56 protein-coding genes (2 of these 56 only partly in view) are annotated in these 55,373 nt (G+C 61.7%); 39 read left to right on the plus strand and 17 right to left on the minus strand.

Annotated elements, in window-relative coordinates:
- From coaD to ABWW33_RS12160, 3 genes are all read left to right on the plus strand, one after another.
- Positions 1-281: the 3' portion of a pantetheine-phosphate adenylyltransferase gene (gene coaD, locus ABWW33_RS12150; RefSeq protein ID WP_176653231.1), read on the plus strand. 211 nt of this gene lie to the left of the window's left edge; only the last 281 of its 492 coding nucleotides appear in the window; the start codon falls outside the window, past its left edge; its stop codon occupies positions 279-281.
- A 12-nt stretch (positions 282-293) separates the two neighbouring features.
- The gene (locus tag ABWW33_RS12155; RefSeq protein ID WP_176653230.1) at positions 294-548 is read left to right on the plus strand and encodes a YfhL family 4Fe-4S dicluster ferredoxin; all 255 of its coding nucleotides are present in this window, start codon (positions 294-296) and stop codon (positions 546-548) included.
- A gap of 100 nt (positions 549-648) precedes the next feature.
- Positions 649-1,242, plus strand: a complete 594-nt coding sequence (locus tag ABWW33_RS12160; RefSeq protein ID WP_353401800.1) for a chalcone isomerase family protein — start codon at positions 649-651, stop codon at positions 1,240-1,242.
- 45 nt (positions 1,243-1,287) lie between these two features.
- Here the strand turns inward: ABWW33_RS12160 and ABWW33_RS12165 are convergent, their stop codons facing one another.
- A complete protein-coding gene (locus ABWW33_RS12165; RefSeq protein WP_353401802.1) occupies positions 1,288-1,569 on the minus strand; it encodes a hypothetical protein in 282 nt (93 codons plus the stop codon).
- Positions 1,570-1,739: 170 nt separating this feature from the next.
- On the opposite strand from ABWW33_RS12165, the gene ABWW33_RS12170 reads away from it, so the two are divergent.
- Positions 1,740-2,708, plus strand: a complete 969-nt coding sequence (locus tag ABWW33_RS12170; RefSeq protein WP_176653227.1) for a LysR family transcriptional regulator — start codon at positions 1,740-1,742, stop codon at positions 2,706-2,708.
- Positions 2,709-2,721: 13 nt separating this feature from the next.
- Here the strand turns inward: ABWW33_RS12170 and ABWW33_RS12175 are convergent, their stop codons facing one another.
- Entirely contained in the window at positions 2,722-4,287 is a 1,566-nt protein-coding gene (locus tag ABWW33_RS12175) for a methyl-accepting chemotaxis protein (protein WP_176653226.1), read from the minus strand.
- Positions 4,288-4,343: 56 nt separating this feature from the next.
- The gene (locus ABWW33_RS12180; protein WP_008443393.1) at positions 4,344-4,799 is read right to left on the minus strand and encodes an Lrp/AsnC ligand binding domain-containing protein; all 456 of its coding nucleotides are present in this window, start codon (positions 4,797-4,799) and stop codon (positions 4,344-4,346) included.
- A gap of 211 nt (positions 4,800-5,010) precedes the next feature.
- Between ABWW33_RS12180 and putA the strand changes: the two genes are divergently transcribed.
- Complete coding sequence (putA, locus tag ABWW33_RS12185) at positions 5,011-8,664, plus strand: trifunctional transcriptional regulator/proline dehydrogenase/L-glutamate gamma-semialdehyde dehydrogenase (protein ID WP_353401805.1); 3,654 nt, start codon at positions 5,011-5,013, stop codon at positions 8,662-8,664.
- A 56-nt stretch (positions 8,665-8,720) separates the two neighbouring features.
- Here the strand turns inward: putA and ABWW33_RS12190 are convergent, their stop codons facing one another.
- On the minus strand, positions 8,721-9,407 hold the full coding sequence (locus tag ABWW33_RS12190; RefSeq protein ID WP_353401807.1) for a 5'-methylthioadenosine/adenosylhomocysteine nucleosidase: 687 nt from the start codon (positions 9,405-9,407) through the stop codon (positions 8,721-8,723).
- Between the two features lie 331 nt (positions 9,408-9,738).
- Positions 9,739-12,531 (minus strand): bifunctional diguanylate cyclase/phosphodiesterase, encoded by a 2,793-nt coding sequence (locus tag ABWW33_RS12195; RefSeq protein ID WP_353401809.1) that lies wholly within the window; start codon positions 12,529-12,531, stop codon positions 9,739-9,741.
- Positions 12,532-12,889: 358 nt separating this feature from the next.
- Here ABWW33_RS12195 and ABWW33_RS12200 point away from each other — a divergent pair, with 358 nt between their 5' ends.
- The 8 genes from ABWW33_RS12200 (at position 12,890) to ABWW33_RS12235 (ending at position 22,605) form a co-directional block, all read left to right on the plus strand.
- On the plus strand, positions 12,890-13,927 hold the full coding sequence (locus ABWW33_RS12200) for an NAD(P)H-dependent flavin oxidoreductase (protein ID WP_353401810.1): 1,038 nt from the start codon (positions 12,890-12,892) through the stop codon (positions 13,925-13,927).
- A gap of 28 nt (positions 13,928-13,955) precedes the next feature.
- Complete coding sequence (locus ABWW33_RS12205; RefSeq protein WP_353401812.1) at positions 13,956-15,584, plus strand: GMC family oxidoreductase; 1,629 nt, start codon at positions 13,956-13,958, stop codon at positions 15,582-15,584.
- 123 nt (positions 15,585-15,707) lie between these two features.
- Positions 15,708-16,478, plus strand: a complete 771-nt coding sequence (locus ABWW33_RS12210; RefSeq protein WP_353401814.1) for an ABC transporter ATP-binding protein — start codon at positions 15,708-15,710, stop codon at positions 16,476-16,478.
- Positions 16,478-17,185 carry an ABC transporter ATP-binding protein gene (locus tag ABWW33_RS12215; RefSeq protein ID WP_176653220.1) on the plus strand — a complete coding sequence of 236 codons (708 nt, stop codon included), beginning with the start codon at positions 16,478-16,480 and terminating at the stop codon, positions 17,183-17,185. Before ABWW33_RS12210 ends, ABWW33_RS12215 begins: the two co-directional genes overlap by 1 nt.
- A gap of 53 nt (positions 17,186-17,238) precedes the next feature.
- Complete coding sequence (locus ABWW33_RS12220; protein WP_353401816.1) at positions 17,239-18,447, plus strand: ABC transporter substrate-binding protein; 1,209 nt, start codon at positions 17,239-17,241, stop codon at positions 18,445-18,447.
- A 101-nt stretch (positions 18,448-18,548) separates the two neighbouring features.
- The gene (locus tag ABWW33_RS12225; protein WP_176653218.1) at positions 18,549-19,433 is read left to right on the plus strand and encodes a branched-chain amino acid ABC transporter permease; all 885 of its coding nucleotides are present in this window, start codon (positions 18,549-18,551) and stop codon (positions 19,431-19,433) included.
- A 10-nt stretch (positions 19,434-19,443) separates the two neighbouring features.
- Positions 19,444-20,421 carry a branched-chain amino acid ABC transporter permease gene (locus ABWW33_RS12230; RefSeq protein ID WP_176653217.1) on the plus strand — a complete coding sequence of 326 codons (978 nt, stop codon included), beginning with the start codon at positions 19,444-19,446 and terminating at the stop codon, positions 20,419-20,421.
- A 120-nt stretch (positions 20,422-20,541) separates the two neighbouring features.
- Positions 20,542-22,605 carry a 3-hydroxybutyrate oligomer hydrolase family protein gene (locus ABWW33_RS12235; RefSeq protein WP_353401819.1) on the plus strand — a complete coding sequence of 688 codons (2,064 nt, stop codon included), beginning with the start codon at positions 20,542-20,544 and terminating at the stop codon, positions 22,603-22,605.
- A gap of 3 nt (positions 22,606-22,608) precedes the next feature.
- Here ABWW33_RS12235 and ABWW33_RS12240 read toward each other — a convergent pair whose 3' ends face one another.
- Positions 22,609-23,775, minus strand: coding sequence for an iron-containing alcohol dehydrogenase (locus tag ABWW33_RS12240; protein ID WP_353401821.1), 1,167 nt, complete (start codon positions 23,773-23,775; stop codon positions 22,609-22,611).
- A gap of 125 nt (positions 23,776-23,900) precedes the next feature.
- On the opposite strand from ABWW33_RS12240, the gene ABWW33_RS12245 reads away from it, so the two are divergent.
- The 15 genes from ABWW33_RS12245 to ABWW33_RS12315 all read left to right on the plus strand — a co-directional run bounded on the left by ABWW33_RS12245 (position 23,901) and on the right by ABWW33_RS12315 (position 36,989).
- A complete protein-coding gene (locus tag ABWW33_RS12245; protein ID WP_353402017.1) occupies positions 23,901-24,665 on the plus strand; it encodes a sulfite exporter TauE/SafE family protein in 765 nt (254 codons plus the stop codon).
- Between the two features lie 167 nt (positions 24,666-24,832).
- Complete coding sequence (mnmG, locus tag ABWW33_RS12250) at positions 24,833-26,767, plus strand: tRNA uridine-5-carboxymethylaminomethyl(34) synthesis enzyme MnmG (RefSeq protein WP_353401823.1); 1,935 nt, start codon at positions 24,833-24,835, stop codon at positions 26,765-26,767.
- The gene (rsmG, locus tag ABWW33_RS12255) at positions 26,764-27,414 is read left to right on the plus strand and encodes a 16S rRNA (guanine(527)-N(7))-methyltransferase RsmG (protein WP_176653213.1); all 651 of its coding nucleotides are present in this window, start codon (positions 26,764-26,766) and stop codon (positions 27,412-27,414) included. The genes mnmG and rsmG overlap by 4 nt, the downstream gene beginning before the upstream one ends.
- A gap of 113 nt (positions 27,415-27,527) precedes the next feature.
- Positions 27,528-28,298, plus strand: a complete 771-nt coding sequence (locus tag ABWW33_RS12260; protein ID WP_176653212.1) for a ParA family protein — start codon at positions 27,528-27,530, stop codon at positions 28,296-28,298.
- Positions 28,299-28,307: 9 nt separating this feature from the next.
- Entirely contained in the window at positions 28,308-29,195 is an 888-nt protein-coding gene (locus ABWW33_RS12265) for a ParB/RepB/Spo0J family partition protein (RefSeq protein WP_176653211.1), read from the plus strand.
- 299 nt (positions 29,196-29,494) lie between these two features.
- Complete coding sequence (locus ABWW33_RS12270; RefSeq protein WP_176653210.1) at positions 29,495-29,860, plus strand: ATP synthase subunit I; 366 nt, start codon at positions 29,495-29,497, stop codon at positions 29,858-29,860.
- Between the two features lie 21 nt (positions 29,861-29,881).
- The gene (gene atpB, locus ABWW33_RS12275) at positions 29,882-30,685 is read left to right on the plus strand and encodes a F0F1 ATP synthase subunit A (RefSeq protein WP_176653209.1); all 804 of its coding nucleotides are present in this window, start codon (positions 29,882-29,884) and stop codon (positions 30,683-30,685) included.
- 62 nt (positions 30,686-30,747) lie between these two features.
- Positions 30,748-31,029 carry a F0F1 ATP synthase subunit C gene (gene atpE, locus ABWW33_RS12280; protein ID WP_093385793.1) on the plus strand — a complete coding sequence of 94 codons (282 nt, stop codon included), beginning with the start codon at positions 30,748-30,750 and terminating at the stop codon, positions 31,027-31,029.
- 42 nt (positions 31,030-31,071) lie between these two features.
- A complete protein-coding gene (locus ABWW33_RS12285; RefSeq protein WP_176653208.1) occupies positions 31,072-31,542 on the plus strand; it encodes a F0F1 ATP synthase subunit B in 471 nt (156 codons plus the stop codon).
- A gap of 2 nt (positions 31,543-31,544) precedes the next feature.
- Complete coding sequence (locus ABWW33_RS12290; RefSeq protein ID WP_176653207.1) at positions 31,545-32,090, plus strand: F0F1 ATP synthase subunit delta; 546 nt, start codon at positions 31,545-31,547, stop codon at positions 32,088-32,090.
- A 62-nt stretch (positions 32,091-32,152) separates the two neighbouring features.
- Complete coding sequence (gene atpA, locus ABWW33_RS12295; RefSeq protein ID WP_176653206.1) at positions 32,153-33,694, plus strand: F0F1 ATP synthase subunit alpha; 1,542 nt, start codon at positions 32,153-32,155, stop codon at positions 33,692-33,694.
- A 60-nt stretch (positions 33,695-33,754) separates the two neighbouring features.
- A complete protein-coding gene (atpG, locus tag ABWW33_RS12300; protein ID WP_176653205.1) occupies positions 33,755-34,630 on the plus strand; it encodes a F0F1 ATP synthase subunit gamma in 876 nt (291 codons plus the stop codon).
- 30 nt (positions 34,631-34,660) lie between these two features.
- Positions 34,661-36,061, plus strand: coding sequence for a F0F1 ATP synthase subunit beta (gene atpD, locus ABWW33_RS12305; RefSeq protein ID WP_152807971.1), 1,401 nt, complete (start codon positions 34,661-34,663; stop codon positions 36,059-36,061).
- Between the two features lie 54 nt (positions 36,062-36,115).
- Positions 36,116-36,538, plus strand: a complete 423-nt coding sequence (locus ABWW33_RS12310; RefSeq protein WP_176653204.1) for a F0F1 ATP synthase subunit epsilon — start codon at positions 36,116-36,118, stop codon at positions 36,536-36,538.
- A 61-nt stretch (positions 36,539-36,599) separates the two neighbouring features.
- A complete protein-coding gene (locus tag ABWW33_RS12315; RefSeq protein WP_353401828.1) occupies positions 36,600-36,989 on the plus strand; it encodes a hypothetical protein in 390 nt (129 codons plus the stop codon).
- A gap of 270 nt (positions 36,990-37,259) precedes the next feature.
- Here the strand turns inward: ABWW33_RS12315 and ABWW33_RS12320 are convergent, their stop codons facing one another.
- A complete protein-coding gene (locus tag ABWW33_RS12320; RefSeq protein WP_353401830.1) occupies positions 37,260-37,478 on the minus strand; it encodes a DUF433 domain-containing protein in 219 nt (72 codons plus the stop codon).
- A 273-nt stretch (positions 37,479-37,751) separates the two neighbouring features.
- Here ABWW33_RS12320 and ABWW33_RS12325 point away from each other — a divergent pair, with 273 nt between their 5' ends.
- Positions 37,752-38,171, plus strand: a complete 420-nt coding sequence (locus tag ABWW33_RS12325) for a PaaI family thioesterase (RefSeq protein ID WP_353401832.1) — start codon at positions 37,752-37,754, stop codon at positions 38,169-38,171.
- Positions 38,172-38,191: 20 nt separating this feature from the next.
- Here the strand turns inward: ABWW33_RS12325 and rsgA are convergent, their stop codons facing one another.
- The 3 genes from rsgA to ABWW33_RS12340 form a co-directional block, all read right to left on the minus strand.
- On the minus strand, positions 38,192-39,238 hold the full coding sequence (gene rsgA / locus ABWW33_RS12330; RefSeq protein ID WP_353401834.1) for a ribosome small subunit-dependent GTPase A: 1,047 nt from the start codon (positions 39,236-39,238) through the stop codon (positions 38,192-38,194).
- A gap of 227 nt (positions 39,239-39,465) precedes the next feature.
- A complete protein-coding gene (locus tag ABWW33_RS12335; protein WP_353401835.1) occupies positions 39,466-40,314 on the minus strand; it encodes a PhzF family protein in 849 nt (282 codons plus the stop codon).
- The gene (locus ABWW33_RS12340) at positions 40,311-41,111 is read right to left on the minus strand and encodes an AraC family transcriptional regulator (protein ID WP_353401837.1); all 801 of its coding nucleotides are present in this window, start codon (positions 41,109-41,111) and stop codon (positions 40,311-40,313) included. The genes ABWW33_RS12335 and ABWW33_RS12340 overlap by 4 nt, the downstream gene beginning before the upstream one ends.
- 81 nt (positions 41,112-41,192) lie before the next feature.
- On the opposite strand from ABWW33_RS12340, the gene ABWW33_RS12345 reads away from it, so the two are divergent.
- Complete coding sequence (locus ABWW33_RS12345; RefSeq protein ID WP_353401839.1) at positions 41,193-41,819, plus strand: glutathione S-transferase family protein; 627 nt, start codon at positions 41,193-41,195, stop codon at positions 41,817-41,819.
- A gap of 84 nt (positions 41,820-41,903) precedes the next feature.
- The gene (locus ABWW33_RS12350) at positions 41,904-42,380 is read left to right on the plus strand and encodes a hypothetical protein (protein ID WP_353401841.1); all 477 of its coding nucleotides are present in this window, start codon (positions 41,904-41,906) and stop codon (positions 42,378-42,380) included.
- Here the strand turns inward: ABWW33_RS12350 and speD are convergent.
- The 5 genes from speD to ABWW33_RS12375 are packed head-to-tail and all read right to left on the minus strand — an operon-like array spanning position 42,374 to position 45,874.
- On the minus strand, positions 42,374-42,766 hold the full coding sequence (speD, locus tag ABWW33_RS12355) for an adenosylmethionine decarboxylase (protein ID WP_353401843.1): 393 nt from the start codon (positions 42,764-42,766) through the stop codon (positions 42,374-42,376). The two genes, ABWW33_RS12350 and speD, sit on opposite strands and share 7 nt — an antisense overlap.
- A complete protein-coding gene (locus ABWW33_RS12360) occupies positions 42,763-42,945 on the minus strand; it encodes a hypothetical protein (protein ID WP_353401845.1) in 183 nt (60 codons plus the stop codon). The genes speD and ABWW33_RS12360 overlap by 4 nt, the downstream gene beginning before the upstream one ends.
- A complete protein-coding gene (locus tag ABWW33_RS12365) occupies positions 42,942-44,411 on the minus strand; it encodes a DUF4178 domain-containing protein (RefSeq protein ID WP_353401846.1) in 1,470 nt (489 codons plus the stop codon). The genes ABWW33_RS12360 and ABWW33_RS12365 overlap by 4 nt, the downstream gene beginning before the upstream one ends.
- Before the next feature lie 9 nt (positions 44,412-44,420).
- On the minus strand, positions 44,421-45,455 hold the full coding sequence (locus ABWW33_RS12370; RefSeq protein ID WP_176653193.1) for an SPFH domain-containing protein: 1,035 nt from the start codon (positions 45,453-45,455) through the stop codon (positions 44,421-44,423).
- 32 nt (positions 45,456-45,487) lie between these two features.
- The gene (locus ABWW33_RS12375; RefSeq protein WP_176653192.1) at positions 45,488-45,874 is read right to left on the minus strand and encodes a DUF350 domain-containing protein; all 387 of its coding nucleotides are present in this window, start codon (positions 45,872-45,874) and stop codon (positions 45,488-45,490) included.
- A gap of 66 nt (positions 45,875-45,940) precedes the next feature.
- Here ABWW33_RS12375 and ABWW33_RS12380 point away from each other — a divergent pair, with 66 nt between their 5' ends.
- From ABWW33_RS12380 to ABWW33_RS12395, 4 genes are read left to right on the plus strand one after another with little or no spacing between them, the layout of a single operon-like run.
- Positions 45,941-47,452, plus strand: coding sequence for a polyamine aminopropyltransferase (locus ABWW33_RS12380; protein WP_353401849.1), 1,512 nt, complete (start codon positions 45,941-45,943; stop codon positions 47,450-47,452).
- On the plus strand, positions 47,452-49,062 hold the full coding sequence (locus tag ABWW33_RS12385) for an NAD(P)-binding protein (RefSeq protein WP_353401851.1): 1,611 nt from the start codon (positions 47,452-47,454) through the stop codon (positions 49,060-49,062). Before ABWW33_RS12380 ends, ABWW33_RS12385 begins: the two co-directional genes overlap by 1 nt.
- Before the next feature lie 12 nt (positions 49,063-49,074).
- On the plus strand, positions 49,075-49,917 hold the full coding sequence (locus tag ABWW33_RS12390) for a polyphosphate kinase 2 family protein (protein WP_353401853.1): 843 nt from the start codon (positions 49,075-49,077) through the stop codon (positions 49,915-49,917).
- Positions 49,918-49,974: 57 nt separating this feature from the next.
- Entirely contained in the window at positions 49,975-51,429 is a 1,455-nt protein-coding gene (locus ABWW33_RS12395) for an NAD-dependent succinate-semialdehyde dehydrogenase (protein ID WP_353401855.1), read from the plus strand.
- Here the strand turns inward: ABWW33_RS12395 and ABWW33_RS12400 are convergent.
- On the minus strand, positions 51,401-52,474 hold the full coding sequence (locus ABWW33_RS12400) for an extracellular catalytic domain type 2 short-chain-length polyhydroxyalkanoate depolymerase (RefSeq protein ID WP_353401857.1): 1,074 nt from the start codon (positions 52,472-52,474) through the stop codon (positions 51,401-51,403). The genes ABWW33_RS12395 and ABWW33_RS12400 overlap by 29 nt on opposite strands.
- A gap of 169 nt (positions 52,475-52,643) precedes the next feature.
- Here ABWW33_RS12400 and ABWW33_RS12405 point away from each other — a divergent pair, with 169 nt between their 5' ends.
- Both ABWW33_RS12405 and ABWW33_RS12410 read left to right on the plus strand, forming a co-directional pair.
- On the plus strand, positions 52,644-53,249 hold the full coding sequence (locus tag ABWW33_RS12405; protein ID WP_176653187.1) for a glutathione peroxidase: 606 nt from the start codon (positions 52,644-52,646) through the stop codon (positions 53,247-53,249).
- Between the two features lie 79 nt (positions 53,250-53,328).
- On the plus strand, positions 53,329-53,553 hold the full coding sequence (locus ABWW33_RS12410; protein WP_353401858.1) for a hypothetical protein: 225 nt from the start codon (positions 53,329-53,331) through the stop codon (positions 53,551-53,553).
- On the opposite strand, the gene ABWW33_RS12415 is transcribed toward ABWW33_RS12410, so the two are convergent.
- Complete coding sequence (locus ABWW33_RS12415; RefSeq protein ID WP_353401860.1) at positions 53,548-53,952, minus strand: rhodanese-like domain-containing protein; 405 nt, start codon at positions 53,950-53,952, stop codon at positions 53,548-53,550. The two genes, ABWW33_RS12410 and ABWW33_RS12415, sit on opposite strands and share 6 nt — an antisense overlap.
- A 97-nt stretch (positions 53,953-54,049) precedes the next feature.
- On the opposite strand from ABWW33_RS12415, the gene ftrA reads away from it, so the two are divergent.
- Complete coding sequence (ftrA, locus tag ABWW33_RS12420) at positions 54,050-55,006, plus strand: transcriptional regulator FtrA (protein WP_353401862.1); 957 nt, start codon at positions 54,050-54,052, stop codon at positions 55,004-55,006.
- 75 nt (positions 55,007-55,081) lie between these two features.
- Positions 55,082-55,373, plus strand: partial view of a DUF1428 domain-containing protein gene (locus ABWW33_RS12425; protein WP_353401863.1) — the 5' portion only. It continues 68 nt past the right edge of the window; the window shows 292 of its 360 coding nt (coding positions 1-292); the start codon lies at positions 55,082-55,084; its stop codon lies beyond the right edge, outside the window.

Here is a 55,373-nt window from a genome sequence, read left to right on the forward strand (position 1 = left end):
GCCTGCTGAAGGATTTCGTGCGCGAGCATGACGCCCGCGTCATCGTGCGCGGCCTGCGCGCCGTGTCCGACTTCGAATACGAATTCCAGATGGCGGGCATGAACCGCTACCTGCTGCCGGACGTCGAAACGCTGTTCCTGACGCCGTCCGACCAGTATCAATTCATCTCCGGCACCATCGTGCGCGAAATCGCGGTGCTGGGCGGGGATGTGTCCAAGTTTGTTTTCCCATCGGTCGACCGCTGGCTGCAAAAGAAAATTGCCGCCACCCAGGCCGAGTAAGAGAGTACCGCCATGGCCTTGATGATCACCGACGACTGTATCAATTGCGACGTTTGCGAGCCGGAGTGCCCGAACGACGCGATCTACATGGGCGCCGAAATTTACGAAATCAACCCGGACAAATGCACCGAGTGCGTCGGCCATTTCAATGAGCCGCAATGCCAGCAGGTGTGCCCGGTCAGCTGCATTCCCTTCAATCCCGCCTGGCGCGAGTCCGAAGAGCAGTTGCGCGCCAAATACGAGCGCCTGCAGGCCGGCAAGGCCTGAGAAGCCAAAAAAGCATGACCGTGCGGCCAAATTGCGCCGCAGCGCGTTTTTGCTCTCTCCGTGATGGTATATTCGGCCTAGGCCTACCACGGAGACAATAATGAATCGCAGAAATATCATCAAAAGCCTGCTCGCCGCCGCTTTCCTGGCAAGCAGCTTCAGCCTGCCCGCATTGGCGTCGGTGGAGGTTGCCGGCGTCAAATTCGACGACACCATTAACGTTGCCGGCAAGGAGCTGAAACTGAACGGCGCCGGCCTGCGCACCAAGGTGTTCTTCAAGGTCTATGCCGCCGGCCTCTACCTGACCGAAAAGAAAAACACGGTGCCGGACGTGCTGGCGCTCCAGGGCCCGCGCCGCGTGGCCATCACGATGCTGCGCGAAGTCAGCTCGGAGGACTTCGGCAAGGCCTTCATGGAAGGCCTGAAAGCCAACACCGACAACAGCGAACGCACCAAGATCCTGCCGCAAACGATGAAGTTCGGCGAAGTCTTTGCGCAGATCCAGGCGCTGAAAAAGGGCGACCAGATGCTGCTGGACTGGACCCCGGGCGAGGGCACGCAGTGCTATCTGAACGGGAAGAAGATCGGGGAATTGATGCCGGACGTGGCGTTCTACAACGCCGTGCTGCGCATCTGGCTGGGCGACAAGCCGGTGGACAGCTCGCTGAAGCCTGCCCTGCTGGGCGAGAAGTAATTTGAATCGCACGGTACCGGAAGCTCCGGTACCGCTGCTCAATATTTAAGCACGCGCAGCCATGGCACGCAATTCGGCGGCGTGGCTCGGCTCGCCTTCCATCGAATTCAACATCCGCTTCAGCATCATCGCATCGCGCATCTGGCGGCGGTGCAGGCGCTCTTCCTTGCTCAATTTCGGCTTGATCACCAGCATGGCGGCACGCGCCAGGCCGCGCAGCAGCGGCTTGAACAGCACCAGCAGGGCGCAGACGGCGCCGCTGGCCAGCGCCAGCTCACCGGCGGTCACGAGGGAAAAATTTTGTACAACTGAGATGATGGTAGACATGATGTAACGCTGCATTTAGAATCAAGTGTAACTATAGTGCAGCGCAACATAAGTATCCAATTTACTTCCCCGATAACAATTATGCGTTTGGTGAATGGAATACTTAATCGTTGACGAGAAATCCATATTTCTCGATACTGTATCGACCCCAACCCCACACCTGAGCCGACATGAGCTTTTTGACGCTGGACTTGAATTTGTTACGCGTCTTCGACGCCGTGATGACAGAGCAAAACCTGACACGCGCCGCCGGCCACCTGGCCATGACCCAGCCCGCCGTTTCCAACGCGATCAAGCGCCTGCGCGAGAGCCTGGGCGACGAATTGCTGATCCGCACCGCCTACGGCGTCAAGCCGACGCCGCGCGCCGAATCGCTGTGGCCGTCGGTGCGCAGCGCGCTGGCCAGCCTGGAAGCGGCCGTGGCGCCGGAAACCTTCGACGTGTCGGCCGCCCACGCCACCTTCCGCATGGCGATGGCCGACGCCACCGCCGCCTTCTGGCTGCCGTCGCTGATGCGTTCGATTGAGAGGGAGGCCCCGGGCGTCAACGTGCGCATGGTGCCGCTGACCACGCGCGAACCGCGGCCGATGCTGCTGCGCGGCGATATCGACCTGGCGGTGGGCTTCTTCCCCGGCGTGGCGGCGCAGCTGTCGTACGAAACCGGTTCGCCGATCCGCCACGAACGGCTGTATTCCGGCCATTACGTGTGCGTGATGCGGCGCGACCACCCGCTGTCCAAGGTCGACCTGACCTTGGACAACTATTGCAAGGCCAATCACCTGCTGGTGAGTTTTTCCGGCCGCGCGCACGGCCTGGTCGACGAGGCGCTGGCGCAGATCCAGCGCGAGCGCCGCATCCTGCTGACGGTGAACCAGTTCTTCACCGCCGGCCGCGTGGTGGCCAACTCGGACCTGATCACCGTGCTGCCGCGCCACCTGATCGCCTCGACCGGCATGACCGACGCGCTGATCTCGAAGGAGTTGCCGTTCCAGCTGCCGGCGGTCCACCTGGACATGCTGTGGCACGAGCGCGATGCGCGCAGCCCGGCCCACAAGTGGCTGCGCATGCATCTGGAAGGCATGAATTCCGTGACCCAGCGCACCGCGCCGGGCACCGCGCCCAAAAACGACACGTATTAAAAAGCGCTACCGATTACTTATGGCTGGAGCGGTAGCCGATGCGGAAACCGCCCCAGTGCTTGCCGTTCACATAAATCGGCGCCGACAGGTCGTGCATCACCTCCCCGGTGTCGCGCTTGTAGGTTTGCAGCAGGAAGGGCTTGGTGTTCGAGCCGCAGCGCTTGCCGGTACGGTCGCTGAAGATGCGCTTGGTGCGGTTGTTGACGATGTCGACATCGTAGTTGCCGGTCAGCGGCTGCGAAAACTTCTTGTTATGCGTTGGGAAATAGCCGTTGTTATCCACAGCGCCGGCGTAAGCCAGTTGCGGCATGGCCGCCAGCAGCGCTTCCTGCAGGACCGGCAGCACGCGGTCGGTGAAATCGTCGAAGCGGGTTTTATGCTTGGGCGGATCGGTGTTCGGGATCGGCGTGTAGCTGCGGTCGAACAGCGCCTCGCGCGTGATCTTGCCCGAGGCGATGGCCGACTCGAACAGCCGTCCCACATCTTCCGCCGCCTGCTGCGCGGCCATCCGGATCGGATCGTGCGAGGTCTCGATCGACGATTCGCCCAGCGCGCCGGTAATCACTTCGGCCCGCTCGGCCAGCGCCATCGCCGAACTGGCGGCGCGCGGCAATTCTTTCTCTGTGGATAACAGGCTGTCGCGGATGCTGGCGATGGCGGCGGCGATATCCTCGGTGGTGGCCACATGCTCGCGCGAGGCGCGGGCGATCTGGCCGATCTCGTCTTCCGACACGCCGGATGAGCGCTCGATATTGCCCAGCAAACCGTGCACCGTTTCCACGTTGCCGGCCGCGTCGCTGACCCTGGCCGCCAGCGAATTCATGCCGGTGGCGGCCTGCTCGGCCTGCTGGTTGATCTCGCGCACCATGGTGCTGATCTCGTCGGTGGCTTCCTTGGTGCGCAAGGCCAGCTGGCGCACCTCGCTGGCGACCACGGCAAAACCCCGTCCCTGCTCGCCGGCGCGCGCCGCTTCGATCGCGGCGTTCAGCGCCAGCAGGTTGGTGCGGGCGGAGATTTCGCTGATGGCCTCGGTGAAGCTGTAGATCTTGCGGGAATTCGATTGCAGGCTGGCCATGACGGCGGCCGCCGTCTGCGCTTCCTGGCGCGCCGCGCTGATGCGCTTGAGGCCATGGTCGGCCTCGGCGCGCCCGGCCACCGTTTCGCCGCGCACCTGGGCGGCGATCTCCGCCGCACGCTCGGCGTTGGCGGCGATACGCTCGGTGGTCTCGGCGTTTTGCCGCGAGCTCTGGACGATGCTGCCGGCGATGCCGACATCGAGCTCGATTTTCTTTTTGACCGAATCGACGAAGTAGGAGGTCTCGGCCGCGCCGATCATGATGGCGTCGATTTCTTCGCCGACCACATGGGCGAAGTGGCGTACGCCGCCCTCGTCGCTGTTTTGCCGGGCCGCCCACCAGGCGATCAGCGCGCCGGTCAACGCCGCCGGAGCGGCGGTATAAATCAGTGCGGCGCCATCGCCTGCCGCCAGGTTGAACAAATAAGCAAGGCAGGTTCCCCCAGCCGTCGCCGCCAAAAACCATAGTCCGCGTTGCACCAGCTTGTGCTGCAAAAGCTTCATTTGTCCCCCGTTTGACCCAGAACGCCTGGCGTCCCGACTAATTTATTTCCACGATGCTATTTTATGGGTAACTTGGTGGTATTCTTCACTTCTTCCATGACGGCGTAGGTGTGGGTCTCACGAACGCCTTTCTGGAGCAGGGTTTTACCGAGGAATTCCCGGTAAGCTGCCATGTCCTTGACGCGGGCTTTGACCAGGTAGTCGAAGCCGCCGGCGACCATGTGACATTCCAGTACTTCCGGAATCACCTGGACACTGTGTTTGAACGCGTCGAAGACTTCAGGGGTGGTGCGATCAAGCACTACCTCTATGAAGACGAGCAAGGATACATCAAGCAACTGTGGATTCAGTTGGGCGGTGTAACCCATGATGTAGCCGGACTCGTGCAACTTGCGCACGCGTTCCAGGCAGGCAGCCGGCGACAGGTTCACCCGCGCCGCCAGTTCGACATTGCTGATGCGGCCATCGCTCTGCAATTCCATCAAGATTTTCTTACTGATCTTGTCTAGCATTTCCGGGAACTCCTACATAAATATTATTTGGTTAAATTGTCTCACCAAAAACAATCTATTGCTAGCCCCCTGTATTACCAGAATTAATCCAGAAGAAATCACTCTACAATCGAATCATCAGTTGTTCTTCATTTTTACGCTCGCCGGCGGTCGCCGGTTGAGCGTTTTTTTGTAATGAGCCGCGCCAAAATTTCTATTCTGAGAGTGATTCATGCAAGCAGTTGTTTCCACCGGTTTTACCCCTTTTTCCGCGCTGCAAAACGAGATCCTGCGCGACCCGATTCCCCTGCGCGCAGCAGTGACGGCCGCCTATCGCCGCGATGAAGTTGACGCTGTTCAATGGCTGCTGGAACAGATCAAGAATAACGACGCCAACAGCCTGCAGCAGGCCCAACAACTGGCCCACAAACTGGTCAGCTCGGTGCGCGAGCAGCGCACCCGCGCATCCGGCGTGGATGCCCTGATGCACGAGTTTTCGCTGTCTTCCGAAGAGGGTGTGGCACTGATGTGCCTGGCCGAAGCTTTGTTGCGTATTCCCGACAATGCCACCGCCGACCGCTTGATTGCCGACAAAATCAGCAAAGGCGACTGGCGCAAGCACCTGGGCGAGTCGCCGTCGTTGTTTGTCAATGCGGCAACCTGGGGCCTGCTGATCACCGGCAAACTGGTCAGCACCAACAGCGAAACCGGCCTCGGCTCGGCGCTGAGCAAGCTGATCGCCAAGGGCGGCGAACCGCTGATCCGCAAAGGCGTGGACCTGGCGATGCGCATGCTGGGCAACCAGTTCGTCACCGGCCAGACCATCGACGAAGCGATCAAGAATGGCCTATCCAACGAAGCGCGCGGCTACCGCTACTCCTACGACATGCTGGGTGAGGCTGCGCTGACCGAGGCCGATGCCAAGAAGTACTATGCCTCCTACGAAACCGCGATCCACGCGATCGGCAAGGCATCGAACGGCCGCGGCATCAAGAACGGTCCCGGCATTTCGGTCAAGCTGTCGGCGCTGCACCCGCGCTACAGCCGCGCCCAGCGCGCCCGCGTGATGGAAGAACTGCTGCCACGCGTGCGCCAGCTGGTGCTGCTGGCCAAGCACTACAACATCGGCCTGAACATCGATGCGGAAGAGGCCGACCGCCTGGAACTGTCGCTGGACCTGATGGAAGCGATGGCCTACGACCCGGAACTGGCCGGCTTCGACGGCATCGGCTTCGTCGTGCAGGCTTATCAAAAACGCTGCCCGTTCGTCATCGACTACCTGATCGACCTGGCCAAGCGCAGCGGCCGCAAGTTCATGGTGCGCCTGGTCAAGGGCGCGTATTGGGATGCCGAGATCAAGCGCGCCCAGGTCGACGGCATGAGCGGCTATCCGGTCTACACGCGCAAGGTTTATACCGACGTGTCCTACCTGGTTTGCGCGCAAAAACTGCTGGGCGCGACCGACGTGATTTATCCGCAGTTCGCCACGCACAACGCGCAAACCTTGTCGACCATCTACACCTGGGCCAAGCGCGACGGCGTGACCGACTACGAATTCCAGTGCCTGCACGGCATGGGTGAATCGCTGTACGACCAGGTGGTCGGCAAGGACAACCTGGACAAGCCGTGCCGCATCTACGCGCCGGTCGGCACCCACGAAACGCTGCTCGCCTACCTGGTGCGCCGCCTGCTTGAAAACGGCGCCAACTCGTCGTTCGTCAACCAGATCGTCGACGAAGCGATCCCGGTCGATACGCTGGTCAAGGATCCGGTCGCGCAGGCGCGCGAGCAGGGGGGCCAGCCGCACACCGGCATCGCCCTGCCGCTGAACATGTTCGGCGACCGCAAGAACTCGACCGGCTTCGACCTGGCCAATGAAAACGTGCTGCGCGATATTTCGGCGGCACTGGCCGCGCCGCGCAGCTGGCATGCCGCTCCGCTGCTGGCGGGTGCGCTGAGTGCCGGCCAGCCGGTGCAGGACGTGACCAACCCGGCGCAGCGCAGCGACATCGTCGGCCAGCTGGTCGAAGCCAGCGCCGCCGACGTCGAAGCGGCGCTGGCCAGCGCCAGCAATTTCGCCATGGACTGGCAGACCACCGAGCCGTCGCTGCGCGCCGCCGCACTGAACCGCGCCGCCGACCTGTTCGAAGCCAACGCCATGGAACTGATGGCGCTGGCTATCCGCGAAGCGGGCAAATCGCTGCCGAACGCCATCGCCGAGCTGCGCGAGGCGGTCGATTTCCTGCGCTACTACGCGAATGAGGTGCATGGTTCGACCAACACGCTGGCGCTCGGCCCGGTGACCTGCATCAGCCCGTGGAACTTCCCGCTGGCGATCTTCACCGGCCAGGTGGCCGCGTCGTTGGCCGCCGGCAACGTGGTGCTGGCCAAGCCGGCCGAGCAAACGCCGCTGATCGCGCACCGCGCGGTCGAACTGCTGCATGAGGCAGGCATTCCGCGCGCCGCGCTGCAATTCCTGCCTGGCCGCGGCGAAGTGGTCGGCGCAGCGCTGACCGCCGACGCGCGCGTCAAGGGCGTGATCTTCACCGGCTCGACCGAAGTGGCGCAGCTGATCAACCGCACGCTGGCCAGGCGCGCCATCGCTGAAAACTGCGATATTCCGCTGATCGCCGAGACCGGCGGCCAGAACGCGATGATCGTCGATTCGTCGGCGCTGCCGGAACAGGTGGTGCAGGATGCGATTTCGTCGGCCTTCGACAGCGCCGGCCAGCGCTGCTCGGCGCTGCGCGTGCTGTTCCTGCAGGAAGATATCGCCGACAAGACCATCAAGATGCTCAAGGGCGCGATGCAGGAGCTGAAAGTCGGCAACCCGGACCGCCTGGTGACCGATATCGGCCCGGTGATCGACGCCGAAGCGCAGCAAAACCTGCTGGCGCACATCAACAAGCTGAAGGCTACGGCGCTGAATTACTTCTCGCTGGACCTGCCGGCCGCTGTGACGACCGCCGGCACCTTCGTGCCGCCGACCGTGATGGAGATCCGCTCGCTGGCCGAGCTGACGCAGGAAGTGTTCGGCCCGGTCCTGCACGTGATCCGCTACAAGCGCGCCGATCTGCCGGCACTGGTGGAGCAGATCAACGAAAGCGGCTTCGGCCTGACGCTGGGCATCCACTCGCGCATCGATGAAACCATCGACTACATCAGCTCGCGCGCGCATGTGGGCAACATCTACGTGAACCGCAACATTGTCGGCGCGGTGGTGGGTGTGCAGCCGTTCGGCGGCGAAGGCAAGTCCGGCACCGGCCCGAAGGCCGGCGGTCCGCTGTACCTGAAACGCCTGCAGCGCAGCGCAATAACGACGTCCCAGCACGAACGCCAGGCGACGCCGGGCCTGGATGCGCTGGCGGTCTGGTCGAAAATGCATGGCCACGAGCGTGTCGCGAGCCTGGCCGAACAGTACAGCCGCACGACGATGCTGGGTAGCCTGACCGTGCTGCCCGGCCCGACCGGCGAACGCAATACGCTGGCGCTGGTGCCGCGCGGTTCCGTGGTTTGCGTGGCCGAAACGCTGGCGGGCTTGTTGAACCAGATCGCCGCGGCACTGGCCACCGGCAATATCGCGCTGGTGGCGGAAGACAGTTCGAAACTGCTGCCTGGCGACCTGCCTGCGGTGGTCAAGGATCGCGTGCAAGTTGTCGGCAGCCTGCGGGACTTTGCCGGCGATTTCCAGATCGCCCTGGTCGAGACCATGCGGGTCGCTGGCCTGCGTGCCCAGCTGGCGGCCCGTAGCGGGGCGCTGGTGGGCTTGATCGACACCAACGAGGATGGTGCCATCCCCCTGTGGCGTTTGCTTGCTGAGCGTGCTCTGTGCGTCAATACGACGGCAGCCGGCGGCAATGCCAGCCTGATGACGCTGGAAGCGTAAGCTTTAACGATTACCTGTTGTTGTTTTAAGGGCCGGGATAAAACCCGGCCCTTTTTTTACGCCTTGCAGAAGTTTTCAATCACTTCAAAGGCGTAGCGGGAAGCCACCGTTTTGATGAAATGCATGAAGTCGACGGCGGCATCGTCGTTGGCGTTGTCCGAGATCGTGCGGATCACCGCAAACGGTATGCCCAGCTCGAAACACACTTGCGCCACGGCTGCGCCTTCCATCTCCACTGCCAATAAATCGGGCAATGCAGCCTTCAGGGCCTGAATCTGCGTCAGTTTGCCTATAAATTGATCACCGCTGGCGATCAAGCCGCGATGCACGCGCGAGGCCAGCTGGGCGGCGCCGGCCAGCCGGTCCGTCAACGCCCTGTCCGTGGCGAAGCGCGAGATGCCCGTCAGCGGGATCTCAAACTGTGGAAAAAGCGGGCTGGCATCGAAATCGTGCTGCACCAGCGATTCGGCGACCACGATATCCCCAACCCGTACATCTTTATCCCCGCTTCCGGCGACGCCGGTAAAGATGATGTGGGTAACTCCGAACTTTTCCACAAGGATGGAAGCTGTCATCGCTGCGGCAACCTTGCCTATACGCGACAGAACGCACACAGCGTCGATTTCCCAGAGTTTCCCGCCCGTGTACTCCCTCATGCCATGGACGAGCTTGTAGGGGCTCTGAAGGGCTTCTATCAGCCCATGCTGTTCTTCAGCCAACGCGCTGATGATGCCTAAACGCATGCTTTTCCTTGGTTTTCAATGTGGCGGCTGTGGATTTCCCGCTGTTTTTCCACAGCGGTTTTCAAAAAACGATCGATTTTAAGCGGTTTTTTGCTGTGCGAAGTGCTTTCAGAGCACGAGCAGGCCTTCAGATTTCGCGTTTTGTGGTTTAGTAGTTTACAAAAGATTTATATAAAAATAGTAGTAATAGTAAACGAGCAAAAGCCTGTGGATAAGTCCTGTATACGTTTACAAATCATTTGTTTACGAGAAAGATAAGCCGCTGCATAAGCGCTGTAACAGTTCAGGAGCAATTCTGTATAAAATATCGGCCTCCGGACAACTTGGGTGCTTACTCACAAGTCGTCCTGTGGATATCCAGCGAGTTATTCACAGGCGAGGTTCCGGTTTTGATCTTTTTCTCCAATTCTTCGGCTGAAATCGGCCTGGAAATCAGATATCCCTGTCCAAAATCGCAACCGGCAGCCTTGAGGGCGTCCATTTGTTGCGGCGTTTCGATGCCCTCGGCGATAACCTTGATGCCCAGCTTGTGCGCCATGGCGATAATTGCCTCGCAAAGGACGATGCCGTCCGTGCCATCGGCCAGATTGGAGACGAAAGTTGGATCGATCTTGATGTAATCGATATCGAAGCGCTTTAAAAACGCGACCGAGCAGTAGCCGGTGCCGAAATCGTCCAGCGAAATCTGCATATGGGCGTGCTGCAGCGCCAACATGCGTTCGGAAACCGAGTTGGCCGTGTCCAGCAGCAGGTTTTCCGTCACTTCGATGATGATGCTGTTGGGGTTGAGGTGCAATTCCTGCAAAAAATCCAGCCACTGCTGGTAGTTGCTGCCGTCGTCGCGGAACTGCCAGGAGGATTTGTTCACGCTGACCTGGAAATCGGGCAATCCCAGTGCCTGCAGCTTGTGCGCTTCTCGCGCGGCCTGCTTGAACACCCAGTCGCCGATGCCGACGATCATGCCGCTGCTTTCGGCGATGCCTATAAATTCAGCAGGATTCAGCAGTCCGCGTACCGGATGCTGCCAGCGCACCAGCGCTTCGGCCTTGCAGATGTTGCCGCTGTCCAGGTCGACGATCGGCTGGAACAGGATCCGCAGTTCTTCGTGATTGACCGCCTCGCGCAATTCGTTGACCAGGGTCATGCGCACGCGCGTGGCTTCCTGCATGAACGGCGCGAAATAATTGAAGCGGTTGCGGCCCTGCTGCTTGGCCGCGTACATGGCCTGGTCGGCGTTCTTGATTAAAGTTTCAGCATCGGCGCCGTCCTCCGGGTACAAGGTGATGCCGATGCTGCTCGAAATATGGGCAATGTGGTTGTCCGCCCCGTCGTCGAGGTCGAAAGGCGTGCTCATCTGCTTGAGGATTTCCTGCGCGATGCGCACCACATCGCCGGCATTGCGCAGCTCGCTCAAGATGACGGTGAACTCGTCGCCGCCCAGGCGGGCCACGGTATCGGTGCCGCGCACGGAATTGGACAGCCGTTTTGCCACTTCTTTCAGCAGCAGATCGCCTTTGTCGTGGCCCAGTGTGTCGTTGATTTCCTTGAAGTGATCCAGATCGACAAAGACCAGCGCCATCGGCAGGCCCGAGCGGTCGGTTTTTTTCATTTCCTGGCGCAGGTGCTCATGGAACATGCGCCGGTTTGGCAATCCGGTCAGCGCGTCGAAGTTGGCCTGGCGCCAGATTAATTCTTCGGATGCCTTCCTTTTGGTGATGTCGCTGAGCAGGGCGACGTAGCGGAAAGGATTTCCCAACTCGTCGTAGACGGTGTTGAAGCGCATCGCGACCAGGTATTCCTCGCCGTTCTTGTTCTGATGCCAGAGTTCGCCTTCCCATTGGCCGGACTGGGCGATCGATTCAAACATGCGCGTGTAGAAGCTCAGATCGTGGCGGCCGGAAGTGAGCTCATAGCCGCGGTGGCCGATCACTTCTTTTTCCGAGTAACCGCTGAGCGAAGAAAACGCCGGATTCACCGCCAGGATGCGGCCGTCCGCGTCGGTCACCATCATGCCTTCGCCGGAATTCTGGAACAGCAGCGCGGCCAGCTTCATGGATTCTTCGTTTTTGCGCCGCTCCTCCTCGTTGGCGAGCAGTTTTTGCTCCATCTCGCGGCTGGCCGTGTACATGGTGCGGTAGCGCAATTCGCGTTCTTCCTGCCTGGTGTAGGTGCGCAGCGAGAAGTGGCCAGCGCCTGCCATGAGCAGCAACAATATCGCCAGGCCGGCGCCGGCGATCAGATAGTTTTGCTGCAACAGCCTGGTCGCTTCCGAATCGTTGCTGCCAACAACGATCACCAGCGGAACATCCGCGAATACGCGGTAGCTGAAGACCCGGGTCAGCTTGTCGATGCTGCTGACGGTTTTGTAGGTGCCGGATTTGGCGCGGCGAACGTTGTCGAATAAGGCCGTCGGGCCCAGGTCGCGGGCAAATGCTTCCTCAAAATTCGGCGCGCGGGCAATCACTTTTCCACCAGCGTGTACCAATGTGATCGAGATGTCGGAACTGAAGCGAGAGTTTTCAAAAACGGTGGCGTAGCGGCTGACATTCAGTGGCGCGACGATTACGCCAAGGAATTCGCCTTTGGCGCTTTCCACGCGGCGGCTCAGGAAAAACAGTTTTTGCTTGCTGCGGCGACCTATCGCCGGCTCGCCAACGAATAATTTTCCGCGCATGGACTCGTTCAAATGGGCTTTGAAGTAATCGCGATCTCCGTAGGCGGTTCCGGCGACGTCGTTGTTGGTGGACGTGGCGACGATGTCGCCTTTGGTATCCAGGAATGTGATCCAGTATTCGCTGTTGAAACTTGATCCGCGTGAGGACAGTAGTTCCGACATCATTTCCGGCGAACGGCGTTGCTGCGGGTTCAGGACTTTGATGGCATTGGCAAAACCGAGCAATGACAGATCGATCGATTGAATCGAGTACCGCACATGGGCTTCCATTGCCTTGACGTAATGCTCGGTCTGGCTCTGAACGGAGAGCTCGCGTTCGATGTAAGCGGTGCGAAATTGCGTGACGACAAGCGCAATGGCAAGTGCCGCCATAAGCAAAAGGCCGGTGATCAGACGTCGCCGAAAGCGCAGATAAGCCGGCGACCGTAGATTTTTGCGTGGTGAGGACAAAAAATTCTCCGGCTGTGGCTGTTTGTTTGCCAACTTAGTATAGGGGAAAGAAGTCGTATCGGGTTGCCAAGGCGCTTGCGCCTGTGGTTTTTGGGTTTATGGTTTACTCTAAAGATGTAGATATAAAAATAGTAGTAGTTGTTAACGCAGACACTTTTCTGTGGATAAGTCCCCATTTTGGATTAGAATCAGGCGTTTACGCGCCGTATAAGCAGGCTCGAAAGCCGTGTATGAGCAAAGAACTGTTTTGGGATAAGAAAAACGGTCCCCAAAATTTTTTTGTTTACTCACATTTGGTGCCTGTGGATATCCATAGACTTATCCACATGTGAAAAACACCATTTGTGCGAGGTTTTCGATGAATTTGGCATCTGTTTTTCCGCATCCGATCATCCAGGGCCCTACCGCCGGTGCCGGCAATACGCCGGCCCAGGTGGCGGCCGTCTCCAATGCCGGCGGGCTGGGCACGCTGGCGTGTTCCCTGCTGTCGCCGGACACGATCCGCGAGCAAACCGCGCAAATCCGCGCGCTGACCGACAAGCCGTTCTGCCTTAATTTCTTTGTTCAGGGCATGCCTGAGCCGGATCCGGCGGAAGTGGCGCGCGCGGTGGAATGGCTCAAGCCGCTCTGGTCGTCGCTGGGCTGGACCGAACTTCCGGCGCCGGCCAAGTGGTGCGAAGACTTCGCGGCCCAGTTCGAAACCTTGATCGCGCTGCGCCCCGCCGTGGCCAGTTTCACGTTCGGCATTCTCAGCGAGGCGCAAATCAGGCGCCTGCATGATGCCGGCATCCTGGTTGTCGGCACGATTACCCACGCCGATGAAGCGCTGGCCTGGCAGAGCAGGGGCGCCGACGCGGTGATCGCCTCCGGAACGGACGCGGGCGGACATCGCGGCACCTTCATCGGTGCGCAGGAAGACGCCAAGCTGACCACTTTCGAGTTGCTGCCGACGGTGGTCGCGGCCGTGCATATTCCGGTGATCGCGGCCGGCGGCATCATGAGCGGCGCCGACATCAAGCGCGCGCTGGATGGCGGCGCGCAGGCGGTGCAGATGGGCACGGCGTTTCTGGTCACGGACGAGTGCGCCATCAACCCGCACTACAGGCAACGGCTGTTGACGGCCGGGGATCATCCGACCCGGCTGACGAGGACGTTTTCCGGCCGCTACGCGCGCGGGCTGGAAAACCGCTTGATGCGCGAGCTTGCGCCGGTGGAGAAGCAACTCCCCGCATATCCTATTCAAAATGCGCTAACCACGCCTATTCGTGCCGAAGCAGCCAAGCGTGGCGATACCGAACTGATGTCGCTCTGGTGCGGCACCGGCGTATCGCGCGCGCGGCCCATGCCGGCGGCGAAACTGGTCGAAACCTTGATCGCGGAGTTGAACGCGGCCTGACGGAAACACCACCCTGGAGGAGCAGTTTTTGGAATCAGCAGGCACATACGATTACATCATTATTGGTGCAGGGTCAGCGGGTTGTGTATTGGCAAACCGACTGAGTGCGAACAGGGAAGCGAATGTCCTGCTCATCGAGGCAGGCGGCAGGGACGATTATGTGTGGATACACATACCCGTCGGCTACCTGCATTGCATAGACAATCCGCGGACGGACTGGATGTTCCGTACGGAAGCCGATCCCGGGCTGGGCGGCCGCAGCCTGCTTTACCCGCGCGGCAAAGTGCTCGGAGGCAGTTCCTCCATCAACGGCATGATCTACATGCGCGGCCAGGTCGGCGACTACGACCGCTGGGCGGACCTGACCGGCGACGACAGCTGGCGCTGGCAGTCGGTGCTGCCCTTGTTCAAGAAGAGCGAGGATTACCACGGCGGCGCGTCGGAAAATCATGGCGCCGGCGGTCCGTGGCGCGTGGAAAAGCAGCGCTTGTCGTGGCGCATACTGGACGCCTTTCGCGACGCGGCCGAACAAACCGGCATCCAGAAGGTGGACGATTTCAATCGCGGCGACAACGATGGTTGCGGCTACTTCGAGGTCAATCAAAAACGCGGCATACGCTGGAATACGGCCAAGGCGTTTTTAAAACCGGCGGCGAAACGGCCTAACCTGACCATCATGACGGGCTGCCACGTGGAACGCCTTATCATTGAAAAAGGCGAGAGCGGCACCGTTTGCAAAGGCGTGATTTTCACCGGCGGCGGCACCCAGTTCAGCGCCACCGCAGAGAAGGAAACCCTGCTGGCGGCTGGCTCCGTTGGCAGTCCGCAGATTTTGCAGTGCTCCGGCATCGGCGCCGCGGCGATGCTGAACCAGCATGGCATTGCGACGATGGCCGACCTGCCCGGCGTCGGCGAAAACCTGCAGGACCATCTGCAGCTGCGCATGATCTACAAAGTCGGCGGCGGCGCGCGCACCTTGAATACGATGGCGTCCAACTGGTTCGGCAAGATGAAAATCGGCCTTGAATATGCGCTGTTCCAGAGCGGGCCGATGTCGATGGCGCCGTCGCAGCTGGGGGCGTTCGCCCGGTCCGATGCCGGCCAGGCCACGCCGAATCTGCAATATCACGTGCAGCCTTTGTCGCTGGAAAAGTTTGGCGATCCGCTGCACGCTTTCCCCGCATTCACGGCCAGCGTTTGCAATCTGCGGCCGACGTCGCGCGGTCATGTGCGCATCGCCAGCGCCGATTCGTATGCGCCGCCGAAAATCTCGCCGATGTACTTGAGCACCGCGGAAGACCGCAAAGTGGCCGCCGCCGCGCTGACCTTGACGCGCCGCATCGCCGCCGCGCCGGCGCTGCAGAAATACGCGCCGGAGGAATACAAGCCCGGCATCCACTATCGCACGGAGGAGGAATTGGCCGACGCGGCGGGGGCGATCGGCACCACGATTTTCCATCCGGTGGGCACCTGCAAGATGGGCCGCGCCGACGATCCGGGCGCTGTGGTCGACAGCCAATTGCGTGTAATTGGAGTACGCGGCCTGCGCGTGGTCGATGCTTCCGTGATGCCTTTCATTACCTCAGGAAATACCAACTCTCCCACCATCATGATCGCTGAGAAAGCTTCAGAAATGATTCGTTCAGAGTGGAAATGAAAGACCGGCCCCGTTAGGCTTAGATCAAAAGTCAACCGTAGTTATACTGTATTGTTAGCCAATTTGTTACTGTGTATGATCTAAAAAAATTTAGTAGTTTGAAAAGAATAACTGGGAGACAGGATGTCCGGCGTTATCTTGGAAACAAAGAATCTGACCAAGGAATTCAAGGGTTTTACCGCGGTCAATGATGTCAATCTCAAAGTGCAGCGCGGCCACATCCACGCGCTGATCGGTCCCAATGGCGCCGGCAAAACCACATGCTTCAATTTGCTGACCAAGTTCCTGGTGCCCACTTCCGGCCAGATCCTGTTCAACGGCAAGGACATCACCGCCGCCAAGCCGGCGCAGATCGCCCGCATGGGCGTGATCCGTTCGTTCCAGATTTCGGCGGTGTTTCCGCACCTGACGGTGTTGCAGAATGTGCGCATCGGCCTGCAGCGCCAGCTGGGCACCAGCTTCCACTTCTGGCAAAGCGAGCGCGCGCTGGACAAGCTCAACGACCGCGCCATGCAGCTGCTGGCCGAGGTCGACCTGACCGAATTCGCCGACACCGTCACCGTCGACATGCCTTACGGCCGCAAGCGCGCTTTGGAGATCGCCACCACGCTGGCGATGGAACCGGAGCTGATGCTGCTTGATGAACCGACCCAGGGCATGGGCCACGAAGACGTGCACCGCGTGACCGAGTTGATTAAAAAAGTGTCGGCCGGCCGCACCATCCTGATGGTCGAGCACAACATGAAAGTGGTGTCCGGCATCTGCGACAAGATCTCCGTTTTGCAACGCGGCGCGATGCTGGCGGAAGGCACGTATGCGGAAGTTTCGAATAATCCACAAGTGATGGAAGCGTATATGGGTACAGAAGCCGCCGTGCTGGAAGGAGCCCACTGATGACGGCCGCTCTGGAAATTTCGAACCTGCAAACCTGGTATGGCGAATCGCACATCCTGCACAACGTCAATTTGACGGTGCAGCCGGGCGAAGTGGTCACGCTGCTGGGCCGCAACGGCGCCGGCCGCACCACCACGCTGCGCTCGATCATGGGCTTGACCGGCGCCCGCAAGGGCTCGATCAAGGTCAACGGCGCGGAATCGATCGGTTTGCCGACGCACAAAATCGCCCACCTCGGCATCGGTTATTGCCCGGAAGAGCGCGGCATCTTCTCGTCGCTGTCGACCGAGGAAAACCTGCTGTTGCCGCCGCAGTTGTCCACCGGCGAGAAGGGCATGTCGGTCGAGGAAATCTACGCGATGTTCCCTAACCTGGAAGAGCGCAAGCACAGCCAGGGCACGCGCCTGTCCGGCGGCGAACAGCAGATGCTGGCGGTGGCGCGCATCCTGCGCACCGGCGCGCGCCTGCTGTTGCTCGATGAAATTTCGGAAGGCCTGGCGCCGGTCATCGTGCAAGGCCTGGCGCGGATGATCACGACGCTGAAATCCAAGGGATACACCATCGTCATGGTGGAACAGAATTTCCGGTTTGCCGCCCCGCTGGCGGACCGGTTTTATGTGATGGAACACGGTCAAATCGTTGAGACCTTTGTTGCATCAGAACTGAGCGCCAAGATGCCGGTGTTGACCGAGCTTCTGGGCGTGTAAGCAAGTGGAAAAAAATAAGCAATAACACTACTTCTTGAACCAACGGAGACGAAATGAAACTTAAAGCCATCACCATCGCAGCAACCGCCGTATGCGCATTCGGCCTGTCTTTTGCTGCCCAAGCCCAGGTTTCCGGCGACACCATCAAGATCGGCCTGATCACCGACATGTCCGGTCTGTACACCGACATCGACGGCGCCGGCGGGGCCGAAGCGGTCAAGATGGCGATCGCCGACGCCGGCGTGGTCATCGCCGGCAAGAAGGTCGAGTTCATCTCCGCGGACCACCAAAACAAGGCCGACATCGCCGCCTCCAAGGCACGCGAATGGTTCGACCAGCAGGGCGTCGACCTGCTGATCGGCGGCACCAACTCCGGCGCCAACCTGGCCATGGCCAAGGTCGCGGCCGAGAAGAAAAAAGTGTTCATCTCGATCGGCGCCGGCTCGGCCCGCCTGACCAACGAGGAATGCACGCCGTACACGATTCACTACGCCTACGACACCATCGCGCTGGCGCGCGGCACCGGCGGCGCCATCGTCAAGCAGGGCGGCAAGAGCTGGTACTTCCTGACCGCCGACTACGCCTTCGGTCAGTCGCTGGAAAAAGACACCGCGGACGTGGTCAAGGCGCAGGGCGGCAAGGTGCTGGGCTCGGTCAAGCACCCGCTGTCGGCGTCGGACTTCTCGTCCTTCCTGCTGCAGGCGCAATCGTCGGGCGCGCAGATCCTGGGCCTGGCCAACGCCGGCGGCGACGCGATCAACTCGATCAAGGCCGCCAACGAGTTCGGCATCACCAAGAAGATGAAGCTGGCCGGCCTGCTGATCTTCATCAACGACGTGCACTCGCTGGGCTTGAACATGACGCAGGGCATGTACCTGACCGACGGCTGGTACTGGGACCAGAACGCGGAAACCCGCGCCTGGTCGAAGCGCTACTTCGAGAAAATGAAGAAGGAACCGTCGATGCTGCAAGCGGCCGACTACTCCGCCGCCAGCAACTACCTGAAGGCGGTCAAGGCCGTCGGCAGCGACGACACTGACAAGGTCATGGCCTACCTGAAGGCGAACAAGATCAACGACATGTTCGCCAAGAACGGCGTGATCCGCCCGGACGGCCGCATGGTGCACGATATGTACCTGATGGAAGTGAAGAAGCCGTCGGAATCGAAATATCCATGGGATTACTACAAGGTCGTGGCCACCATTCCTGGCGACCAGGCGTACGCCACCAAGGCGGAAACCAAGTGCGCCCTGTGGAAATAAGCTGAGTTGTACACAGGCTGCGCGCGCTTCCACGCCGCGCGCGGCCTTTTTCTGGCTCCGCGCCGCCCCGTCCGGGGAGGCGATCTTTATATTGTGATCTCATGGAAATTTTCGGCGTTCCCCTGCCCGCGATGATGAGCCAGCTGCTGCTGGGGTTGGTCAACGGCTCCTTCTATGCCATGCTGTCGCTCGGCCTGGCCGTGATCTTCGGCCTGCTGAACGTGATTAACTTCTCGCACGGCGCCCTGTACATGATGGGCGCGTTTGTCGCCTGGATGGGGATGGCCTACTTCGGCCTCAACTATTGGGTGATGCTGGTGCTGGCGCCGCTGATCGTCGGCGTGTTCGGCATCATCATTGAAAAAACCATGCTGCGCTGGCTTTACAAGCTGGATCATCTGTATGGCCTGTTGCTGACCTTCGGCATCACGCTGCTGGTCGAAGGCGTGTTCCGCTCGTTCTACGGCGTGTCCGGCCAGCCGTTCCAGGTGCCTGAGGCGCTGGCCGGGGCGACCGACCTCGGCTTCATGGTGCTGCCGAACTACCGCGCGTGGGTGGTGGTCGCCTCGCTGGCGGTGTGCCTGTCGACCTGGTTCGTCATCGAGAAGACCAAGCTGGGCGCCTACCTGCGCGCCGGTACCGAGAATCCCAAGCTGGTCGAAGCCTTCGGCATCAACGTGCCGCTGATGGTCACGCTGACCTACGGCTTCGGCGTCGCTTTGGCGGGCTTTGCAGGGGTGCTGGCGGCCCCGGTGATCCAGGTGCAGCCCCTGATGGGTCAGAACCTGATTATCGTCGTATTCGCCGTTGTGGTGATCGGCGGCATGGGGTCGATCATGGGTTCCATCCTGACCGGTCTCGGCCTGGGCATCATCGAGGGCCTGACCAAGGTGTTCTACCCGGAGTTTTCGTCGACCGTGGTATTCCTGGTGATGGTCATCGTGTTGCTGATCCGTCCAGCCGGCTTGTTCGGCAAAGAAAAATAAGAGGGCACAGATGAATAAGAAACTGGGTTACCTGATCGCCTTCGCGATCGCGCTGGCGGCGCCGTTTGTCGGCTATCCGATCTTCCTGGCCAAGCTGCTGGTGTTCGCGCTGTTTGCCTGCTCGTTCAACCTGCTGATCGGCTTCACCGGCCTGCTGTCGTTCGGCCATGCCGCCTTCTTCGGCGCCGCCGGCTATGTGGCCGGCAACGCGATGAAGGTGTGGGGCTGGCCGCTCGAGCTGGGCATGCTGGCCGGCGTTGCGGCCGGTGCGCTGATCGGCCTGGTGATGGGCGCGCTGGCGATCCGCCGCCAGGGCATCTACTTCTCGATGATCACGCTGGCGCTGGCGCAAATGGTCTACTTCGGCGCGCTGCGCGCCGGCGAGTTCACCGGCGGCGAAGACGGCCTGCAGGGTGTTCCACGTGGAAAGCTGCTGGGCATGCTCGACCTGTCCAACGATACCGCGCTGTACTTCTTCGTGCTGGGCGTCGCGGTGCTGGCCTTCATGCTGATCGTGCGCACCGTGCATTCGCCGTTCGGCCAGGTGCTGAAGGCGATCAAGGAAAACGAGCCGCGCGCGATCTCGCTGGGCTACGACGTCGACAAGTACAAGCTGCTGGCCTTCGTGCTGTCGGCCGCGCTGTCCGGCCTGGCGGGCGCGTCCAACATGCTGGTGCAGGGTTTCGAAACGCTGACCGACGTGCACTGGAGCATGTCCGGCCTGGTGATCCTGATGACCCTGGTCGGCGGCATGGGTACGCTGGCCGGTCCGATGCTGGGCGCCATCATCATCATCGCGCTGGAAAACAAGCTGGGCGACTTCGGCATTTTCATGGTGTCGCACACCGGCATCGAATGGTTCAACACCATCGGCGAAGCGGTCAACATGGTGATCGGTTTTATCTTCATTGTCTGCGTGCTGTTGTTCCGGCGCGGGATTATCGGCGAAATTGTCGCGCGGTTCGGCGCCGTCAAGAAGCCCGCATGATGTAGCGCACGCGCCGGACGTTCTGTCCGGCGCTTTTTTCTCATCGGTAGTAAATTTTTATCTGGCCGCCGGCCGGAGTGGGAGTGGTCCGTCCGTAACTTTTATTGAATAGAGGATGACATGCATATTAAAAAACTTGCGTTGGCGCTAGCCGGCGTTGCGCTGACCGCTTGCGGTTCGAACGAGCACGATACGGCTGAAGATCTGAACCAGCTGCCGAGCTACCTGGGCACGATCACCAGCAAGACCTACGACGGCACCAGCGACGACTTGCTGACCGCCGGCCTGGGCGCCACCGGCCTGGCTGCCGCGGCCGCGCCCGCCTACGCGGATCCGGTGAATCCGACGCCGGCGGAGCTGCGGCGCAATGCGATCTACGCCAACTACCGCGCCGTGCTCGACATCTCCGCCAACAGCGGCTACGGCACGCTGTACGGCCCGAATGTGGATGCCAAGGGCAATGTGGGATCGGGGCAGGGCATGGTCGCCGGCTCCGAATACGTGGCGTATTCCGACGACGGCACCGGCAACCAGAACGTGACCTTGATGGTGCAGGTGCCGGCGACGTTCGACGTGAATAATCCATGCATCGTCACCGGCACCTCGAGCGGGTCGCGCGGCATCTACGGCGCCATCGGCAGCGCCGGCGAATGGGGCTTGAAGAACAACTGCGCGGTCGCCTACGCCGACAAGGGCAGCGGCACCGGCCTCTACACCTTCGAGGACGACAGCGTGAACCTGCAGAACGGCGTGCGCGCCACGCGCGCGTCGGCGGCCAAGAATTCCATCTTCACGCCGGCGCTGAGCGACGCCGACCGCGCCGCGTTCGCATCGTCGTCGCCGGCGCGCATCGCCTTCAAGCACGCGCACTCGCAGCAGAATCCGGAAAAGGACTGGGGCAAGTTCACGCTGCAGGCGGTGGAGTTTGCCTTCTACGTGCTGAACGAAAAGTACGGCGTGCTGGCCAAGGATAACAAGAGCCACATCGTCCGCCTGACGCCGAAAAACACGATCACGATCGCTTCCAGCATCTCCAACGGCGCGGGCTCGGCACTGCTGGCCGCGGAACAGGACACCAAGGGCCTTATCAGCGGCGTGGCGGCCACCGAGCCGCAAGTCCAGCCCAAGACCGCCACCGGCTATTCGGTGCGCCAGGGCGGCGCCAGCGTGACGGGGCAGGGCAAGGCGCTGTTTGACTACTCGACCTATGCCGCGCTGTACCAGCCTTGCATCGCGTCCACAGCGGCCGCTCCGGGGCGTTGCACGGCGCTGGTCGCCAAGGGCCTGCTGACCGGCACCGACCTGCTGTCGCAGCAGAACGACGCCAAGGCGCGCCTGAAGGCTTACGGCTGGCTGGCGGATTCGGACATCCTGCAGGCCGCGCACGCGGGCACCAACATCCTGGTGGCGGTGACCTACGCCAACGCCTACGGCAAGTTCTCGGTGACGGACAAGGTGTGCGGATTCTCGTTCGCGCCGACCGACGCCACAGGCACGCCGCTGGCCTTCACGGCTGCTCAAAAAGCGAGCAGCTTCGCCACGCAGAACGGCATCGTCGGCAGCGTGGTGTACGAGAATTCCGTGGGCGGCGCCAAGGCTTATAACTTCGGCGTGTCGCCGAGCAGCAGCCTGGCGGACCAGTCGCTGGACGGCTTCCTGTGCCTGCGCTCGCTGGCGACGGGTGTCGATGCGGTCACCGGCGGGCCGCTGAGCGCGACGCTGGCGGCGCAAAGCGCGCGCGTGAAAGCGGGCATGGCCGAGGTGGCGGCGACCGGCAATCTGCACGGCAAGCCGGCCATCATCGTGCAGGGCCGCAGCGATACGCTGATCCCGGTGAACTTTGCCTCGCGCGCGTATCTGGGCCTGAATGCGTCGGCGGAGGGCGGCACCAGCAAGCTGCGCTACATCGAGGTGACCAACGCCAATCACTTCGATTCGTTCACCAACGCGCTGCCCGCGAATATCGTGCCTTTGCACGTGTACCTGTTCCGGGCGCTGGATGCGATGATGGCCAACCTGCGCAGTTCGGCGGTGGCGCTGCCGCCGTCGCAGGTGGTGCGGACGGTGCCGCGTTTCGATAACACGTCGCTGATCACCGTGGCCAACGTGCCGCCGATCGCCGCCGCACCGGTGACCGGCAACACCATCACCGTCAGCGGCACCACGGTCGACGTGCCGAACTAGGGTCTACAACGCTGCGGCGTAGATCGCCCTCGCATCGTCGCGCGTGACGGTGCGGGGGTTGTTCCCCAACAAACGGGTCTGGAGCATGGCGTCATCCGCCAGCCGGTCCAGGTCCGTTTCCTTGATCCCCACCTGCTGCAAGGTTCGCTCGATCCCCGAGATGATGGCGATTTGCTGCATCGCAACAACCAGCGCTTCCGCCCTCGCCTCGACGCTGCCGCTCGCTTCCGGCACCACGATCTCCGCCAGCTCCGCATACAGGCCAGCCGCTTCCGGCGCGTTGAAACGCAGCACGTGCGGCAACACCAGCGAATTCGACAAGCCGTGCGGCACGTGGAATATACCGCCTATCGGATACGCCAGCGCATGCACCGCCGCCACCGGCGCGTTCGAGAACGCCTGTCCCGCCAGCATGGCGCCGAGCAGCATCGCCTGCCGCGCCGCCAGGTCGCGGCCATTTTCGCAGGCGCGGATCAGGTTGGCGGACAGCAGGCCCAACGCCTTGCGCGCCAGCAGGTCGGACAGCGGGTTCTTTTTATGGCGGCTGGTGTAGGCCTCGATGGCGTGCACCATCGCGTCGATGCCGGTCGCGGCGGTGACCAAAGGCGGCAGGCCGAGCGTCAGTTCCGCGTCCAGCAACGCCAGATCGGCATAGAGCTGTGGCGCGACGACGCCCATCTTTGTGGTGGCGCCGGTGGTCACGATGGCGATGTTGGTGACCTCGGAACCGGTGCCGGCGGTGGTTGGAATCTGCACCAGCGGCAAGCGCGCGCCCTTCACATTGCCGATGCCGTAGATCGCGCCGAGCGGCTGGTCGCTGCCGGCCAGCACGGCGATCAGCTTGACGACATCCATCGAACTGCCGCCGCCGATGCCGATGACGATGTCGGTCCGATGCTTGCGCGCGGCGGCGACTGCGTCCAGCACCACCTGTTCCGGCGGGTCGGCGACGACGTTGGAATAGACCTCCACCTGCAGTCCGGCGGCCCGCAGGCTGGCGGCCGGAACGTCCACCAGGCCTGTCTTCAGGAAGCCGGGATCGGTGACGAGCAGGGCGCGTTTGGCGTCCGGAAAGCGCTGGGTGATGTGCTCGCCAAGCCTGCCGGCGGCGCCGAGCTCGGACACGACATGGGCGACAGTGCTGAATGCAAACGCTGGAAAATCATTCATGGCGGCGGCTTCCTGGAGTTGGAGTTTCACGTGAAATCTTACAGTAAGCATGACGGACATGCATGGAGAGCGGCTTGGCTTTCTTCCGTACAATATAGCCTTTGCATGCTTGAGGAATGTTCGTGATGGTCGACTATCTGGTGTTGGGAGTGGCTGCGTTCGGCGCGGGTCTGGTGGACTCGGTCGTCGGGGGTGGGGGATTGATACAGCTGCCGGCGATGTTCGCCGTGTTTCCCAACATGGCGCCGGCCACGCTGATCGGCACCAGCAAGCTGGCCGGCATATTCGGCACCGGCGTGGCCGCGGTCAACTACGCGCGTCGCGTCGCCATCGCCTGGACGGTTGCCGCGCCTGCCGCGTTCACCGCCTTGATTTTCTCCTTCCTCGGCGCCTACACGGTAACCAGGGTATCGGGCGAATTCATGCGGATGCTGTTGCCGATCGTCCTGTTGGCGGTTGCCATCTATACCTTTGCCAAGAAGGACTTCGGCAATGTTCACGCTCCGCTGCACACCGGTCGGAAGGAACAGACGCTGGCGCTGCTGATCGGCGCCGGCATCGGATTCTACGATGGCTTCTTCGGCCCCGGCACCGGCAGCTTCCTGGTGTTCCTGTTTGTCCGCGTCTTCGGCTTCGATTTCCTCGCCGCGTCGGCGGTGGCCAAGATCGTCAACGTTGCGTGTAATTTTGCCGCGCTGGTCTGGTTCGGCTACAGCGGCCATTTGTTGTGGGAGCTGGGCGCGTTCATGGCGGTGTGTCAGATCGGCGGTTCCATCATCGGCTCGCGCCTGGCGATGAAGCACGGCAGCGGTTTCGTGCGCCAGCTGTTCCTGATCGTGGTCACGATATTGATCGTGAAATCTGGCTACGATGCATGGTTGCGTTGGTGATATTGTTTCACGTGGAACCAAAAGAGGGCGCCTGTTGGGAACGACAGGCGCCCTTTTTCAATGTTTCACGTGGAACAATTGGGCACTATTTTTTTGCTCAAAAAAGTCGCAGCAGCAAAAAGACTCTATAATCTGACCTTGATCCCTTCGCTTTAACCAAATCCATCATGTTATTTCCAACTCATTTCGACGTCATCGTTGTCGGCGGTGGTCACGCCGGTACCGAGGCGGCCCTTGCTTCCGCCCGCATGGGGCAGAAGACTCTGCTGCTCACGCATAACATTGAGACGCTGGGCCAGATGTCGTGCAACCCATCCATCGGCGGTATCGGCAAAGGCCATCTGGTCAAGGAAGTTGATGCCATGGGCGGCGCCATGGCGATCGCCACCGATGAATCGGGCATCCAGTTCCGCATCCTGAATTCCTCCAAAGGCCCTGCCGTGCGCGCGACCCGCGCCCAGGCCGACCGCATTCTGTACAAGCAAGCCATCCGTTCGCGCCTGGAAAACCAGCCCAACCTGTGGCTGTTCCAGCAGGCCGTCGACGATCTGATGGTGGAGGGCGACCGCGTGGTCGGCGCCGTCACCCAGATCGGCCTGAAGTTTCTGGCGCCAGCCGTGGTGCTGACCGCCGGCACTTTCCTCGACGGTAAGATCCACGTCGGCCTGCAGAACTACTCGGCCGGCCGCGCCGGCGATCCGCCGGCGATCTCGCTGTCGGCCCGGCTGAAGGAATTGAAGCTGCCGCAAGGCCGCCTGAAGACCGGCACGCCGCCGCGCATCGATGGCCGCAGCATCGATTTTTCGCTGATGACCGAACAGCCGGGCGACCTCGATCCGGTGCCGGTGTTCTCGGTGATGGGCAATGCCGCCATGCATCCGCGGCAGATGCCGTGCTGGGTTACGCACACCAACAACAAGACCCACGACATCATTCGCGCCGGCCTGGACCGCAGCCCGATGTACACCGGCGTCATCGAAGGCGTCGGCCCGCGCTATTGCCCGTCGATCGAAGACAAGATCCACCGCTTCTCGGCCAAGGAATCGCACCAGATTTTCCTGGAACCGGAAGGCCTGACCACCAACGAATTCTATCCAAATGGCATCTCGACCAGCCTGCCGTTCGACGTGCAGATCGAACTGGTGCGCTCGATGAAGGGCATGGAAAACGCCCACATCCTGCGTCCCGGCTACGCCATCGAATACGATTATTTCGACCCGCGCGGCCTCAAGGCATCGCTGGAAACCAAGGCCGTTGCCGGCCTGTACTTCGCCGGCCAGATCAACGGCACCACCGGCTACGAAGAGGCGGCGGCGCAGGGCATGCTGGCGGGTATCAACGCCGCGCTGCAAACCCAGGGCCGCGAAGCCTGGACGCCGGCCCGTTCCGAGGCCTACCTCGGCGTGCTGGTCGACGACCTGGTCACGCAAGGCGTGCTGGAACCGTACCGCATGTTTACCAGCCGCGCCGAGTATCGCCTGAGCCTGCGTGAAGACAACGCCGACATGCGCCTGACCGAAATCGGCCGTAAGCTGGGCTGCGTCGGCGATGCGCAGTGGGAAGCGTTCGAGAAAAAACGCGAAGCCGTGGCGATGGAACTGGAGCGTCTGCGCTCGACGTGGGTCAATCCACGCATCCTGGAAGCGGCCGAATCCGAGCGCGTCATCGGCCAGGCGATCGAGCGCGAGTACTCGCTGGCGAATCTGCTGGCGCGTCCCGGCGTGGACTACGACAAGCTGATGAGCTTGTCCGGCATCGACGGCCGCGAGCTGGCCGGTCCCGGCGTGAGCGACGAAGCGGTGCGCGAACAGGTGGAAATTCAACTGAAGTATTCGGGCTATATCGACCGCCAGACCAAGGAAGTCGAGCGCCACGAGCACTACGAAAACCTGAAATTGCCGGAAGGTTTCAGCTACCTGGACATCACCGCGTTGTCGGTGGAAGTGCGGCAGAAACTGCATGCGCAGCGTCCGGAAACGCTGGGCCAGGCATCGCGCATTTCGGGCGTGACGCCGGCGGCGATCTCGCTGCTGCTGGTGCACCTGAAGAAGGCAGGCTTCGGTGGATTTGTGAATGCTGAAAAAGATGAGGCTGTTCAATGAAGGTGTTTGACCGTGCAGTACTTGCGGATGTTTTAAAACAAGGCATCAACAGTCTGAAGCTGGACCTCGGCGACGACCAGGTGGAAAAACTGCTGGACTACCTGGCGCTGCTGAACAAGTGGAATTCGGTGTACAACCTGACGTCGGTGCGCGATCCGATGCAGATGGTGACCTTGCACGTGCTGGATTCGCTGGCGGCGGTACCTGCCTTCGCCGGCGCCGCCAACGTGCTGGACGTGGGAGCAGGGGGCGGACTGCCGGGCATGGTGCTGGCGATCAGCCGTCCGGACATGAAAGTGTCGATGATCGACACGGTGCACAAGAAGACCGCGTTTTTGAATCAGGTAAAGGCGGAGCTGGGCCTGTCCAACGTGACGGTGTACACCAAGCGCGTGGAGCAGCTGGAAGTGAAGACGAAATTCGACGTCATCACCTCGCGGGCTTTTGCGGACCTTTCCGACTTCGTCAACTGGTCGGGGCACCTGCTGCAAGAGGGAGGGCGATTTATAGCCCTGAAAGGGACGGCGCCGGCAGAGGAGCGGGAGCGACTGCCAGAGCCATGGAAAGTGCAGAAACTGGAGCCTTTGGAAGTGCCGGGGCTGGACGCGGAGCGCCACCTGGTATACATCCAAGCCGAAACTAGGTAAATGATTTATACGATATAAATGGTTTATACAGTTTATTCTATATAAACAATATAAATCGTTTATATTGTTTTAATAGTATATACAATTAGCAGTACGAACATAAAAAGAAATACATGGCGAAAATTTTTTGCGTAGCGAATCAAAAGGGTGGCGTAGGTAAGACTACCACAACGGTCAACCTGGCCGCCGGATTGGCAAAGCTGGACCAGCGCGTATTGCTGGTCGACCTGGACCCGCAAGGCAACGCCACGATGGGCGCAGGCATCAACAAGGCAGGGCTGCCGGCGTCGACCTATGAGGTGATGCTGGGCGAATCCGACGTGGCCACCGCGCGCCAGCGTTCGGAGCCGGGGCAGTTCGACGTGCTGCCTTCCAACCGCGAGCTGGCAGGCGCCGAAGTCGAGATGGTCTCGCTGGACAACCGCGAGCGCCGCCTGAAGGATGCGCTGGCCCTGGTCGACAAGGAGTACGACTTCATCCTGATCGACTGCCCGCCCGCGCTGTCGATGCTGACCTTGAACGGCCTGTGCGCCGCGCATGGCGTCATCATCCCGATGCAGTGCGAGTACTACGCGCTGGAAGGGCTGTCCGACCTGGTCAACACGATCAAGAAGGTGCACGCCAACCTGAATCCCGACCTGAAGATCATCGGCCTGCTGCGCGTGATGTTCGATCCGCGCATGACCTTGTCGCAGCAGGTGTCGGCCCAGCTGGAGCAGCACTTCGGCGACAAGGTCTTCAAAACCATCATCCCGCGCAACGTGCGTCTGGCCGAAGCGCCGTCGTACGGCCTGCCGGGCGTCACCTTCGATCCGGCCTCCAAGGGCGCGCAGGCGTATATCGCCTTCGGCGCCGAGATGGTCAAGCGCATCAAGAAAATGTAAGGCAATCACATGGCAACCAAAAAACTCAAAGGCCTGGGTCGCGGCCTGGAAGCGCTGCTCGGCGGCGACGGCGACATCACCACCCCGGACGCGAACACGCCATCCGAACTGCCGGTCACGCAGATGCAGGCCGGTAAATACCAGCCGCGCACGCGCATGGACGAAGGCGGCCTGCAGGAGCTGGCCGCATCGATCAAGACCCAGGGCATCATGCAGCCTATCCTGGTGCGCCCGGTCGGCACCGACAAGCTGACCGGCGAGATCAAGTACGAGATCATCGCCGGCGAACGCCGCTTCCGCGCCGCGCAAATCGCCGGCCTGGAAGTGCTGCCTGTTTTGGTGCGCGACGTCGACGACCAGGCCGCCGCCGCGATGGCGCTGATCGAGAACATGCAGCGCGAGGATCTGAATCCGCTGGAAGAGGCGCAGGGCATTCATCGCCTGATCACCGATTTCAGTTTCACGCACGAACAGGCGGCGACCGCGGTCGGCCGTTCGCGCAGCGCGGTGTCGAACCTGCTGCGCCTGATGAACCTGGCCAATCCGGTACAAACGATGCTGATGGCCGGCGATATCGACATGGGACACGCCCGCGCGCTGTTGTCGGTGGATGCGGCGACGCAGATCAACCTGGCCAACATGGTTGTCGCCAAACGGTTATCGGTGCGCGAAACCGAAAAGCTGGTCGCACGGACGCTGGAAGAGCAAAAGGCCCCGCCGGCCGAAGCACGTCAAAAAGAAAAGTCCGGCGACATCGTTCGCCTGGAAGAAGAGCTGTCCGACACGCTGGCCACGCCGGTGGTGTTCAAGATGGGCGCCAAGGGCCGCGGCCAGATGATCATCGACTTCGCCGACCTCGACATCCTCGACGGCGTACTAGCCCGCCTGCGCGCCTAAACCCGGGGTCAGATCCGACATTCGGACACGAGCTCTGCCGTAGCGGCTGCTACGGCAGAGCTCGTGTCCGAATGTCGGATCTGACCCCGAAGTGACGTGGTGATTTGACAAATCATCAACAAAACATGAAAACGCCTAACTGGTTCCAACTTGGTGCAAAGAGGGGGGAAATGTTTATAAAAGCGTCTCTTTCGTGCACCAATTGCTCTGCTGCGGTGCAGCAATGTTTGACGTGATACAGTAAAGACACATATAATCCCGTGTCTTTGGGTTTTATCGGCATTTTGGGAGCTCGCCAAGTGAATGATTCGACGAGTATTTCCAAGCCGATTTTTAAAGTCGTCGCCCTCCAGTTGGCCATCGTCACTGGATTTGCCTTGCTCGCCTGGAACTTGGGCGGAGTACTCAAAGCTTGGTCGGCCGCCTATGGCGGAGCAATCGCAGTCATCGGGAGTCTGATGTACGCGATGATTGTTGCGGGCGGAACAAATGACGCCAAAAAAGCTTTCCGGGCGCATGTGCGCGCCGAAGTAGTGAAAATATTTATCACGGTAGTGCTGTTCGTGTTGGCACTAGCGCTGTTTCAGTCGGCCTCATGGTTATGGCTGATCTTGGGTTTCGCGGTGGCAACCTTGGCTTACTGGTTCTCACTGCTCGCAGTTTAATCACCAAAATCTAATACTTTTATGACCACAGAAAACGCTGTTGAGGCAGTCCACGAGGCGCCGACTTCCATCGAGTACATCCAGCACCACTTGAGCCATCTCAAAAATGCTGACGCAACCTTCAACCTGGACACGTTCTGGGTTTCGGCCATTCTGGGCCTGATCTTCCTCGGCGTGTTCTACATGGCGTCGCGCAAGGCGACCGCCGGCGTGCCGGGCAAGCTGCAAAACTTCGTCGAAGCCGTCATGGAGCTGGTCAACGAGGTGGTCAATTCCGCATTCCACGCCAAGAGCAAGGTCATCGCGCCGCTGGCCATCACGATCTTCTGCTGGGTTTGGCTGATGAACGCGATGGACTTCCTGCCGGTCGATCTGCTGCCCAAGCTGCTTGGCTACTTTGGCGTCCACAAGCTGCGAGTCGTGCCGACCGCGGACGTCAACCACACTTTCGGCATGTCGTTCGGCGTCATGCTGTGCATTATTGGTTTCTCGATCAAAGCCAAAGGTCTCGGCGGCTGGGGTAAAGAGTTGCTGACCGCCCCCTTCCACGCCCATGGCTTCATGGCCGTCGTGCTGGCTCCGGTCAACTTCATCTTCCAGATGATCGAGTTGCTGGCTAAGCCACTGTCGCTGTCGCTGCGACTCTTCGGCAATATGTATGCCGGTGAGCTGCTGTTCATTCTGATCGCTCTGCTGCCATGGTGGGCGCAGTGGCTGCTGGGTGGTCCTTGGGTCATCTTCCACATCCTGGTGGTGACCCTGCAAGCGTTTGTGTTTATGGCGTTGACTGTCGTGTATCTGAGCCTCGCGGTTGAGAAGCACTAAGCAACAAATCGTTTTTAACTTTTCAGTATCGTAGTCTTTTTTAAAATCTTAGGAGAAATTCAATGCAAGCTCTGATCGCACAAGTACAAGGCATGACCGTTCTGGCCGCAGCAATCATCATCGGCCTGGCCGCAATCGGCACCGCACTCGGTTTCGCAATTCTGGGCGGCAAATTCCTGGAAGCCTCGGCTCGTCAACCAGAACTGATGCCACAACTGCAAACCAAGCTGTTCGTTATCGCTGGTCTGCTGGACGCGATCTCGATGATCGGCGTCGGTGTTGCTCTGCTGTACACCTTCAGCAACCCATTCCTGGCCGCCGTTATCGCTGCTGCTGGCAAGTAATTCGCTCCCTTCTAGGAGAAACTTTTAGTTAGGAGCAAAGGTATGGACATCAATATGTCTCTCATCGGTCAGATGATCACCTTCGCGGTGTTGGTCTGGGTTTCGATGAAGTTCGTATTTCCATCGCTGAATGCAGCGTTGGATGAGCGTGCCAAGCGTATCGCTGACGGTCTGGCTGCGGCCGACCAAGGCCAGCAAGCGATGGTGGTCGCTGAGAAGCGCGCCAGCGAAGCGCTGGCAGGTGCACGCGAAGAAGCTTCGCAACGCGTTGCCGACGCTGAAAAGCGCGCGCAACTGGTCGCCGAAGAAATCAAAGCTAATGCACAAGCCGAAGCGAACCGCATCATTGCGCAAGCCAAGGCCGACGCCGATCAGCAACTGGCCAAGGCGCGCGAAGCGCTGCGCGCTCAGGTGGCTGACCTGGCTGTGAAGGGCGCCGAGCAAATCCTCAAGCGCGAAGTCAACGCCTCGGCCCACGCCGATCTGTTGTCGCGCCTGTCTGTCGAGCTGTAATCATGGCAGAAAACGCAACCGTCGCCCGTCCCTACGCGGAAGCTTTGTTCCGCGTAGCCCAAGCAGGTAAGGAATCGTTCAACCTCGCGGCGTGGTCCGAACTGGTGGCCGAACTGGCCCAGATCGGTGCCCACCCCGAGGTGCAAGCATTCGCCCGCAACCCGAAAGCTTCGGCTAGCGATGTGAGCGCCGCCATTACGGCATTGGTCAAGTCGCCGTTGAACACGGAAGCGAAAAACTTCCTGGCGATGCTGGTCGACAACGGCCGCATCAGTCTGCTGCCGGAAATCGGCACGCAATTCCAGGCGTTGAAAAACGCCAAGGAAGGTGCGGCAGACGCCGAGATCACCAGCGCCTTCGACCTGAGCGCGGCTCAAGTGAGCGAGCTGGTCGCCACGCTGGAAAAGAAATTCAGCCGTAAGCTGAACCCGGTAGTGACCGTGGATCCAGCGTTGATCGGTGGCGTGCGCGTGGTCGTTGGCGATGAAGTGCTGGACACTTCGGTCCGCGCCAAGCTGCAGCAAATGCGTGTCGCACTGGTCGCATAAGCGTCGCTTAGAACAGATTCTTCATCTCGCGCAAGCTGAGAGAAACACTTTTAGGAGTTAGTATGCAACTCAACCCATCTGAAATCAGCGAGCTGATCAAGAGCCGTATCGAAGGCCTTGATGGCGGCGCTGAAGTACGCAACCAAGGCACGGTTATTTCCGTCGCCGACGGTATCGTCCGCATTCACGGCCTGTCGGAAGTGATGCAGGGCGAAATGCTGGAATTCCCTGGCAACACCTTTGGTCTGGCGATGAACCTGGAGCGTGACTCCGTCGGCGCCGTGATCCTGGGCGCTTACGAGCACATCTCCGAAGGCGACACGGTCAAGTGCACCGGCCGCATCCTGGAAGTGCCGGTCGGTCCTGAACTGCGTGGCCGCGTGGTCAACGCCCTGGGCCAGCCGATCGACGGCAAAGGCGCCATCGACGCCAAGCTGACCTCGCCTATCGAAAAGATCGCTCCAGGCGTTATCGCCCGTGAGTCCGTCTCGCAGCCTATGCAGACCGGTCTGAAATCGATCGACGCGATGGTGCCGATCGGCCGTGGCCAGCGCGAGCTGATCATTGGCGACCGCCAAACCGGTAAGTCCGCCGTGGCGGTTGATGCGATCATCAACCAAAAAGGCCAGGGCATGACCTGCATCTACGTGGCTATCGGTCAGAAAGCCTCGACGATCAAGAACATCGTGCGTTCGCTGGAACAGCACGGCGCGCTGGAGTACACCATCGTTGTTGCCGCATCGGCCGCCGAATCGGCAGCGATGCAGTACATCTCGGCCTACTCGGGCTGCACCATGGGCGAATACTTCCGCGACCGCGGCGAAGACGCGCTGATCGTCTACGATGACCTGTCCAAGCAAGCCGTCGCCTACCGTCAGATCTCGCTGCTGCTGCGCCGCCCACCAGGCCGCGAAGCGTATCCAGGCGACGTGTTCTACCTGCACAGCCGCCTGCTGGAACGCGCAGCCCGCGTGAACGCCGACTACGTGTCCGCCTTCACCAACGGCGCCGTCACCGGCAAGACCGGTTCGCTGACCGCACTGCCGATCATCGAAACCCAGGCTGGCGACGTTTCGGCGTTCGTGCCGACCAACGTGATTTCGATTACCGACGGTCAAATCTTCCTGGAAACCTCGCTGTTCAACTCGGGCATCCGTCCTGCGATTAACGCCGGCATTTCGGTGTCGCGCGTCGGTGGCGCCGCTCAGACCAAGGTCATCAAAAACCTGTCCGGCGGTATCCGTACCGACTTGGCGCAGTACCGTGAACTGGCTGCGTTCGCGCAGTTCGCTTCCGACCTGGACGAATCGACCCGCAAGCAGCTGGACCGCGGTGCCCGCGTGACCGAACTGCTGAAGCAGGCTCAGTACTCGCCACTGTCGATCTCGCTGATGGCCGCTTCGCTGTTCGCCGTGAACAAAGGCTTCCTGGATGATGTGCCAGTCAAGAAGGTACTGCCGTTCGAAGCCGGTCTGCACGCTTACCTGAAGACCAAGCAAGCCGACCTGCTGTCCAAGATTGAATCGTCGAAGCAACTGGACAAAGACGGCGAAGCAACGCTGTCGGCCGCCGTTGCTGACTTCAAGAAATCCGGCGCATTTTAAGCACAACGGCGACCCGGGTTCATTCCCGGGCCGCCTTCCGCGCAGAAGGAGTAAGGACTCATGGCAGTAGGCAAAGAGATACGTGGCAAGATCAAGAGCGTAGAGAATACGAAGAAGATCACCAAGGCGATGGAAATGGTCGCCGCATCGAAAATGCGCAAAGCGCAGGATCGCATGCGCGCCGCCCGTCCCTACAGTGAAAAGATTCGCAATATCGCCGCCAATCTGGCTACCGCAAATCCGGAATACACCCACCCGTTCCTGGCAACAGAGCAAAAGGATACGGCGAAGGCAGTTGGCTTCGTGATCGTCACCACCGACAAAGGTCTGTGCGGCGGCATGAACACCAACATCCTGCGCATGGTGACGGCGAAAACCCGTGAGCTGGAAACGGCCGGCAACAAGATTGCCGCGGTAGCTATCGGTAACAAAGGTTTGGGGTTTTTGAATCGCGTAGGCGTCCCTGTCGTTGCGCAAGTAACGCAGATCGGCGACACGCCGCACCTGGAAAAACTGATCGGACCGGTCAAGGTCATGCTCGAGAAATTCCAGAACGGCGAGGTCGACGCAGTCTACCTGTGCTACACCAAGTTCATTAACACGATGAAGCAAGAGCCGGTAGTGGAGCAACTGTTGCCACTGCCAGCCGCCAAGACGCAGGCCGACGCGGGTAATCACAACTGGGATTACATCTACGAGCCGGATGCTGCGACCGTGATTGATGAGCTGCTGGAGCGCTATGTTGAAGCGCTGGTGTACCAGTCGGTGGCGGAAAACCTGGCGTCCGAGCAATCGGCGCGCATGGTGGCGATGAAGTCGGCAAGCGACAACGCCGGCAGTGTGATCGGCGAATTGAAGCTGATCTACAACAAGACCCGTCAAGCTGCGATTACCAAAGAACTCTCCGAAATCGTCGCCGGTGCGGCAGCGGTTTAAACGAATTTAACTATATTTGAAGGAACGAACATGGCTGATGGCAAAATCGTTCAGTGTATCGGCGCTGTGGTGGACGTAGAGTTTCCACGCAACGCGATGCCTAAGGTATTTGATGCCTTGAAAATGGAAGGCTCCGAGCTGACCCTGGAAGTACAACAACAGCTGGGCGACGGCGTAGTCCGTACCATTGCTCTGGGCTCGTCCGACGGCCTGCGCCGCGGCATGATGATCCAGAACACCGGCAAGCCGATCATGGTGCCAGTGGGTAAAGCTACCCTGGGTCGCATCATGGACGTGCTGGGCAACCCGATCGACGAATGCGGCCCGGTCGCTCACGACCAGATCGCCTCGATCCACCGCACTCCTCCTGCCTACGACGAACTGTCGCCATCGCAGGACCTGCTGGAAACCGGCATCAAGGTGATTGATCTGGTCTGCCCGTTTGCAAAAGGCGGTAAGGTCGGTCTGTTCGGCGGTGCAGGTGTGGGCAAGACCGTGAACATGATGGAACTGATCAACAACATCGCCAAGGCGCACTCGGGTCTGTCCGTGTTCGCCGGCGTTGGTGAGCGTACCCGCGAAGGTAACGACTTCTACCACGAAATGGCTGACGCTAAAGTGGTTGACCTGGAAAACCCGGCCAACTCGAAAGTAGCGATGGTCTACGGCCAGATGAATGAACCACCAGGCAACCGTCTGCGCGTCGCGCTGACCGGCCTGACCATCGCGGAATCGTTCCGTGACGAAGGCAAGGACGTTCTGTTCTTCGTGGACAACATCTACCGCTTCACGCTGGCCGGTACCGAAGTATCCGCACTGCTGGGCCGTATGCCTTCCGCAGTGGGTTACCAGCCTACTCTGGCCGAAGAAATGGGCCGTCTGCAAGAGCGCATCACCTCGACCAAGACCGGTTCGATCACCTCGATCCAGGCCGTCTACGTTCCAGCGGATGACTTGACCGACCCATCGCCAGCGACCACCTTCGGTCACCTGGATTCGACCGTCGTGCTGTCACGTGACATCGCCTCGCTGGGTATCTACCCTGCGGTGGACCCGCTGGATTCGACCTCGCGTCAGCTGGATCCGCTGGTCGTCGGCCAGGAGCACTACGACACCGCGCGCGCCGTTCAGGGCACGCTGCAGCGTTACAAGGAACTGCGCGACATTATCGCGATTCTGGGTATGGACGAGCTGGCACCGGAAGACAAGCTGCTGGTGGCGCGCGCACGTAAGATGCAGCGTTTCCTGTCGCAGCCGTTCCACGTTGCTGAAGTGTTTACCGGTTCGCCAGGTAAATACGTTTCGCTGAAGGACACGATCAAGGGCTTCAAAATGATCGCTTCCGGCGAACTCGATCACCTGCCGGAACAAGCGTTCTACATGGTTGGCACGATCGACGAAGCCATCGAAAAAGCCAAGAAACTCAACTAATTGTTGAGACCGCTCCTGCCGTGAGGCGGGAGCGTTCCACCCGACAGGACACACATGGCAAATACTATTCACGTTGACGTGGTTTCCGCCGAGGAGTTGATCTACTCCGGCGAAGCCGAATTCGTCGCGTTGCCGGGCGAGCAGGGCGAGCTGGGGATCTATCCCAAGCACACGCCGCTGATCACCCGCATCCGTCCGGGCGCGGTGCGCATCCAGGTACCAGGTCAAGCTGAGGAAGAATTTGTCTTCGTCGCTGGCGGCCTGCTGGAAGTGCAGCCGAACGCCGTGACGGTGCTGGCGGACACCGCGATTCGCGGCAAGGATCTGGACGAAGCCAAAGCGGCAGCGGCCAAGAAACGTGCCGAAGAAGCGCTGGCCAACAACAGCTCCGGCATCGACTACGCGAAAGCGCAAGCGGAACTGGCAGCGGCCATCGGCCAGCTGGCGGCCATCGCCAAACTGCGCGCGAAGCACTAAGCAACGCAAGGCATCACAGCAAAAAAAGGCAGCTTCGGCTGCCTTTTTTTATGCGCGACCCATGCAAACAGAAACTGTTGCCACGACATACAAGAAAGCCGAACGCGCCTGCCTGGCCGCGGTGGCGCTGCTCGTGCTGTATCTGTTGTGGGAGGTCTTTTCGTCGCCGTTCTCCGGCGCGGATTTTGACGAAAAACGGTGGGCCGACGCCGCCGGACACGATGACACGTGCATCCGGGGAGCAATGGTCAACGACTTGCTGAAAAAGCGTGTCCAGATCGGCATGTCGAGGAGCAGTCTCGTCGCCATTGTTGGCAAGCCTGACCACGGTGATGGCATGGAGATTTCCTACTATTTGGGCTTTTGCCAAACTCCGGTCGACCCCGACACATTGGATTTTTATTTCGACAGTCGCGGCGCGCTGACAAGGCACGAAATCAGAAATCATTGATGAATAGACCACCTTGACTCGTCCAGTCTGTATGTCGCGCGCAGCCTGCTTGAGCCCAGCATACAAGTCGCGCGTCGCCTCATATGCTTCCAATTCCTCATCGCTGAGGGGCCGTGATTTTTTCGTAGCCACGACGTAACTCCTCCAAAGAGTAAGCTTGCCGCAAGCGCCAGTAATTTACCGTTCTTGGTGCCTCCCCAACCACATTGCATAACTGTACGCGCACTGTGACCAATCAGATCGGCCGCGAGTAGTCTCGGCATCGATTCATCAAGCAAGATGTGCATGGTTGTCGGCTAGTTGACCTGCAAGCTCCAACGCAGCAATCGCGGCTTCTCTGGAAACGGATGGATATTGGTCGACGAACGTCTCAATTGATTCACCCGCTTTCAAATAGTCAAACATGAAAGATAGCGGCACACGGGTACCAACAAAAACAGTAGCGCCGCTATAAATCTCCGGATCACAATGTATGACTTGCTTGCTCATATGTCCTCCGATTCCATCGACCGACTATAAAGGCAGTATAGTCGATCTGGTTCTACTGGCTGCCGTTCGCCCTGCGGAAGTGCCATTCATCATTTTCCCATCGCTATTGTCGGCGCGCGGGATTATTCTGGCTCCGGATCTTTGATCGGGAGAACGCATGAACTCAGCGATGCAAACTTGTTTGTCCGTGGGCGCCGGCTTGGTCGCCGCGCTGCCGGGCCAGAATATCTGGAGCGTGTCCTTGCTGCCGTGGCTGACCGCGGAGCGTGCGCAATGACGGCTCCTTTGCTTGCGTCGGTCGAGCAGCTGAACGCGGTGCTGGCGGAATCCGCGTTCCTGTCGCCGTATGGATTTTCGGTGCGTTCGTGCGAGGAGGGGGTATGCACCCTCGTCGTCCCGTTCAGCGCAACCCTCGAGCGGCCGGGCGGTATCGTCAGCGGCATGACGATCATGGGGGCCGCCGACGTCGCCATGTGGCTGGCCATCATGACCCAACGCGGCACCAGTGAGCGCTGGGTAACGTCGGACATGAAAACGGCATTTCTTCGCAGCGCCCGCCAGGAAGATATCGTGTGCGTGGCGCGGGTACTGAAGCTTGGAAAGCGGACCGTCTACGGCACAGCCGAATGTTTCAACGAGCAGTCGGAACTGCTCGCCCATCACGTCATCGGCTATGCGCGTATCGTTGAATAAGCCGGTGCGGTGATTTACGGCTAACGTCGTTTATCCCTGGACCGGACAGCGGCTGCACGATTCAGGATTTTCCATTTGGCGACTTCGGCGATGCGGTCCAGCGGGGTTTGCTGGCTGCGGCGGGCTTCGCGCAGCAGCTTGTGGTAGTTCTGCAGCCGATCGTCGTCGATCGCTCCGCGCACCGCGCAACCGGGCTCGCTGGTGTGGCGGCAGTCGCGGAACTGGCAGTGTGCCGCCAGCGCGTCGATGTCTTCGAAGGCGGCCGCCAGGCTCGCTTCGTCGGCGTCGGGCTGCCAGCTGCGCAGGCCCGGCGTGTCGATGATGCACGCGCCGCCGGCGCATTGGTGCAGCGTGCGCGACGTGGTCGTATGCCGCCCGCGCCCGTCACCCTTGCGCACGCCACCGGTTTGCTGGCCGGCCAGCGTCAGCGTGTTGGTCAGCGTGGACTTGCCGGCGCCTGAAGAGCCCAGCAACACCAGCGTCTGGCCGATGCCCAGCCACGGCAACAGTTGCGCCGCGTCGTCGCCGCTGAGCGTGTTGATGGCCAGCAGCGGAATGCCGGTCGGCAGGCGTTGCCGCAGCAGCTCCATGCGCTGTTCCACCTCGTCGCCGATGTCGGCCTTGCTCATCACCACTACCGGCTCCACGCCCGCTGTCTTGACGATGGCGAGATAGCGCTCCAGGCGGCGCGGGTTGAAGTCGTGATCCAGTCCCATCACCAGCAGCGCGGTGTCGACGTTGCTGACCAGGCTGTGCTGCCGGCCATCGTTGCCGCGCCGGGCGATGTGCGTGGTGGGCGGCAGCAGGGCGCTGAGCCAGCGTTCGTCGTGCGCCAGCGTGGTGCTGAGTACCCAGTCGCCGACGGCCAGCGCTCCGTCGTGCAGCGCCGGCAGCATGCGTGCGCGGAACTCGGCGTGGCCGTCGTGGACGGTGAGCCAGTCGCGCTGGATCTCGGTGATGCGGACCAGCCGGGCGTCGGCTGGGGCATCGTGCAACAGGTGTAGCTGGCTGGCGATGGTTTGCGTCAAGCCGATAAGGCGCAGCGATTCAAAATCGATGTCGATCATGATGTGTGTGATTCCTGATTTCGTTAGGGCGAACGATGCCCTTCGCGGTGTCGCGACGGGCGGCGAAATACGGGAAGTCAGCTGCGCGAGAACGCGCGGATCAACACACTACAGAGGGAGTCCCGACGTAGTCAGGCAGCCGACAGGAGGTCAATGTCTGGATGGCGCATTTTTTAGTCTCCTGTGGATTGGTAGGGCACTCAGTGTCTCATCGGATGTTGGCGCCGTCAATAGTGCAGGCTGCCGTCGATGACGGTGACCACGTTGCCGCCTATCCATGGCTCGCCTTCGCTGTAGGTGACGGCGACCCGGCCGTCGCGGCCCAGCGCCGTGCCCTGGCGTGCCACGTACGGCCGGTCCGATGGCAGCAGGCGGGCGATGCAGGCGTTGGCGCTGCCGGTGACGGGATCCTCGATCATCACATCGTGTTCCTTGAACAGCGCGCGCACTTCGTAGTCCGCCGGGCCGCCGGACGGATGCGGGCCGTAGACCGCCACACCGTTGCTCGACGTGCGCCGCATCAACTCCTGCAACGCGGCGGCGTCCGGCGCCAGCGCCATGCAATCTGCCGCCGTGCCGAGCCGTGCAACCAGCCAGCAGATGCCCATGTTGACTGCAACCGGCGGCTGGCTCTCGGTCAGTGCATCGCTGCCCAGCGCGGTGCGCAGCAGCGGCAGCAGGCCGGCGTCCAGCGTCTCGAACGTCGCCGGCGGTGCCCGGAACGCCAGTTCGCCGCCGGCGGCTATCCGCACCGGCACCAGGCCGACGCCGCATTCCTGCATCAGCATGCCCGGCGTCTTGGGCTGCAGTCCCGCCTCCAGCAGCGCGTGGGCGGTGCCCAGCGTCGGATGGCCGGCGAATAAAAATTCTTCCGCCGTCGTGAAGATGCGCACGCGGTAGTCGGCGGCGGGATCGGTGGCCGGCAGCACGAAGGTGGTTTCCGACAGATTGGTCCAGCGGGCGATGGCCTGCATCTGCTCATCGCTGAGACCCTCGGCGTCGAGTATCACGGCCAGCGGATTGCCTTTGAACGGCGTGGTGGTGAAGACGTCCACCTGTTTGAAACGACGGATCATGCTTGCTCCTTGCAGCTGCGGCGGTAGTCGGCGGGCGGCTTGCCCACCAGTTTTTCGAAATCGGTGGTGAAGTGAGATTGGTCGTAATAACCCAGCGCCTGCGCCAGCGAGGCGAGGTCGACCTCGCTGCCGGTGGCGAGCTGGTCGGCCGCATCGAGCAGCCGGTTGCGGCGGATGACCCATTTGGGCGTCGCGCCCACGTATTCCTTGAACAGTATCTGCAGCCGCCGCACGCTGATGCCGGTGACGTCCGCCAGTTGCTGCACCCGGGTGATGTCGGCATGCTGCTGGATGGTCTGCATGATGGTGCCGATGCGTTCGATTTCCGCATCCGGCGGCGGCAGCGCGCGGCGGATCACGGTGCTGGCCGCCGCCACCATGCCTGCGTCGTCCGGCGCCCCCAGCACGCTGCGCTCGGCTTCAACGTCATCGCAGTGGAACAGCGACGATAGTGGCAACTCGCGGTTGGTGATGGACTGTACCGGCTGTCCCAGGAAGCTGCGAAACGCACCGGGCCGGAAGCGCACGCCCAGAACGCGACCGCTGTTTTTCAGCGTATATTCGAACGAGCCCGTCATGACGCCAAACACCGCCGTCTTTCCCGCATCGAACACCAGGTGGATGCAGGGCGAGGGCAGCGTTCGCTGCACGTGGGTCACGCCGTCGGGCAGCTCCCACGCGACCAGCCAGAAATACTCGATGAACGGCGCCAGGTCGGACGCGGGCGCGAAGCGCTCCAGCCGGAAGACCTTGCCCACCGCCGAGGGATTGACCACGCCTTTGTAACTGTCCGCCATAGTGTGTTCGCGTTTTTACAAGACCGTCATCATAGCAAGAGTTATCGTGGCTTTTCCTCACCAACTCAAGGAGACCCCACCATGGCACCACAATTGACGCTGTACCACTGCCCACATTCCCGCTCGACCGGCGTGCTGACCTTGCTCGAAGAACTGCACGCGCCCTACGAGCTGCACGTGATGAACATGAAAAAGGGCGAGAACCGCGAGGCCGCCTACCTGGCCGTCAACCCGATGGGCAAGGTGCCGGCGCTCCGCCACGGCGACGCCGTCATCACCGAGCAGGTGGCGATCTACCTGTACCTGGCCGACCTGTTCCCGGACGCCAAACTGGCGCCGCCGCTGGGCGATCCGCAGCGCGGCCCCTACCTGCGCTGGATGGCTTTCTACGGCAGCTGCTTCGAGCCCGCGGTGATCGACCGGTGGATGAAGCGGGAGCCGGCCGACAAGTCCGCCTGCGGCTACGGCGATTTCGACGACATGTTCAGCACCATGACGGCGCAGCTGTCCAAGGGACCGTATCTTTTGGGCGACAGGTTCAGCGCCGTCGATGTGCTGTGGGGCGCGTCGCTGGGCTGGATGAGCGCGTTCGATCTGCTGCCCAAACGCCCGGAAATCGCCGATTACGTGGCCCGCGTCCAAGGCCGGCCGGCCGCCGTCGCCGCCGGTGAAAAGGATAGCCAGTTGGCCGCCGCCCAAGCGGCCTGATGATTTTTTTGTGTTTAGTGCCCCGCTGGGTTATTGTGTTAAGACTATTGCGATTGGTAAAACAATAATTCATAGGGGTAACGCATGAGCAGGGTAGTCGCTTTGTTGGGCGCCATGGCGCTGACCGGTTGCGCCTCGGTGATCGGCGAGAAGATGCAGCCGTTGGCGTTGCAGACCGTTTTGGACGGCAAGGAAATCGCCGGCCTGGGCTGCACCTTGAGCAACGACGCCGGCAGCTGGACGCTGACCAGCCCGGCCAGCGTCATGGTGCACAAGAGCACCGGCGACCTGGCCGTGGACTGCAAGAAGGACAGCTATGTCGGCAACGCCACCGTCGTGTCGAAGTCGAACAAGGCGGTCTGGGGCAACTTGTTGCTGGGTGGCGGCATCGGCTACATCGTCGACCGCAACACCGGCGCCGGCTTCGACTACCCGCCGAATATCACCGTCACGCTGCGCCACGTGGATATGGCCGGCATTCCATCCACGGCCGCACTGGCGCCGGTGGAGGTCCCGCTGAAGCCCATGTCGCCCAGCCAGGCCGCTGCGCGGGTTTATTGAGGCGGCGCCCGCTTGATCGTATTGATCTGGCTGGAAGCCGGTTTCAAGGCCATTTCAATAATAGCAAGCGCTAACTCCGGCTGGGCGCTGCCGCACATGAAAATGTCGGCGGCGGCAAAGCCGCACTCGGGCCAGGTATGAATCGAGATATGCGATTCGGCCAGCAGCACCACTCCCGTCACACCCAAGCCTTCGCCAAAGCCGTGAAAATGGCTGAACAGCACCTGCGCATGCGCGGCCTGGGCTGCGGTGCGCAGCAGTTGTTCCAGCTGGCCGCAGCTGCCTAAAATTTCGGCAGCGACGCCGCTCAGGTCGGCCAGCACGTGGGTGCCGGACGGCGCATGGACGACCGCGGCCGCGCCGCCGGGAAGCGCTTCGCGTTTCACTTGTGGCCCCCGCCGCCGGAGCCGCCGCCATAGCTGCCGCCCCCGCCGCCGGTATGCGAGCTCCACGTGCTTCCGCGGTAGCCGCTGTTGTAGTTGCTGCCGCCGCTTATGGCACGCATCCAGCTGCTGCCCGAGGTGACGACGCTGACGATGATCGCGTAGATGAAGAATTTGCTCATGATTTGCTGTCGTTATCCATAAACCACGCGGGCAGGTAGATCGCCGCCGCGCCGATCAGGCTGAGGAACCAGGTGCCGGAAAAATTCATCAGCAGCGGGATCGCGTTAATCGCCAGCATGAACCAGATGATGTACTTGGCGGCGTTGCGGTAGCGGCGATTGTCGTTGCCGCCCTTGGCTGTGGACGGCGCGACACGGCCCTTGAACTGGTTGCCGAACCAGGCCTTCAGTTGGTCGGCCGGCACCGGCGAAGAGCGCGACCACGTCATTTCCTGCGCAGTGGTCTCGGACGCGAGCCGCAGCTGGCCGGCCGAAAATTCCTCGACCCGGGTGCGGTCGCCAACCGCCACGCGCCAGTTGAAGGCGCCCGCAGCGAAGGTCACCACCGAGCCGTAGTCATACAGGCGGTTAAACTGCACCTTGTCCACCGTTACCCGCTCCGAACCGGGGGCATACCAGAGCGGCCATTCGGACATCACGTTGGCGCCGGACCAGCCTTCGTCCGTCTCCACCAGCCACGAGAAGCCCGCGCGGGTGCCGTACATCAGGTACTCGGTCCATTCCGTGCCTTCGTCGTCGGCGCGCCGCATCATGCCGATGATGGTGAAGTCCTGGTTGTTGATCTTGGCGGTCGCGCCCAGCTCCAGCGAGGATTCGTAGCGCGTCACGCGTTCGCCCGCCGCCAGCACTTGCGCTTCCGGACTGGCCGCGTCGATCTGCGTCTGGCAGGCCGGGCACACCAGCGTCGCCGTCACGCCCGGCAGGTATTTGATGGCGCTGCCGCAGGAAGGGCAGTCGAGCGCATCGAGCTTGCCGCGATAGCGGCCGGCCGCGCGCTGGATCGCGTCGGCGTCGCGCAGCAGCTGGCATTGCATGCTCTCCAGCGTGACGGCCAGGCCGGTGTAGACCACGGGGCGGGGCGCATCGGAATAATCGAGCGTGATGAATTCCACGCCGCGGCGGAAGTCGGCCACCCTGGCCTGGTAGCCTTCGCCGACCTTGAACGGCAGCTCGCCCTGGCCGCCGATGCAATCGGCGACGCGGATCTCGGCGGCGGTGTAGGGCGCGCCGAAGATGCCGTAGTTGCGGCCCGGCTGCAACTGCTCGAAGGCCGGCAGTTCGCCTTCGCCCTTGTACTCGGCGGTGATGGTGTACATGCCGGACGAGTCGCCCAGCCACGAAGTCTTGCCGTCGTCGAACAGCAGATACCACTCGTTCCACATGCCGGCCGAATAGCGCAGCTGGATGCGGCCGACCACGTTGTACGGCCGTCCGCCCAGCACGCCGGACGTGCCGATCTGGATCGGCGAGTAGTCCTCCAGCACGGACGACATCTTGCCCAGATCCTTGACCGAGTCGGCGTCCTTGAGCACGCTGGTGCTGCAATACTCGCAGACGGCCATGACCGAGGCATGCGAGCGGAATTTGACTTCCGCACCGCAGCTGGGACAGGAAACGATTTGCATGTAGCGCGCTTAGCCGATCAGTTTTTTCAGCAGTTCGGCCTTGGTGCTGTCGTAGTCGGCGGCCGAGATCAGGCCTTTGTCCATCAGCCCTTTCAGTTTTTCCAGGCGGGCTTCAATCGAATCTTCCGCCGGCGCTGCTGGTGCCGCAGCCGGCGCGGCTTGCGGCGCCAGCGTCGAGCCGAGCGCCTGGCCCATCACCTGTCCCAGCGTGACGCCGGCACCCAGGCCGGCGCCGATGCCGGCCATGCCGCCTTCGTTCTGCGCCGCCAGCGGAATCGCGCTGGCCACCTGGTACTTGGTGAAGCCGGCCATCTTGTCGGCGCTCATGCCGCCCTTCATGCCGGCGGAGATGCGCTCGTCCAGCGCGGCCTGCAGTTCTTCCGGCAGGCTGACGCTGGCGACGTTGAATTCATCGAGGCCGATGCCGTAGCGGCCGAACGCCGCCGCCAGGTCGCCCTTGACCTGCTGCGCCATCAGCGCCTGGTTGGCCGCCATGTCGAGGAAGGGCACCTGCGCGCTGCCCAGCGAGCTGGCCATGGTCGCCATCAGGATGCCGCGCAGCTGGTCTTCGACCTGGTCGCGGGTGTAGCTTTCGCGGGTACCGCTGATCTCCTTGAAGAACAGGCGCGGATCGGCCACGCGGTACGAGTACATGCCGAAGGCGCGCACGCGCACCATGTCGAAGTCCTTGTCGCGGATGGTGATCGGTTGCTGCGTGCCCCATTTGCGGCCGGTCTGCACGCGGGTGCTGAAATAATAGACATCCGACTTGAACGGCGAGTCGAACAGCTTGTCCCAGTTTTTCAGGTTGGTCAGCACCGGCAGGGTTTGCGTGGTCAGCTTGTGGGTGCCGGGGCCGAACACGTCGGCGATCTGGCCCTCGTTGACGAACACCGCCATCTGCGATTCGCGCACCACCAGCACGCCGCCGTTCTGGATCTCCTGGTCCTGCATCGGATAACGCCAGGCCAGTACGCCGTCGACTTCCTCGTTCCACTGCAGTACGTCGATAAACTGCTTCTTGATAAAGCTGCCGAGACTCATGATGTGATCCTCATTGAATTAGGAAACGCAAATTAGGAAATGCAGGCGCCGTTGATGACGCCGATGGAAATGGAGATCGCGCCCAGCAGGCCGCCGAACGCTGCGTTGTTGCCCTCGATCTGGTCTTTCGACATATTCAGCACCCGGGTCGTGATCGCATACGCCAGCATCTGCACCACCATCGCGCCGAAGGCCCAGGCGGAGAACTCGCGGTAATCGGCAGTATGCACCAGTGCCGAACCGATGGTGATGGAAAAACCTATCAACGCCCCGCCCAGCGATAGCGCCGCCGCGAAATTCCCCTGGCGTATCAGCAAAACCTCGTCAAAAGGAGTCATCCATGTGTAGGCTTTGAAAAACACGGCCAGCAACACGGCGGCCAGTAAAAGATGAATCAGATAGTTTAGGATGGCGGGCACGGCGCACCTTCAGTTAAAGTGGTGAACTTGGCAATGATTCGTTGATAATAGTTCAAAAAAGCGCAAATGACCAAAAAGATTCTGATCCTGTCCGTGTTCGTGGTTGCTTCCTGTGGGCTGGCCTATGAATTGATCGCCGGCGCGCTGTCCAGCTACCTGCTGGGCGACTCCATCCTGCAGTTTTCCACCATCATCGGTTGCTATTTGTTCGCGATGGGCGTCGGCGCGCATTTTTCCAAGTATGTACGGGATGAGGATGTGCTGTCGCGCTTTGTCGATATCGAACTGGCGGTCGGCCTGGTCGGCGGCGTGTCGGCCGCGATCCTGTTCCTGACCTTTTCGTGGATGGCCGCGCCGTTCCGCACGCTGCTTTACGTGATGGTGTTCCTGATCGGCGCCTTCGTCGGCATGGAGGTGCCGCTGGTGATGCGCGCGCTGAACGCCCGCCAGACCGAATTCAATGAACTGGTCAGCCGCGTGCTGACCTTCGACTATCTCGGCGCGCTGGCCGTGTCGCTGCTGTTTCCGCTGGTGCTGGCGCCGTACCTGGGACTGGTGCGCACCGGCTTCCTGTTCGGCATGCTCAACGTCGGCGTCGCCCTGTGGACAATTACCGCGTTTCGCACAGAGCTGAAAAACGTCGGCGGCCGCATGCTGCGCGCGGCCAGCGTGATGTGCGTGCTGGTGTTCGGCTTCGCCTTCGCCGACAAGCTCACGTACTGGGGCGAGCACGGCCTGTTCGGCGACGAGATCGTGTTCGCCACCACCACGCCGTACCAGCGGCTGGTGATCACGCGCTGGAAGGACGACCTGCGCCTGTACATCAACGGCAACCTGCAGTTCTCCTCGCGCGACGAGTACCGCTATCACGAGGCGCTGGTGCACCCGGTGCTGCAACCGCTGCCCTGGGCCAAGCATGTGCTGGTGCTGGGCGGCGGCGACGGACTGGCGCTGCGCGAGATCCTGCGCTATCCGAACATCGAGCAGGTCACGCTGGTCGACCTGGACCCGGCCATGACGGGCGCCTTCACCAAGCGCGAGGAGCTGGTCAAGCTGAATGGTGGCTCGTTCAGCGACAAGCGCGTGCGCGTCATCAACGCCGACGCGGCGATCTGGCTGCAGCACAACGACGACATGTTCGACGCCGTCATCGTCGACTTCCCCGATCCGTCCAGCTTCGCGCTGGGCAAGCTGTATTCGGTGCCGTTCTACGGCATGGTGAGGAAGCACCTGGCCGCCAATGGTTTGATGGTGGTGCAGTCGACGTCGCCGTTCTTTGCGCCGCATGCCTACTGGACCATCGACGCCACGCTGCGCGAGGTGGGCATGAAGACCTGGCCATATCACGCCTACGTGCCGTCGTTCGGTGAATGGGGCTTCATCCTCGCCTCGCCGCAGGCGGACTACAAGCCGCCGGTGAACTACCGCCTGCCGATGCGCTACCTGAACGCCGACACCACGCGCGAGATGTTCATCTTCCCGCCGGATATGAGGCCGCTGCCGATGGAGCCGAACCGGCTCAACACGCAGTCGCTGGTGCACGAGTTCGAGCAGGACTGGCGCCGGGTGATACGCTGATGCTGCGCCGTTCCTTCCTCGTGTGGGCCGGCGCCAGCGGCGTGGTGGCGGCCGGCAGCGTGGCCGGCTTCCAGCGCTGGCAGGAGATCACGCCGACGGTCCGCTATCCGGGCCGGGACGAAGGCCACTATCTGCGCGACCGCCGCCCGCTGCCGCAGCCGTCGAAAGTTATCCACATCGATATCGCGATACTCGGCTCGGGCATCGCCGGCCTGACCGCCGCGTGGAAGTTGAAAAAACTCGGCCTGTCCGACGTGCTGATGATCGACGGCCCGCAACCGTACGGCAACGCGGCCGGCGGCGCTTTCGACGATCTCGAATATCCGACCGGCGCGCACTATCTGCCGCTGCCGTCGCCGGAGTCGGTGCACGTGCGCGAGATCCTGGCCGACCTGGGCATCATTCAAAAAGACGCGATGGCGGAGAAGCCCTACTACGACGAGCGCTATATCCTGCACGGGCCGGAGGAGCGGCTGCTGTTCAACGGCCATTGGCAGGACGGCTTCATCCCGACGGACGGCGTGCCGCAATGGGAGCGCGACGAGCATGCGCGCTTCTTCGCCGAAGTGACCAGGCTGCGCCAGACCAAGGGCGCCGATGGTCGCCGCGTGTTCGTGTTCCCGACCGTGATGTCGTCGGAAGACCCGCAGTGGCAGGCGCTGGACCGCATCACGCTCAAGCAGTGGCTGGACCAGAGCGGCTACAAATCGCCGACCTTGCACTGGTATCTGAACTACTGCTGCCGCGACGACTACGGCACCCGCTACGACCAGGTGTCGGCATGGGCCGGCCTGCACTACTACTGCAGCCGCTGGGGTCAGGCCGCCAACGCCGGCAACGGTGCCTGGCTGACGTGGCCGGGCGGCTTGCAGCCGCTGGCCAAAGGCATGGAACACGCGGCCGGCGTGCCGCGCATGGCCGGCACCGTGGTGTCGCTGAAAAAAACCGCAGACGGGGTCGAGGCGCTGTGCTTCACGCTGGAAGCCGGCAAGCCCAGCACCTACCTGGTCCGCGCCCGCAAGGCGATCTGCGCCATGCCGGTCAACATCGCCGCGCGGGTTGTGGATAACATCGCCGAATACGGCTTCGATCCGGCCAAGCACATCCCCGAATACGCGCCGTGGATGGTGGCGAACTTCCTGCTCAAGCGCTTTCCGGAAGAGCGGCCCAGCCAGCCGCTGTCGTGGGATAACGTGGTGTACAGCGAGCCGGGGCTGGGCTTCGTGGTCTCCACCCACCAGGACATCCGCGTGCGGCCGCCGGAAAAGACCGTGTTCAGCGCCTATGTCGCGCTGTCGGACCGCAAGCCCCTGGCCGCGCGCCGCTGGTTGGCGGCGGCCAGCCCGGAGGAACTGCTGGCGCTGGCCAGCGCCGATTTGAAGGAGGCCTACGGCGCGCAGTTCGCGTCTTGCGTCGAGCGGGTCGACATCACCTTGCGCGGCCACGCGATGGCGTCGCCGTGGCCCAACTTCCGCAGCAACGCCGGCACGAAGGCGCTGCGCGAGGCGGACGGCAGCATCCTGTTCGCGCATGCCGACCTGTCGGGTTTCTCGGTGTTCGAGGAGGCGGCGTGGTGGGGTTATCGTGCCGCCACGCTGGCCGTAAAGTGATAAGCTTGCCTCATGACACATGACGCCCGCCAGCGCTTCCGCGCCACCGCCAAGCAGAAACTGCATGAAAAATATGCGGATGACGATGCTTTTTCCAGCTGCTCCGCCAATCCGGAACTGAGCAAGTCCAAAGGCAAGGCGCTCGACATCAAGCGCACCGTCGCGCTGATCGACCGCATCTCGGCCTTGCAGGACAAGCTGTACGCGCAGCACAATCAAAAAGTGCTGCTGATCCTGCAGGGCATGGACACCTCCGGCAAGGACGGCACGATACGCGTCATGTTCAGCGGCATCAGCCCGATGGGCGTGAAGGCGGCCGCCTTCAAGGCGCCGACCGACAACGAACTGGCCCACGACTACCTGTGGCGCGTGCACCAGCAGGTGCCCGTCAAGGGCGAGATCGCCATCTTCAACCGCAGTCATTACGAAGACGTGTTGATCACCAAGGTGCAGGGCATGATCGACGCCAAGGAATGCGAGCGCCGCTACGCGCAGATCCGTGATTTCGAACGCATGCTGAGCGAGACCGGGACCACCATCATCAAGGTCTTCCTGCACATCTCGAAGGAAGAGCAGCGCCAGCGCCTGCAGGAGCGCCTGGACGATCCGGACAAGCAGTGGAAATTCAATCCGACCGACGTCGAGCAGCGCAAGAAGTGGGACGATTACCAGCGCGCATACGAGAAGGCCATCCGCGAAACCAACGCGCCGCACGCGCCGTGGTACATCGTGCCAGCCAATTCCAAGACGCACCGCAACCTGGTGGTCGCCAGCCTGCTGCTGGAGACGCTGGAAAGCATGGACCTGGCCTATCCGGCACCGCATCCCGACCTGTCCTCGTTCACCGTGGAGTAAAACGCGCCGCCGCGGTCTGTGGCATAGTGATCCTTTGCGCAATGAAGGAGATCACCCATGCTGCAACTGAAAGATCCGACGCTGCTGCGCCAGCAAGCCTACATCAACGGCCAGTGGAGCGACGCCGACAACGGCGCCACGCTGGCCGTCACCAATCCCGCCACCGGCGAGCAACTGGGCACCATCCCGCTGATGGGTGCCGCCGAAACCAGGCGCGCGATCGCCGCCGCCAGCGCTGCCTGGCCGGCCTGGCGCAAGAAGAGCGCCCGCGAGCGCGCCATCATCCTGCGCAAGTGGAATGACCTGATCCTGGAAAACACCGAAGACCTGGCGCAGCTGATGACGGCCGAGCAGGGCAAGCCGCTGGCCGAGTCGCGCGGCGAAGTCGCCTACGGCGCTTCCTTCATCGAATGGTTCGGCGAGGAAGCCAAGCGCGTCGCCGGCGAAACGCTGGCCTCGCCCTGGCAGGACCGCCGCCTGCTGGTGACCAAGGAGCCGATCGGTGTCTGCGCCGCCATCACGCCGTGGAATTTCCCCATCGCGATGATCACCCGCAAGGCCGGCCCGGCGCTGGCCGCCGGCTGCCCGATGGTGCTCAAGCCGGCCGAATCGACGCCGTACTGCGCGCTGGCGCTGGCGGTATTGGCCGAGCGGGCCGGCGTACCGGCCGGCGTGTTCAGCGTGGTGACCGGCACGCCCAAGGACATCGGCGCCGAGATGACCTCCAACCCGACTGTGCGCAAGCTGACCTTCACCGGCTCCACCGCGGTCGGGCGCCTGCTGATGGAGCAGAGCGCCAAGACGATCAAGAAGCTGTCGCTGGAGCTGGGCGGCAACGCGCCGTTCATCGTGTTCGACGACGCCGATCTCGATGCCGCCGTCGAAGGCGCGCTGGCGTCCAAGTACCGCAACGCCGGCCAGACCTGCGTCTGCGCCAACCGCATCTACGTGCAGGACGGTATCTACGAGCAGTTCGCCGAAAAACTGGTGGCCGCCGTCGGCAAGCTCAAGGTCGGCAACGGCGCCGAGCCCGGCGTCACGCAAGGGCCATTGATCGACGAGAAGGCGGTGCAGAAGGTCGAGCAGCACGTGGCCGACGCGCTGGCCAAGGGCGGCCGCCTGCTGACGGGCGGCAAGCGCCATGAGCTGGGCCACAGTTTCTTCCAGCCTACCGTGATCGCCGACGTCAGCAACGACATGATCGTGGCGACCGAGGAAACCTTCGGCCCGCTGGCGCCGCTGTTCCGCTTCAAGACCGACGAGGAAGCCATAGCCCTGGCCAACGACACCGAGTTCGGCCTGGCCAGCTACTTCTATTCGCGCGACATCGGCCGCATCTGGCGCGTGGCGGAGGGACTGGAGAGCGGCATGGTGGGTGTCAACACCGGCCTGATCTCCAACGAAATCGCGCCGTTCGGCGGCGTCAAGCAGTCCGGCCTGGGACGCGAGGGTTCGCACTACGGGCTCGATGAGTTCCTGGTCATCAAGTACATCTGCCTGGGCGGCATCTAGGCACTTCGCGCACCAGCACGGTGACCGGCGAGACGCCCGTCAGCCGGTCGACCATGCGCTTGACGGCCGCCATCTGGTGGCCGTTTTTCTGTGCGTAGCGCGTGTCGTCATAGGCAAACCAGTCCCAGCATGCGTTGGGATTGGGGTAGGGGAAAATCGCCGTCGCCTGCGGATACAGGATCACTATTTTGTTGGTGTCGGCCCAGGCGTTGTAGCCGGCGCGCTCGATGAAGGTGGTGCCGATATCGTCGAGGTCCTGCAGGCAGCCGTGGAAGGCCACATGCAGCCGGCAGCCGGCGCCGGCGTCCGTGTCGCAGGCCGGCGGCACGTACAGGTAGCCGGTGTCGGCCATGCCGTGCCATCCCGGCAGCGGGATGAACTCCGACTGGTCGAAAGCGATGAAGCGCCCGCTGCGGTTGCCGGTGTTGCGCGGGAACAGCGGGCCGTAGATCCACTTCAGCAGCTCGCCCGCCGCATCGTAGCCGCAGTTGTTGATGTAGGGGCTGCCCAGCGTTTTGCAGCTGCTGCCGTAGCGGTCGGTGGGCATCGCATGCTCGGCCTCCAGGTCGCGCGTGTAGGAAATCCGGTTGGCGTCGACGTAGTGGCGCAGATAGGCGTACAGGTCGTGCATCACGGGCTGCGGCACGACGCTGTCGGCGCTGCCCGAAAACATCCATATCTTGTGGGCGGCCAGCGCGGAGGTCGGATCGATGCTGCCGCCTTCGGCAAACCAGTCGGTAAAGGCGATCAGGTCCTGCACGTGGGTCGAGCCTTGCCGCACGCGGCAGGAAAACAGTTCGGTGGTGCAGCTGCAGCTGGTGGTGGCGGTGAACACGCTGCCCTGCGAGCAGAAGTACGGACCGCCGGCGATGATGCCAGCGCCCGTGACGACGCTGGAAAACGCCACCTCGAACTGCACCGCCATGAAGGCGCCGGACGACAGGCCCGAGACGCTGACCTGGGTGGTGTTCATCGCCGGCAACGAGACGGTCTGCGCGCGGACCAAGCCGGTTATCAGCAGACATAACAACCAAAGAATTCGCATGATGGCCTCCATGCTGGCGCGATCGGATTCCTAGTGTGCGGCAGGCTTTTGGATTTTGCTTAATCCCGCTCAATCGTGTGGAGGACCTGGGCCGGAAATTTCGGGCCTCCCGGCAATTTTGTCGGGTTTGGCATAGAATGATTTCCCCTTCCTTTTTCGGCCGATAACCATGTCCAAGTCCCTTGCCCAGTTGTGCCTGATTTCTTCGCTGACCATGCTGGCCAGCGCTTCGGCGTTTGCCCAAGCGCCAGCGGCGACCGCACCTGCGGCGGCGCCTGCCGCCGCGCCGGGCAGCTGCCCCGCGATCCTGAAGCAAACCTTCAAGCGCCTGCAGGACGAGGCGCCACAGGACCTGTGCCAGTATTCCGGCAAGGTGATTCTGGTCGTTAACACCGCCAGCTATTGCGGTTTTACTAACCAGTACGAAGGCCTGGAAGCGATGTATGCCAAGTACGGCAGCAAGGGCCTGGTGGTGCTGGGCTTCCCGTCGAACGACTTCGGCCAGCAGGAGCCGGGCAGCAGCAAGGAAATCGCCGATTTCTGCTACAACACCTACGGCGTGAAGTTCCCGATGTTCGCCAAATCGGTGGTGTCGGGCAAGGAACCTAACCCGCTGTTCGCCAACCTGATCAAGATCACCGGCAAGGCGCCGGCCTGGAACTTCCACAAATACCTGATCGACCGCAACGGCAAGGTGGTGGACAACTTCGGCAGCAAAGTCACGCCTACCGACAAGCAGCTGGTCGGCGCCGTGGAAAAAGCGCTGGCGATGTAATCCTGCCTGAACTTTTGAGCTTGCCCCGGGTCTGACAGACATGGCCGCCCGGGCGGCTCAATGTTCAGTGGAGGATGCAATGGCGCGCAGCGGCAAGAAAGTCCGAGTCAGTGGAATCGTAGTCCGAGCATCGCCCGGCCGCCCCGAGTGCAACCGCGCCGCCACCGCGCTGGCCGATGCACTCGATCCCGATACCCCCGTTTTCAGCGTCGATCCGCAAGATCCCGACCTGGTGATCCGCGAACTCGACGGCTATGCTGTCCGTGGTTATTTCAAGCGCGGAAAATTCATCGAAATTTTATGATCCCGTGGCCAGGGCGAAACCTTCGTCCAGCCAGCCCGTGATACCACCCGGCATGACTTTGACGGGACGGCCCAGTTGCGCCAGTCGTACGGCGGCGCGGGCGGCGCCGTTGCAGTGGGGACCGGCGCAATAGACTACGAACAAGGTGTCCGCCGGGAACTCGGCGATCTTCGATCCGATGATCTTGCGGTGCGCCAAATCGAGCGCGCCCGGCACGTGGCCGGCCGCGTATTTTTCCGTGCCGCGCACATCCAGCAGGACGAAATCCTGCTGGCCGCCGGTCAGCGCGTCGTGCACGTCCCAGCAGTCGGTTTCATAGCTGAAACTCGCTTCGAAGTGGGCGAGAGCGGCGGCGCCGGGGGCGGCGGGTATGGCGCTGACGAGGGATTTGGCGGACATCTTGATCTCCTTCAATGAGTGGACAGTGACGCCATTGTGCGGCCGCGCCGTCGTCGTCGGCAGTGGCGCATAAGCCATTCTGCGTTAAGATTGCGCCATGAAAAAACATCTTGTCGTCGCACTGGCCTACGACCGCCTGTGCACCTTCGAGTTCGGCTGCACGGTCGAACTGTTCGCGCTGGAGCGTCCCGAGCTGGACGTCGACTGGTACGATTTTGCCGTCTGCGCCGTCGAGCCCGGGCCGATACGCGCAGCCGGCGGCATCATCGTGCAGGCGCCGTACACGCCGGAATTGCTGGAGCGGGCCGACACCATCATCATTCCCGGCTGGCGCGATGCCGACGAATTGCCGCCGCCCGCGCTGCTGGACATGATCCGCGCCGCCCACCGGCGCGGCACCCGCTTGTGCTCGATCTGCTCCGGCGTGTTCGTGCTGGCCGCCGCCGGCGTGCTGGACGGCCAGTGCGCCACCACCCACTGGCGTTATGCCGACCGGCTGGCGCAACGTTATCCACAGATCGCGGTCCAGCCCGACGATTTGTACGTGGATAACGGCCAGGTGATCACCGCCGCCGGATCGGCCGCCGGCCTCGACATGCTGTTGCATCTGGTGCGGCGCGACTACGGCGCCAAGGTCGGCAACCTGGTGGCGCAGCGGCTGGTGGTGGCGCCGCATCGCGAGGGCGGACAGGCGCAATTCCTGCCGCGTCCGATGGCCCAGGGGGAACAGGGCCGGCTGTCGCGGCTGATGGACTGGCTGCGCAGCAATCCGGCGCAGCAGCACACCGTCAACAGCATGGCCGAACGCGCCGCGATGAGCCCGCGCACCTTGCAGCGGCAGTTCCAGCAGGCGACCGGCCTCGGCCCGGTGGAATGGCTGATCCGCGAGCGCGTGGCGATCGTCAAGGAGATGCTGGAAGTGCTCGACGTGCCGCTGGCGCAGATCGCCGAGCGCGCCGGCTTCGGTTCGGAGGAATCATTGCGCCACCATTTCCGCCGCCTGGCCGCGACCACGCCGGGCGCCTATCGCCGCCGCTTCGCCAACACGATCTAGGTCTAGGGTGCGCCGCTTGTCATTTTTGTCAACCTTGGCTAATCTGAATCGCTCAACACAACCAAGGAGACGGACATGCCATACGTAGACGGTTTTGTGATTCCAGTACCCAAGGACAAGGTGGAGGAGTACAAGAAGATGTCGCTCGAGTGCGGCAAGGTGTGGAAGGAATTCGGCGCGCTGGAATTCCGCGAATGCATAGGCGACGATGTCCCGCCCGGCAAGATCACTTCCTTCCCGCTCAGCGTGGAGTTGAAGGAAGACGAGGCGGTGGTGTTTTCATGGATCGTCTACGAATCCCGCGCCGCGCGCGACGCCATCAACGACAAGGTGATGAAGGATCCGCGCATCGCAGCCTACATGGATC

The organism is Duganella hordei (assembly GCF_040369125.1).
Classification (GTDB): domain Bacteria; phylum Pseudomonadota; class Gammaproteobacteria; order Burkholderiales; family Burkholderiaceae_D; genus Rugamonas; species Rugamonas hordei.

What these genes read in the sequence shown, in the direction of transcription:
- ABWW33_RS12235 (WP_353401819.1), top strand. Translation starts at nt 20,542, where the DNA reads ATGCATATTAAAAAACTTGCGTTGGCGCTAGCCGGCGTTGCGCTGACC.
- mnmG (WP_353401823.1), top strand. Translation starts at nt 24,833, where the DNA reads ATGTTATTTCCAACTCATTTCGACGTCATCGTTGTCGGCGGTGGTCAC.
- ABWW33_RS12175 (WP_176653226.1), bottom strand. Translation starts at nt 4,287, where the DNA reads ATGAAGCTTTTGCAGCACAAGCTGGTGCAACGCGGACTATGGTTTTTG.
- atpG (WP_176653205.1), top strand. Translation starts at nt 33,755, where the DNA reads ATGGCAGTAGGCAAAGAGATACGTGGCAAGATCAAGAGCGTAGAGAAT.
- rsgA (WP_353401834.1), bottom strand. Translation starts at nt 39,238, where the DNA reads ATGATCGACATCGATTTTGAATCGCTGCGCCTTATCGGCTTGACGCAA.
- ABWW33_RS12360 (WP_353401845.1), bottom strand. Translation starts at nt 42,945, where the DNA reads ATGAGCAAATTCTTCATCTACGCGATCATCGTCAGCGTCGTCACCTCG.
- ABWW33_RS12345 (WP_353401839.1), top strand. Translation starts at nt 41,193, where the DNA reads ATGGCACCACAATTGACGCTGTACCACTGCCCACATTCCCGCTCGACC.
- ABWW33_RS12230 (WP_176653217.1), top strand. Translation starts at nt 19,444, where the DNA reads ATGAATAAGAAACTGGGTTACCTGATCGCCTTCGCGATCGCGCTGGCG.
- ABWW33_RS12210 (WP_353401814.1), top strand. Translation starts at nt 15,708, where the DNA reads ATGTCCGGCGTTATCTTGGAAACAAAGAATCTGACCAAGGAATTCAAG.
- ABWW33_RS12405 (WP_176653187.1), top strand. Translation starts at nt 52,644, where the DNA reads ATGTCCAAGTCCCTTGCCCAGTTGTGCCTGATTTCTTCGCTGACCATG.
- ABWW33_RS12200 (WP_353401810.1), top strand. Translation starts at nt 12,890, where the DNA reads ATGAATTTGGCATCTGTTTTTCCGCATCCGATCATCCAGGGCCCTACC.
- ABWW33_RS12180 (WP_008443393.1), bottom strand. Translation starts at nt 4,799, where the DNA reads ATGCTAGACAAGATCAGTAAGAAAATCTTGATGGAATTGCAGAGCGAT.
- ftrA (WP_353401862.1), top strand. Translation starts at nt 54,050, where the DNA reads ATGAAAAAACATCTTGTCGTCGCACTGGCCTACGACCGCCTGTGCACC.
- ABWW33_RS12265 (WP_176653211.1), top strand. Translation starts at nt 28,308, where the DNA reads ATGGCAACCAAAAAACTCAAAGGCCTGGGTCGCGGCCTGGAAGCGCTG.
- ABWW33_RS12415 (WP_353401860.1), bottom strand. Translation starts at nt 53,952, where the DNA reads ATGTCCGCCAAATCCCTCGTCAGCGCCATACCCGCCGCCCCCGGCGCC.
- ABWW33_RS12340 (WP_353401837.1), bottom strand. Translation starts at nt 41,111, where the DNA reads ATGGCGGACAGTTACAAAGGCGTGGTCAATCCCTCGGCGGTGGGCAAG.
- ABWW33_RS12290 (WP_176653207.1), top strand. Translation starts at nt 31,545, where the DNA reads ATGGCAGAAAACGCAACCGTCGCCCGTCCCTACGCGGAAGCTTTGTTC.
- atpE (WP_093385793.1), top strand. Translation starts at nt 30,748, where the DNA reads ATGCAAGCTCTGATCGCACAAGTACAAGGCATGACCGTTCTGGCCGCA.
- ABWW33_RS12215 (WP_176653220.1), top strand. Translation starts at nt 16,478, where the DNA reads ATGACGGCCGCTCTGGAAATTTCGAACCTGCAAACCTGGTATGGCGAA.
- ABWW33_RS12410 (WP_353401858.1), top strand. Translation starts at nt 53,329, where the DNA reads ATGGCGCGCAGCGGCAAGAAAGTCCGAGTCAGTGGAATCGTAGTCCGA.
- ABWW33_RS12190 (WP_353401807.1), bottom strand. Translation starts at nt 9,407, where the DNA reads ATGCGTTTAGGCATCATCAGCGCGTTGGCTGAAGAACAGCATGGGCTG.
- ABWW33_RS12350 (WP_353401841.1), top strand. Translation starts at nt 41,904, where the DNA reads ATGAGCAGGGTAGTCGCTTTGTTGGGCGCCATGGCGCTGACCGGTTGC.
- ABWW33_RS12245 (WP_353402017.1), top strand. Translation starts at nt 23,901, where the DNA reads ATGGTCGACTATCTGGTGTTGGGAGTGGCTGCGTTCGGCGCGGGTCTG.
- rsmG (WP_176653213.1), top strand. Translation starts at nt 26,764, where the DNA reads ATGAAGGTGTTTGACCGTGCAGTACTTGCGGATGTTTTAAAACAAGGC.
- ABWW33_RS12335 (WP_353401835.1), bottom strand. Translation starts at nt 40,314, where the DNA reads ATGATCCGTCGTTTCAAACAGGTGGACGTCTTCACCACCACGCCGTTC.
- atpD (WP_152807971.1), top strand. Translation starts at nt 34,661, where the DNA reads ATGGCTGATGGCAAAATCGTTCAGTGTATCGGCGCTGTGGTGGACGTA.
- ABWW33_RS12225 (WP_176653218.1), top strand. Translation starts at nt 18,549, where the DNA reads ATGGAAATTTTCGGCGTTCCCCTGCCCGCGATGATGAGCCAGCTGCTG.
- ABWW33_RS12395 (WP_353401855.1), top strand. Translation starts at nt 49,975, where the DNA reads ATGCTGCAACTGAAAGATCCGACGCTGCTGCGCCAGCAAGCCTACATC.
- putA (WP_353401805.1), top strand. Translation starts at nt 5,011, where the DNA reads ATGCAAGCAGTTGTTTCCACCGGTTTTACCCCTTTTTCCGCGCTGCAA.
- atpB (WP_176653209.1), top strand. Translation starts at nt 29,882, where the DNA reads ATGACCACAGAAAACGCTGTTGAGGCAGTCCACGAGGCGCCGACTTCC.
- ABWW33_RS12370 (WP_176653193.1), bottom strand. Translation starts at nt 45,455, where the DNA reads ATGAGTCTCGGCAGCTTTATCAAGAAGCAGTTTATCGACGTACTGCAG.
- ABWW33_RS12320 (WP_353401830.1), bottom strand. Translation starts at nt 37,478, where the DNA reads ATGAGCAAGCAAGTCATACATTGTGATCCGGAGATTTATAGCGGCGCT.
- ABWW33_RS12160 (WP_353401800.1), top strand. Translation starts at nt 649, where the DNA reads ATGAATCGCAGAAATATCATCAAAAGCCTGCTCGCCGCCGCTTTCCTG.
- ABWW33_RS12315 (WP_353401828.1), top strand. Translation starts at nt 36,600, where the DNA reads ATGCAAACAGAAACTGTTGCCACGACATACAAGAAAGCCGAACGCGCC.
- ABWW33_RS12365 (WP_353401846.1), bottom strand. Translation starts at nt 44,411, where the DNA reads ATGCAAATCGTTTCCTGTCCCAGCTGCGGTGCGGAAGTCAAATTCCGC.
- ABWW33_RS12220 (WP_353401816.1), top strand. Translation starts at nt 17,239, where the DNA reads ATGAAACTTAAAGCCATCACCATCGCAGCAACCGCCGTATGCGCATTC.
- ABWW33_RS12240 (WP_353401821.1), bottom strand. Translation starts at nt 23,775, where the DNA reads ATGAATGATTTTCCAGCGTTTGCATTCAGCACTGTCGCCCATGTCGTG.
- ABWW33_RS12400 (WP_353401857.1), bottom strand. Translation starts at nt 52,474, where the DNA reads ATGCGAATTCTTTGGTTGTTATGTCTGCTGATAACCGGCTTGGTCCGC.
- ABWW33_RS12390 (WP_353401853.1), top strand. Translation starts at nt 49,075, where the DNA reads ATGACACATGACGCCCGCCAGCGCTTCCGCGCCACCGCCAAGCAGAAA.
- ABWW33_RS12170 (WP_176653227.1), top strand. Translation starts at nt 1,740, where the DNA reads ATGAGCTTTTTGACGCTGGACTTGAATTTGTTACGCGTCTTCGACGCC.
- atpA (WP_176653206.1), top strand. Translation starts at nt 32,153, where the DNA reads ATGCAACTCAACCCATCTGAAATCAGCGAGCTGATCAAGAGCCGTATC.
- ABWW33_RS12310 (WP_176653204.1), top strand. Translation starts at nt 36,116, where the DNA reads ATGGCAAATACTATTCACGTTGACGTGGTTTCCGCCGAGGAGTTGATC.
- ABWW33_RS12325 (WP_353401832.1), top strand. Translation starts at nt 37,752, where the DNA reads ATGACGGCTCCTTTGCTTGCGTCGGTCGAGCAGCTGAACGCGGTGCTG.
- ABWW33_RS12155 (WP_176653230.1), top strand. Translation starts at nt 294, where the DNA reads ATGGCCTTGATGATCACCGACGACTGTATCAATTGCGACGTTTGCGAG.
- ABWW33_RS12385 (WP_353401851.1), top strand. Translation starts at nt 47,452, where the DNA reads ATGCTGCGCCGTTCCTTCCTCGTGTGGGCCGGCGCCAGCGGCGTGGTG.
- ABWW33_RS12380 (WP_353401849.1), top strand. Translation starts at nt 45,941, where the DNA reads ATGACCAAAAAGATTCTGATCCTGTCCGTGTTCGTGGTTGCTTCCTGT.
- ABWW33_RS12285 (WP_176653208.1), top strand. Translation starts at nt 31,072, where the DNA reads ATGGACATCAATATGTCTCTCATCGGTCAGATGATCACCTTCGCGGTG.
- ABWW33_RS12165 (WP_353401802.1), bottom strand. Translation starts at nt 1,569, where the DNA reads ATGTCTACCATCATCTCAGTTGTACAAAATTTTTCCCTCGTGACCGCC.
- ABWW33_RS12260 (WP_176653212.1), top strand. Translation starts at nt 27,528, where the DNA reads ATGGCGAAAATTTTTTGCGTAGCGAATCAAAAGGGTGGCGTAGGTAAG.